52 protein-coding genes (2 of these 52 only partly in view) are annotated in these 57,671 nt (G+C 36.9%); 24 read left to right on the top strand and 28 right to left on the bottom strand.

The genetic code is table 11. From position 1 onward, the window contains the following. Positions 1–136, bottom strand: the beginning of a protein-coding gene (locus tag ACMAYL_RS02165; RefSeq protein WP_103217339.1) for a hypothetical protein. 545 nt of this gene lie to the left of the window's left edge; the window shows 136 of its 681 coding nt (coding positions 1–136); its start codon is at positions 134–136; its stop codon lies off the left edge, out of view. Between the two features lie 149 nt (positions 137–285). Between ACMAYL_RS02165 and ACMAYL_RS02160 the strand changes: the two genes are divergently transcribed. Next, positions 286–1,269, top strand: a complete 984-nt coding sequence (locus tag ACMAYL_RS02160; RefSeq protein ID WP_412470667.1) for a malate dehydrogenase — start codon at positions 286–288, stop codon at positions 1,267–1,269. Positions 1,270–1,313: 44 nt separating this feature from the next. On the opposite strand, the gene ACMAYL_RS02155 is transcribed toward ACMAYL_RS02160, so the two are convergent. Genes ACMAYL_RS02155 through ACMAYL_RS02145 form a run of 3 tightly spaced genes read right to left on the bottom strand, consistent with a single transcriptional unit; the run spans position 1,314 to position 5,555 of the window. Continuing rightward, on the bottom strand, positions 1,314–3,968 hold the full coding sequence (locus tag ACMAYL_RS02155) for a cation-translocating P-type ATPase (protein WP_412470666.1): 2,655 nt from the start codon (positions 3,966–3,968) through the stop codon (positions 1,314–1,316). A 19-nt stretch (positions 3,969–3,987) separates the two neighbouring features. After that, entirely contained in the window at positions 3,988–4,401 is a 414-nt protein-coding gene (locus tag ACMAYL_RS02150; protein WP_103217336.1) for a cyclic nucleotide-binding domain-containing protein, read from the bottom strand. Positions 4,402–4,409: 8 nt separating this feature from the next. Continuing rightward, on the bottom strand, positions 4,410–5,555 hold the full coding sequence (locus ACMAYL_RS02145) for a hypothetical protein (protein WP_412462650.1): 1,146 nt from the start codon (positions 5,553–5,555) through the stop codon (positions 4,410–4,412). Positions 5,556–5,620: 65 nt separating this feature from the next. Here ACMAYL_RS02145 and ACMAYL_RS02140 point away from each other — a divergent pair, with 65 nt between their 5' ends. Both ACMAYL_RS02140 and ACMAYL_RS02135 read left to right on the top strand, forming a co-directional pair. Then, positions 5,621–6,829, top strand: a complete 1,209-nt coding sequence (locus tag ACMAYL_RS02140) for a peptidase U32 family protein (RefSeq protein ID WP_103217334.1) — start codon at positions 5,621–5,623, stop codon at positions 6,827–6,829. After that, positions 6,829–8,016 (top strand): peptidase U32 family protein, encoded by a 1,188-nt coding sequence (locus ACMAYL_RS02135; protein WP_412470665.1) that lies wholly within the window; start codon positions 6,829–6,831, stop codon positions 8,014–8,016. The genes ACMAYL_RS02140 and ACMAYL_RS02135 overlap by 1 nt, the downstream gene beginning before the upstream one ends. On the opposite strand, the gene ACMAYL_RS02130 is transcribed toward ACMAYL_RS02135, so the two are convergent. Next, complete coding sequence (locus tag ACMAYL_RS02130) at positions 8,013–9,137, bottom strand: THUMP domain-containing protein (RefSeq protein ID WP_412470664.1); 1,125 nt, start codon at positions 9,135–9,137, stop codon at positions 8,013–8,015. The two genes, ACMAYL_RS02135 and ACMAYL_RS02130, sit on opposite strands and share 4 nt — an antisense overlap. Before the next feature lie 54 nt (positions 9,138–9,191). Between ACMAYL_RS02130 and ACMAYL_RS02125 the strand changes: the two genes are divergently transcribed. The 6 genes from ACMAYL_RS02125 to ACMAYL_RS02100 all read left to right on the top strand — a co-directional run bounded on the left by ACMAYL_RS02125 (position 9,192) and on the right by ACMAYL_RS02100 (position 15,327). Next, on the top strand, positions 9,192–9,896 hold the full coding sequence (locus ACMAYL_RS02125; RefSeq protein ID WP_392991825.1) for an SAM-dependent methyltransferase: 705 nt from the start codon (positions 9,192–9,194) through the stop codon (positions 9,894–9,896). 104 nt (positions 9,897–10,000) lie between these two features. Then, positions 10,001–11,038 (top strand): isopentenyl-diphosphate delta-isomerase, encoded by a 1,038-nt coding sequence (locus ACMAYL_RS02120; protein WP_392991827.1) that lies wholly within the window; start codon positions 10,001–10,003, stop codon positions 11,036–11,038. After that, positions 11,035–12,315: a hydroxymethylglutaryl-CoA reductase, degradative gene (locus tag ACMAYL_RS02115; protein ID WP_103217329.1), complete on the top strand. Its 1,281-nt coding sequence runs from the start codon at positions 11,035–11,037 to the stop codon at positions 12,313–12,315. Before ACMAYL_RS02120 ends, ACMAYL_RS02115 begins: the two co-directional genes overlap by 4 nt. Before the next feature lie 3 nt (positions 12,316–12,318). Continuing rightward, on the top strand, positions 12,319–13,350 hold the full coding sequence (locus tag ACMAYL_RS02110; protein ID WP_103217328.1) for a GYDIA family GHMP kinase: 1,032 nt from the start codon (positions 12,319–12,321) through the stop codon (positions 13,348–13,350). Beyond that, positions 13,340–14,425: a diphosphomevalonate decarboxylase gene (mvaD, locus tag ACMAYL_RS02105; RefSeq protein ID WP_158246823.1), complete on the top strand. Its 1,086-nt coding sequence runs from the start codon at positions 13,340–13,342 to the stop codon at positions 14,423–14,425. The genes ACMAYL_RS02110 and mvaD overlap by 11 nt, the downstream gene beginning before the upstream one ends. Further along, a complete protein-coding gene (locus ACMAYL_RS02100; RefSeq protein ID WP_233189699.1) occupies positions 14,425–15,327 on the top strand; it encodes a mevalonate kinase in 903 nt (300 codons plus the stop codon). The genes mvaD and ACMAYL_RS02100 overlap by 1 nt, the downstream gene beginning before the upstream one ends. A gap of 33 nt (positions 15,328–15,360) precedes the next feature. Here the strand turns inward: ACMAYL_RS02100 and ACMAYL_RS02095 are convergent, their stop codons facing one another. The 4 genes from ACMAYL_RS02095 to ACMAYL_RS02080 form a co-directional block, all read right to left on the bottom strand. Continuing rightward, positions 15,361–15,750, bottom strand: a complete 390-nt coding sequence (locus ACMAYL_RS02095) for a hypothetical protein (RefSeq protein WP_103217326.1) — start codon at positions 15,748–15,750, stop codon at positions 15,361–15,363. Positions 15,751–15,797: 47 nt separating this feature from the next. Then, positions 15,798–16,184 carry a hypothetical protein gene (locus ACMAYL_RS02090; protein ID WP_412462647.1) on the bottom strand — a complete coding sequence of 129 codons (387 nt, stop codon included), beginning with the start codon at positions 16,182–16,184 and terminating at the stop codon, positions 15,798–15,800. Between the two features lie 174 nt (positions 16,185–16,358). After that, a complete protein-coding gene (locus ACMAYL_RS02085; RefSeq protein ID WP_103217324.1) occupies positions 16,359–17,174 on the bottom strand; it encodes an enoyl-CoA hydratase/isomerase family protein in 816 nt (271 codons plus the stop codon). A gap of 126 nt (positions 17,175–17,300) precedes the next feature. Beyond that, positions 17,301–19,025 carry a hypothetical protein gene (locus ACMAYL_RS02080; RefSeq protein ID WP_103217323.1) on the bottom strand — a complete coding sequence of 575 codons (1,725 nt, stop codon included), beginning with the start codon at positions 19,023–19,025 and terminating at the stop codon, positions 17,301–17,303. 113 nt (positions 19,026–19,138) lie between these two features. On the opposite strand from ACMAYL_RS02080, the gene ACMAYL_RS02075 reads away from it, so the two are divergent. Continuing rightward, entirely contained in the window at positions 19,139–21,049 is a 1,911-nt protein-coding gene (locus ACMAYL_RS02075; RefSeq protein WP_103217322.1) for a hypothetical protein, read from the top strand. Positions 21,050–21,081: 32 nt separating this feature from the next. On the opposite strand, the gene trxB is transcribed toward ACMAYL_RS02075, so the two are convergent. After that, positions 21,082–22,011, bottom strand: coding sequence for a thioredoxin-disulfide reductase (gene trxB / locus ACMAYL_RS02070; RefSeq protein ID WP_103217321.1), 930 nt, complete (start codon positions 22,009–22,011; stop codon positions 21,082–21,084). 24 nt (positions 22,012–22,035) lie between these two features. Further along, positions 22,036–22,221 (bottom strand): hypothetical protein, encoded by a 186-nt coding sequence (locus ACMAYL_RS02065; RefSeq protein ID WP_103217320.1) that lies wholly within the window; start codon positions 22,219–22,221, stop codon positions 22,036–22,038. 150 nt (positions 22,222–22,371) lie between these two features. On the opposite strand from ACMAYL_RS02065, the gene ACMAYL_RS02060 reads away from it, so the two are divergent. Continuing rightward, entirely contained in the window at positions 22,372–23,886 is a 1,515-nt protein-coding gene (locus ACMAYL_RS02060; RefSeq protein WP_412470663.1) for a hypothetical protein, read from the top strand. A 9-nt stretch (positions 23,887–23,895) separates the two neighbouring features. After that, on the top strand, positions 23,896–25,023 hold the full coding sequence (locus ACMAYL_RS02055; protein WP_103217318.1) for a hypothetical protein: 1,128 nt from the start codon (positions 23,896–23,898) through the stop codon (positions 25,021–25,023). Positions 25,024–25,052: 29 nt separating this feature from the next. Here the strand turns inward: ACMAYL_RS02055 and ACMAYL_RS02050 are convergent, their stop codons facing one another. The 5 genes from ACMAYL_RS02050 to ACMAYL_RS02030 all read right to left on the bottom strand — a co-directional run bounded on the left by ACMAYL_RS02050 (position 25,053) and on the right by ACMAYL_RS02030 (position 32,365). Beyond that, positions 25,053–26,366, bottom strand: a complete 1,314-nt coding sequence (locus ACMAYL_RS02050) for a glycerol-3-phosphate dehydrogenase/oxidase (RefSeq protein WP_412469592.1) — start codon at positions 26,364–26,366, stop codon at positions 25,053–25,055. A gap of 14 nt (positions 26,367–26,380) precedes the next feature. Further along, positions 26,381–27,781: a hypothetical protein gene (locus ACMAYL_RS02045; protein WP_412470662.1), complete on the bottom strand. Its 1,401-nt coding sequence runs from the start codon at positions 27,779–27,781 to the stop codon at positions 26,381–26,383. A 5-nt stretch (positions 27,782–27,786) separates the two neighbouring features. Then, entirely contained in the window at positions 27,787–30,351 is a 2,565-nt protein-coding gene (gene secA / locus ACMAYL_RS02040; RefSeq protein ID WP_103217315.1) for a preprotein translocase subunit SecA, read from the bottom strand. 15 nt (positions 30,352–30,366) lie between these two features. Continuing rightward, a complete protein-coding gene (locus ACMAYL_RS02035) occupies positions 30,367–31,491 on the bottom strand; it encodes a M23 family metallopeptidase (RefSeq protein WP_146037805.1) in 1,125 nt (374 codons plus the stop codon). A gap of 124 nt (positions 31,492–31,615) precedes the next feature. After that, positions 31,616–32,365: a Stp1/IreP family PP2C-type Ser/Thr phosphatase gene (locus ACMAYL_RS02030; protein WP_103217313.1), complete on the bottom strand. Its 750-nt coding sequence runs from the start codon at positions 32,363–32,365 to the stop codon at positions 31,616–31,618. A 265-nt stretch (positions 32,366–32,630) separates the two neighbouring features. On the opposite strand from ACMAYL_RS02030, the gene ACMAYL_RS02025 reads away from it, so the two are divergent. The 4 genes from ACMAYL_RS02025 (at position 32,631) to ACMAYL_RS02010 (ending at position 39,263) form a co-directional block, all read left to right on the top strand. After that, a complete protein-coding gene (locus ACMAYL_RS02025; RefSeq protein WP_103217572.1) occupies positions 32,631–34,685 on the top strand; it encodes a PrkA family serine protein kinase in 2,055 nt (684 codons plus the stop codon). A 29-nt stretch (positions 34,686–34,714) separates the two neighbouring features. Continuing rightward, the gene (locus ACMAYL_RS02020) at positions 34,715–35,836 is read left to right on the top strand and encodes a DUF444 family protein (RefSeq protein WP_103217312.1); all 1,122 of its coding nucleotides are present in this window, start codon (positions 34,715–34,717) and stop codon (positions 35,834–35,836) included. Between the two features lie 24 nt (positions 35,837–35,860). Further along, positions 35,861–37,342, top strand: coding sequence for a SpoVR family protein (locus ACMAYL_RS02015; protein ID WP_103217311.1), 1,482 nt, complete (start codon positions 35,861–35,863; stop codon positions 37,340–37,342). A 94-nt stretch (positions 37,343–37,436) separates the two neighbouring features. Then, on the top strand, positions 37,437–39,263 hold the full coding sequence (locus ACMAYL_RS02010; RefSeq protein ID WP_412470661.1) for a hypothetical protein: 1,827 nt from the start codon (positions 37,437–37,439) through the stop codon (positions 39,261–39,263). A 13-nt stretch (positions 39,264–39,276) separates the two neighbouring features. On the opposite strand, the gene ACMAYL_RS02005 is transcribed toward ACMAYL_RS02010, so the two are convergent. Continuing rightward, positions 39,277–40,707: a hypothetical protein gene (locus tag ACMAYL_RS02005; RefSeq protein ID WP_103217309.1), complete on the bottom strand. Its 1,431-nt coding sequence runs from the start codon at positions 40,705–40,707 to the stop codon at positions 39,277–39,279. Positions 40,708–40,787: 80 nt separating this feature from the next. Between ACMAYL_RS02005 and ACMAYL_RS02000 the strand changes: the two genes are divergently transcribed. The 7 genes from ACMAYL_RS02000 to ACMAYL_RS01970 all read left to right on the top strand — a co-directional run bounded on the left by ACMAYL_RS02000 (position 40,788) and on the right by ACMAYL_RS01970 (position 47,839). After that, entirely contained in the window at positions 40,788–42,488 is a 1,701-nt protein-coding gene (locus ACMAYL_RS02000; protein WP_412462642.1) for a hypothetical protein, read from the top strand. Positions 42,489–42,500: 12 nt separating this feature from the next. After that, positions 42,501–43,556 (top strand): RNA polymerase factor sigma-32, encoded by a 1,056-nt coding sequence (locus ACMAYL_RS01995; RefSeq protein ID WP_392991847.1) that lies wholly within the window; start codon positions 42,501–42,503, stop codon positions 43,554–43,556. 82 nt (positions 43,557–43,638) lie between these two features. Next, positions 43,639–43,917, top strand: a complete 279-nt coding sequence (rpsO, locus tag ACMAYL_RS01990) for a 30S ribosomal protein S15 (RefSeq protein WP_103217306.1) — start codon at positions 43,639–43,641, stop codon at positions 43,915–43,917. A gap of 239 nt (positions 43,918–44,156) precedes the next feature. After that, positions 44,157–46,418: a polyribonucleotide nucleotidyltransferase gene (pnp, locus tag ACMAYL_RS01985; protein ID WP_103217305.1), complete on the top strand. Its 2,262-nt coding sequence runs from the start codon at positions 44,157–44,159 to the stop codon at positions 46,416–46,418. Positions 46,419–46,438: 20 nt separating this feature from the next. Continuing rightward, on the top strand, positions 46,439–46,906 hold the full coding sequence (gene dut, locus ACMAYL_RS01980; protein ID WP_103217304.1) for a dUTP diphosphatase: 468 nt from the start codon (positions 46,439–46,441) through the stop codon (positions 46,904–46,906). A 19-nt stretch (positions 46,907–46,925) separates the two neighbouring features. After that, a complete protein-coding gene (locus ACMAYL_RS01975) occupies positions 46,926–47,210 on the top strand; it encodes a polyhydroxyalkanoic acid system family protein (protein WP_103217303.1) in 285 nt (94 codons plus the stop codon). Between the two features lie 41 nt (positions 47,211–47,251). Continuing rightward, on the top strand, positions 47,252–47,839 hold the full coding sequence (locus ACMAYL_RS01970) for a 2Fe-2S iron-sulfur cluster-binding protein (RefSeq protein WP_103217302.1): 588 nt from the start codon (positions 47,252–47,254) through the stop codon (positions 47,837–47,839). A 3-nt stretch (positions 47,840–47,842) separates the two neighbouring features. Here the strand turns inward: ACMAYL_RS01970 and ACMAYL_RS01965 are convergent, their stop codons facing one another. From ACMAYL_RS01965 to ubiE, 10 genes are all read right to left on the bottom strand, one after another. After that, positions 47,843–48,403, bottom strand: a complete 561-nt coding sequence (locus tag ACMAYL_RS01965; protein ID WP_103217301.1) for a hypothetical protein — start codon at positions 48,401–48,403, stop codon at positions 47,843–47,845. Between the two features lie 77 nt (positions 48,404–48,480). After that, positions 48,481–48,732 carry a GlsB/YeaQ/YmgE family stress response membrane protein gene (locus ACMAYL_RS01960; protein WP_103217300.1) on the bottom strand — a complete coding sequence of 84 codons (252 nt, stop codon included), beginning with the start codon at positions 48,730–48,732 and terminating at the stop codon, positions 48,481–48,483. Between the two features lie 100 nt (positions 48,733–48,832). Then, the gene (locus ACMAYL_RS01955; protein WP_412469587.1) at positions 48,833–49,999 is read right to left on the bottom strand and encodes a hypothetical protein; all 1,167 of its coding nucleotides are present in this window, start codon (positions 49,997–49,999) and stop codon (positions 48,833–48,835) included. A gap of 137 nt (positions 50,000–50,136) precedes the next feature. Then, positions 50,137–50,307, bottom strand: a complete 171-nt coding sequence (locus tag ACMAYL_RS01950; protein WP_158246822.1) for a hypothetical protein — start codon at positions 50,305–50,307, stop codon at positions 50,137–50,139. A 102-nt stretch (positions 50,308–50,409) separates the two neighbouring features. Beyond that, positions 50,410–50,610 (bottom strand): hypothetical protein, encoded by a 201-nt coding sequence (locus ACMAYL_RS01945; protein ID WP_103217298.1) that lies wholly within the window; start codon positions 50,608–50,610, stop codon positions 50,410–50,412. A gap of 41 nt (positions 50,611–50,651) precedes the next feature. Continuing rightward, positions 50,652–51,632: a hypothetical protein gene (locus ACMAYL_RS01940; protein ID WP_412470660.1), complete on the bottom strand. Its 981-nt coding sequence runs from the start codon at positions 51,630–51,632 to the stop codon at positions 50,652–50,654. Continuing rightward, complete coding sequence (gene menA / locus ACMAYL_RS01935; RefSeq protein WP_412470659.1) at positions 51,620–52,531, bottom strand: 1,4-dihydroxy-2-naphthoate octaprenyltransferase; 912 nt, start codon at positions 52,529–52,531, stop codon at positions 51,620–51,622. Before menA ends, ACMAYL_RS01940 begins: the two co-directional genes overlap by 13 nt. Positions 52,532–52,535: 4 nt before the next feature. Then, positions 52,536–54,257, bottom strand: coding sequence for a 2-succinyl-5-enolpyruvyl-6-hydroxy-3-cyclohexene-1-carboxylic-acid synthase (gene menD / locus ACMAYL_RS01930; RefSeq protein ID WP_103217295.1), 1,722 nt, complete (start codon positions 54,255–54,257; stop codon positions 52,536–52,538). Next, the gene (locus ACMAYL_RS01925; RefSeq protein ID WP_412469584.1) at positions 54,239–55,612 is read right to left on the bottom strand and encodes an isochorismate synthase MenF; all 1,374 of its coding nucleotides are present in this window, start codon (positions 55,610–55,612) and stop codon (positions 54,239–54,241) included. Before ACMAYL_RS01925 ends, menD begins: the two co-directional genes overlap by 19 nt. After that, a complete protein-coding gene (gene ubiE, locus ACMAYL_RS01920) occupies positions 55,613–56,326 on the bottom strand; it encodes a bifunctional demethylmenaquinone methyltransferase/2-methoxy-6-polyprenyl-1,4-benzoquinol methylase UbiE (protein WP_103217293.1) in 714 nt (237 codons plus the stop codon). 108 nt (positions 56,327–56,434) lie between these two features. Between ubiE and ACMAYL_RS01915 the strand changes: the two genes are divergently transcribed. Then, positions 56,435–57,415 (top strand): polyprenyl synthetase family protein, encoded by a 981-nt coding sequence (locus tag ACMAYL_RS01915; protein ID WP_412469583.1) that lies wholly within the window; start codon positions 56,435–56,437, stop codon positions 57,413–57,415. A gap of 77 nt (positions 57,416–57,492) precedes the next feature. On the opposite strand, the gene ACMAYL_RS01910 is transcribed toward ACMAYL_RS01915, so the two are convergent. Continuing rightward, positions 57,493–57,671: the end of a hypothetical protein gene (locus tag ACMAYL_RS01910; protein ID WP_412470658.1), read on the bottom strand. Its footprint extends 973 nt past the window's final position; the window shows 179 of its 1,152 coding nt (coding positions 974–1,152); the start codon falls outside the window, past its right edge; its stop codon occupies positions 57,493–57,495.

Genomic DNA, 57,671 nt, shown 5'->3' with positions numbered 1-57,671 from the left:
TAGGATTCGCTGCACTTGCATTTGCTGGACGCTTACGACGTCTGCGATTATTCGAGCGACTTCTGTTCCCACGATTTTGCGGCTTGTCTGAAGATGCTGATGATGAATTTGAGGCGTTCTTGTTGCCTTGCTCCATTATGATTCCTTAGATTATTAACTTTTAGATTTAATTTTAATTATAGCCCCTAATATTGCTAAGTAAAGCTACAACTTGTCTAACACCTATGATAAAATTGGCCAATTTCAATTGAACAACTCTCTAATTTTTTAAAAAGGGGAAATTATATGACTAAAAGAGTTAAAGTTGCAGTTACAGGTGCAGCGGGACAAATTGGTTACGCGATTCTTTTTAGAATTGCTTCTGGTCAAATGTTTGGTCCAGAAACAGAAGTAGAATTACAACTTCTTGAACTTCCACAAGCTCTAGGTGCACTTGAAGGTGTAAAAATGGAACTTGATGACTGTGCATTTCCATTATTAAAAAATATTGTTTGCACAGATAAAATGGAAGTTGCATTTAAAGATGCAAACTGGATTCTTGCTATCGGTGCCGTTCCAAGAAAAGACGGAATGGAAAGAGCTGACCTTCTAAAGGTGAACGGTGGAATTTTTGGTCCACTTGGTAAGGCCATGGCCGCTCACTCTGCGCCAGATTCAAAATTATTCGTAGTTGGTAACCCATGTAACACAAATTGTTACATCGCAATGGAAGCTTCAGGACTTGATAAGTCTCGTTTCTTTGCAATGACGACTCTTGATGAGAAGAGAGCTAAGACTCAACTAGCTCAAAAAGCAGGTGTTGATGTAACAGAAGTTACAAATATGACAATTTGGGGTAACCACTCAGCAACTCAATACCCAGATTTCTACAATGCTAAAATTGGTGGAAAGTCAGCGGCTGAAGTTATCACTGATGAAAATTACTTAAAAGGTGAGTTTATTGAAACTGTACAAAAAAGAGGTGCAGCTATCATTAAAGCACGTGGAGCATCTTCTGCTGCTTCTGCTGCAAATGCTTGTGTAAACGGTGTTTACGCTTTAACTCACGATACTCCTGCTGGTGAGACATTCTCTATGTGTCTTGCATCTAAGGGACAATACGGTGTTGATGAAGGGCTAATCTTCTCATTCCCATGTCGTGTTGAAAACGGTGAGCTTAAAGTTGTTGAAGGACAAGAGCACAATGCATTTGGACAAGAAAAGTTTAATGCAACTCTTGAAGAGCTTCGCGCTGAAAGAAATACTGTAAAAGAACTAGGTCTAGTTTAATTATATTAAGGTGCCTGCTTGAGATCTTGTGGGCACCTTATATCCTAAATCCTTATCCCCAATTTTAATTTCGCTAATAATTGAATAATTATAAGTGGCGCTAAAGAAGAGTAAGCGACAATAGTCCATTCTTTTGAACCAATCACTTTTAAGTTCAAGATACTTCTTAATCCTGGAATATAAATTGTAGCTAACAACAGTATGATACAAAGAAGTACAGCTCCCCATACGTGAATATTCTTCGTTATTTCATTAATTAATATATTTGAACTCTCAAGTCTCATGTTGAATACATGAAAGACTTGACCAAGGCCTAGGCTTAGAAAGGAGACTGATAAGGCGCTTTGACTATCTTGAGTTGTTGATAGGGTATAGAAGAACCCTGTAAGGACACTCGTTGTTAAAATGAATCCGTATAGTGATATTAGGGCCCATTTTCTCTTTGTTATAATTTGTTCGTCTCTTGGCCTTGGAGCTGCTTTTAGATAATTTTGATCTCCTTCTCCCATTCCCAAGGCAAGGGCCGGGAAAACATCTGTTACTAGATTTAAAAAGAGAATCTGTAGTGGTAGTAGAGGTAATGGCATATTCATAAGTGATGCAATTGATACAATTAGAATTTCACTTATATTACATGAGAGTAGATACACAACAAAACGCTGAATATTACTATAGATGATACGTCCTTGCTTGATGGCCAAGATAATTGTATTAAACTGATCGTCTTGTAGGATCATATCTGAAGCCTCTTTTGCAATTTGAGTTCCTCTTCTTCCCATTGCAATTCCAATATCAGCATGATTTAAGGCCGCGGCATCATTAACACCATCACCCGTCATAGCAACAACAGCATTCTTTTCTTGAAAGTGTTTAATGAGATCAAGTTTTTGTAATGGCCCAACTCGACTAAAAACCTGTCCACGATTTATCTTCTCTTCGATTTCTTTGTTCCAATCTTTTCTTTGCCCCAAAATTTTTCCATTAATTGAAAAGAAATTATCACTTTCAATTAGGCCAATATCCTTTGCAATTTTTAGGGCCGTACCTTCTTGATCTCCAGTAACCATAATTGTTCTAATTCCGGCCTGTTTCGATTTTTCGATAGCATCTTTAACATCCGAGCGTGCTGGGTCAAGTAAAGCAACAAGTCCTAAGAAGGTGAGTTGATCGTAAGGAAACTTATCTATATTCTCAACATCCTTTGTCGCAAGTGCTAAGATTCGAAGACCTTCACTGGCAAGCTTATGATTTTCTTGATTCCATTCTTTTTTTAATTCTTCATTAAACTCAATTACTCCATCAATATTTCGAATAGACGTACACGCCTTTAAAACTGCTTCAGGGGCACCCTTAACTGCCACGAGTATTGAATTGGCCACTTGATGATATGTGGCCATCATAAGAGTTGAGCTATCAAAGGGGACCTCTTTTAGTTCAGGCATCTGCTGGATTATTTCAGCTCTTTTAATTTTAAACTTGGCCGCTACTTCAAGTAGAGCGATCTCCATTGGGTCTCCAATATTATGGCCCTTCTGCTTGCGATTAATTTCTGAGTTGTTACAAAGAACTCCAATTTGGAGAAGTCGTTTTAATTCATCATCAATGAATTGATTTTCCACTTCGTTCATATCATAGCTCTTGTTTTGAGACTTATAGAGCTGCACAGTCATTTTATTTTCAGTTAGAGTTCCGGTTTTATCGGTGAAGATAATTGAGGTAGCACCTAGTGTTTCAACAGCAGCAAGCTTGTTGATAAGAGCATTGTTATTTGCCATTCTCCACATACCTTTTGCCAGGGCAAGAGTTGCAACAATAGGAAGTCCTTCAGGTATTGTTGCGATGGCAAGTGCTATGGCCGTCTCAAGCATCAGAATAGGCGGCTTTCCTGCTGTAATACCACTAATTGCAATGACGGCGGCAATGACTAATGAGAACCAAACAATTTGACCTGCTAGTTTATTTAGTCGTTTCTCAAGTGGGGTGGTCTCATCATTATCTTTTCTATCTTTTTCTACTTCTTTTGCAATTATACCAACTTCAGTATCCATTGCCGTAGCTATAACAATACCGCGACCTGATCCTCTTGTTATGGAGGTTCCTTTAAAGAGAATATTTTTTCTCTCGGCAATAATCATGTCGTCTTGGAGAGCTTCGCTTATTTTATCTACTGGTACGGACTCACCCGTTAAAAGAGACTCATTTACATTTAAGTTATTTGCTTGAACTATTCTAAGGTCTGCTCCCAGAATATCTCCTGCTTCAAACAAGACAATATCACCTGGTACCAACTCTTTCGTATTAAGATGTAACGATTGTGCTTCTCGTATTACTCCACATCTCGTTACACCAATCTTCTTTAAGGCCTCCATTGAGCGTATGGCCTTAAGTTCTGTGAAGAATCCCAAAGCTGTATTGATAATTAAGACTGCAACGACAGTGAAGCCTTCTACAATATGACCAATAAAGAAAGATATTAGGGCCGCAATTAGTAGTAATAAAACGATGATACTTTTTAATTGGCGAATGAGTATTGTAATTTTGGATGTACTTACTTTTACAGAGAGTTCATTTGGTCCATAGAGACGTTGTCTCTTTTGGGCCTCTTGATGTGTGAGACCTTTTTCAATATCAGTTTCAAGTAAAGTTGAAACATCGATGTCACTGCATTTAGAATAGAATAGGCTATTGTATTTTTTCATATACTCGCCCTTCTTGAATTTATTTTATGAGAGTTAGAATCTCTCTTTGTTCTTCAATACTAAGTGGTTTAATCGTGTCAGCTTTTTTTCTTTTGATTCCACTTTTAGCAATAACTTTATCGAGATGATGAATACGATCAACCACATTCTTTGTCATCTTAAATAGCCAATCAGGTAGTTGTTCTTTGATCGTTTCACTATCGATTTCCATAAGGGTTACCTTTGACTTTGCCATGACATAAGCTGCGCGGTGAGTGCCTGCAAAAAAGGCCATCTCTCCAATCATCTCCCCTGGGCCAACTAGTGCAACTGGACTTACCTTATTGCCATCAACAACAAAGACAAGTAATTCTCCTTCCTCCACTAGATAGATTGTGTCCGAAGAGTCTCCTTGTTTAATGATGATAGTATTTTCATTATGAACAATTCTCATATGGCCTCTTATTTTAATTGAGTAATCTGCTTGAGCTTAATGACTAATTCACTTACAAGCTTAGGGTAATAGATAGATTGTGGGGCTTTATTAGAAATAAATAAAGGGTTTCTTGTATAATTTTGCTTAAGAACTTCGTTAAAATCTACGATGTCGACATTTTGATGGGCCGCTATCTTTTCTAACTGTTTTATAAAAAGAGGATGTGATGACTTTACTTCACATGCAAAGGCAACCTTTTGTAATGCCTGATCATATGCCTTTGTAATTTCACCTTGCTTCTCAAAAAATTCTTGTTTCAGTTGATGAAACTTTGTGTTGGCCAAAATATTCTTATCAAGTGATTGTACAAGGACATGGGCCTCTTTTGTTTTTGACTCTGACAGTAATGTCTCAAGCTTACTTAGGGCATCTTCAAATAGAACACTTGTTGTATCCTGACAAATTTTTAAATCGTTAATTTCCATATTAATTGGAGGGATTATTGTCAGGATGTTGATTCCCTGTGATTTTAAGTTTCTGAAGAATTTTTCCAGGCGAATATCATAGAGTAGTAGCTCTTTTTCTAGAATACTTCTAAATCTCTCAGGTGAAAGGTTCTCGAAATCAATTTGTTCAATCTCTGAGGTTAACTGCTTAAGATTTTCGTTTAAAAATATTAATCTTGAAAGATTAGGGTGTAATTTTATTAAACTTTGGATGTACAGATTTCTAAATAATTTAAAATTCTGATTATTTACTTTTATGGCATCTTTTTTAGTCGGATAAATATCTTCTTGTAATTCAGAATATCCAGAAGCAAGAATGAGAATTTTTGGAACTTTTTTTAAAGCAGCAACTCGCTCAATCGTGCGATAAAGTGATTCACCTTTAGTGGAAATATTATAAATTGATAACGGACGAGCAAGCTTCTTTGAAAGCTGAGTCGTAATATCGTTAATAAATGGACCTATTGAGACACCCATCTCGTCGCCAACAATAAGTACATCTGCATTTGATGCAACTTCATCTGGGCCAAAGACTCCAGGGGCCATGACATAAGGTGCTGGCGTTTCACGCAGAGGTGCTTCGTGATAATGGTAACTTAGAAGTCCCAAAATTGTGATAATGAACGCACAGGCCAAATAAAATATGATGTTAAATATTTTTTTCATAAAAACTAATCAAGATTTCCCTATGACTTTATTATATACGTAATTTCTGGTACATAGAAGACCTTATGAAAGATGCAAAAAACACCAGATGGGTACCCGAGCTTTTAGCTCCAGCAGGTAGCCTAGAAAAATTGAAAGTGGCCATTAGTTACGGTGCAAATGCCGTTTATCTTGGTGGTCAAAAATATGGACTTCGCCAAGCGGCCGATAACTTCACTATTGATGAGATACGTGAAGGGGTTGAGTTTGCTCACGAGCGTGGCGCTCTTGTCTACGTCGTCTTAAACTCATTCTTCCATGATAAGGATTTTGACGGCCTACTTGATTTTATCAAAGAGCTCGATGATGTTGGCGTTGATGCGGTAATCGTTTCTGATCCTGGCGTTATTAATTATATCGCGGAAAATACTAATCTCGAGGTTCACTTATCAACACAAGCAAGCTGTTTAAACGTTGAAAGTGCAAAGCTTTGGAAAAAACTTGGCGTAACTAGGATTGTTCTTGGCCGTGAAGTTTCAATTGCGGATGCCAAGAAGATCAAAGAAGAAGCCGGTGTTGAAATCGAGATGTTCGTGCACGGTTCAATGTGTATGGCCTATTCCGGAAATTGTGTAATTTCAAATTATACGCAAGGACGTGACTCTAATCGTGGTGGTTGTGCTCACAGTTGTCGCTTTGAATACAAGATCGAAGACGGTAAAAAAGAGCTTAATAGTTATTTCATGAGTTCTAAAGATCTTGAAGGTATTAGACTTTTACAAGACTTTATTGATGCAGGAATCGATTCGCTAAAGGTAGAAGGACGTATGAAGTCTCCTATGTATGCTGGAACGATTTCTATGGTTTATTCAGGGGCCCTTGCTTATTACAAAGAGCATGGAAACTTCTTAAGTGATGATCTTTTAAAATGGGAAGAGGAACTTACGAAAGTTACTCACCGTGCTTATACGCAAGCTTCTTTAGTTGATGAAGCTGATGAAACATCAATATATAACGATCGTGAACACGAGGACAAAACATACAGGGCAATTGGTAAAGTTGCTCAAGTTGTCGATAACGAATTTATCGTCGTTGATGTTAGAAGTGCATTTGAACTAGGAGAGTCTCTTGAGATTATGCCTTTTTCTAATGCTCATGTTGATGTAAGAGTTGATCATATTTCAAATCTTGCGGGGGAGAATTTTGAACGTACACGTCCTGGTGCACTTTTTAAAATCCCTTATGTTGCAGGTGTTGAGGTAAACAACCTTGTACGTGCAAAGGTTGTTAGCTAATGAAGACAACAACATACCTAAATAATTTAAATGATCTTCCTAATATTATCGCTAATAAGGCAACAATTAGTGAAGTTATTCTAGCGACTCGTCTGTTTTCTCAAGTTGGGAAACTAACAATTGAAGAGATGTCCCAGGCCATCGATTCTTTAAAGTCTGAAGGAATCTCTTATTGTCTTGAGTGGGATATTCTAATGACTGAATCTCGCTTTAGCATGTATAAAGAACAATTTAGAAAATATGCTGATCTTGAATTTAAAAGTATTCGCTTAAGAGATCCTGGAGCAATCAATTTTTGTCTAAATGAATATCCAGAACTTGATATTGATCTTCTTCTCGATACGGGGGGGCATCATAACCTACATTCAATCAAGGTTTGGAAGAAACTAATTGGTGAGCGTTTAAGAAAGATTGTTTTATCAATTGAGTTATCAAGTGGTGTGGTTAAAGAGTTTTGCTCAGAAATTAAATCTTGGGGCGTAGAAACTGAGCTTCTTGTATTTGGTCGCATTTTACTTTTCTATACACCTCGTAATCTTGTCTCTCCTTTGTATTCAGATGAGAAACTAGAAGACGACTATATTGAAGTGAGTGGCTCTAGTGAAGAATCTCCGCATAAAGGTTTTCCAATTGTTGAAAATCAACATGGAACATTTATGTTTAATACGAAGGATCAATTTCTATTAGAATATATTGATGAACTGAAAGAGTGTGGAGTTAATGATTTAAGAGTAGATACGCGCCATCTTGAAAATAATAATCTTCTTTCTGATGTTATCTCTTTAGTAAATGACTTCGATAAGCATAAAGCAAAAGAAATTAAAGAACAATTTGGCAACTCTACTACTCGTGGTTTCTTTCACGTAAATAAGTCTGATGTACTTTTTAAGAAGCTAAAAAATAAGCGCACTCAACGTCAAGACGAAGGCTTTTTAGGTGAAGTCGTTGATGTTGTGAAAAAGTCTCATATGGCCATTCTTATTAAGGGAATGCGTGGGCAGGATCGCGCCCTAAGTGTAGGAGATGAGCTTCGTTTAACAACGCCTGATGGAAAAGTTAAAACAACTAGAATTCATAAAATTACACATACTAATGGAACAGAAACAGAGTTTGCTAAGACTGGAGACTTAATTCTTGTTGCGCACGTTAGTGGTGTAAGTGTTAAGACAATGGCCTATAAAAATTAAATAAAGCTAGCTCTTACAAATTGAATCCAGATTCCGCCATTGTTGATCCTTTGTGATCTTAGAATCTTAAATTTTTTATCAATGATAAATGTCTCTGGGATAACAGCATAGGCGCTTTTGGCGCCAATTTGTTGTGCTTTTGAGAAAAAGTCATTCACAAAGTCGTGGATATTTTTTTGTGTTTTAATTCTTTTTCCGTACGGAAGATTACAAGCAATAATGATATTGTCATGATTAAGTTCTTTCATCTTAAAGAAATCGCCATGAGTAACCTCTAGATTATATTGCTCTAGATTCTTTTTGATCGCCTTGATATTGTCTTGGTTTATATCATTTGCAAAGGCCTTCCTGGCAATTTCAATAGGTGCCATCTCTATCTTCTTTGCTGGAAGTTTTCTAAAGATTGGAAAGTTCTCAAAATTATAAGCTCTCTTATTATTAAGCTCGTCTTGTAAGAGGTATTCACTGACAATTGTGCCAGAGCCGGCCATTGGATCAAGCAGGGGATAGTCACTGTCTTCATTTTCGTTGATAAAACGGATTAAAGCGGCCCCAAGAGATTCTCTCATCGGTGCTTTGGCACTTAGGATTTTATGTCCTCTCTTATCTAATCTTTCACCTGAACAATCGATTGATAATTGGCACATATCTTCTTCAAAGCGTAAAAAGATTATCGGTGGATGACTCCATTCTAATTGTGAGTACTTCGCTTTAAAAGGCTGGGCCTTTTGATAGTCACTTATTGCATCTTTTGTGGCCTTAATGATTTTGCGATCATCAAATAAACGCGAGTTATGAGAGCTAACTTTAAAGTCAATCTCAGTTGTCGGTATATAATCATTCCAATTTATTTTAGTAAGTTTCTTATAAAGTTTAGGAAGATCTCTTGCTTTAAATTCTTCAATTCTAAGAAGTGCTCTCGTTGGAATTTTTAAAAATTTAATAATGGTAAGAAGCACGAACAAGTCTCTGGATTTGAGTGTTAATCCATCTTCTAAATCAAGCTCAACTTCACTGAAGAATTCGCTACTTAGTAAGTCTTTTATCTCTTCTTTGGCAAAGACTTCTAGTCCTGGAGTAACAGAGAGAAATAATTCGTAAATTTTTGAAGCTTTTTGCATATTATTTATATACACGATCTTGAGTTTATAACCAATTGATCATATATAAATGATATGGCCAAACAAAGTAAATACGGAACTCTATATTTAATTGCAACTCCTATTGATGAGCAAAACCCGCTAGAGACTACAGCTTTAAATTTATTAAAGTCTGCTATTGAAAAGCGTGAGCAAAGTCTTTTTCTAATCGAGGACTTAAAGCCTTGTCGTAGACGTTGGATAAGATTTGGACTTGAGCGAGAGATTATTGAAGACTTTATTCTCTTCAATGAGCACACTCAAGTTGAGATAGAAAACGATCTCATCTCAAAGATCCAAAGCGGTAAAGACGCTTATTTAATGAGCGATGGAGGCCTTCCGGCCTTTTGTGACCCAGGTCAAAAACTAGTTAAAAGGTGTCATGAACTTGGTATTCGTGTCACTTGTACGCCTCATAGTAATTCTATTTCACTAGCTGTAGCGCTATCTGGTATTGATTGTGCAAATTTCACCTTTGCTGGTTTCCCTCCTCGAAGACCAGAGGAGCGCAAAGAATTTCTAAAGAAATTAGCAAAAGTCGATATGCCTAAGATACTAATGGATACTCCCTATCGCTTAACAAGACTTCTTGAAGAGTCTGTTGAAGTATTTGGTGAGCGTCTTGGCTTTGTTGGGATGGAACTTAACGGTGAGGAAGAAGAATTAAAATATGGTAAGTTGTCGAAATTACTCAAAGAAGTTTCTGGTTTAAAGAAAGAGTTCATTCTTATCATAAAGTAATTGTTTAGAGGCCAAGCAAATCAGATAGATTTTTCCAAAGCATAAATGGAATGTTGTTGCTTCGAATAAAATCTGCTAAATTGCCTAAATCATTAGGTATGTACATGAAAAAAGACAATTTAGACGCTCAGGCAACAAGTGATCGTAAGCTTGAGCATATCAAATTAACAGATGCTGCACAGACAGCTCACATCTTAGCTGATAAGCGCTTTTACTATGAACCTCTTTTTAGTGGAAATAGAGAAGTGCCCGATCTTAGTCTAGACTTTGCAGGTCATAAGTTAGATCTACCTATTTGGGTTTCTTCTATGACTGGAGGAACGGGCATCGCTGCAAAAATTAATGAAAATTTAGCACGTGCTTGTGGAGAGTTTGGAATTGGTATCGGACTTGGCTCTTGTCGAAAGCTTCTTTCAAAAGACAGTCGTAGTCAGTTCTTCAGTGATTTTGATATTGCAAAACACTGTGGAAATTCTCCTTTCTATGCAAATCTTGGTGTGGCACAACTAGAAGAGTTGATTGATGAAGGTGCACTTAATAAAGCAAGTGATGTGGTCTCATCTCTTGGTGCAAATGGTTTAATTATTCACGTTAATCCTGCACAAGAATGGTTCCAGCCGGAAGGCGATATCATCAAGCGCTCGCCGTTAGAAATTATAAAAATATGTTTAGAAGAGTTTGATTTTCCTATCATTGTTAAAGAAGTTGGACAGGGAATGGGACCAAAATCTTTGGCCGCCCTTATGCAAATGGATCTGGCCGCAATAGAATTTGCTGCCTTTGGTGGAACAAATTTTTCTAAACTTGAATATATTAGAAATTCCAATGACTTATCTATTCATGAACCTCTGTGTCATGTTGGCCATACTGCCCTAGAAATGGTAAAAATGAGCAATCAGATTATCGATCAATTAGGAGAGCAAGTAAGGTGTAAGAACTTTATTATCTCAGGTGGAATTAAGTCATATCTTGATGGTTTCTACCTTTGTAAACTCTCAAAAGGAAATGCCATTTTTGGTATGGCCAGTGAATTTTTAAAGACGGCCATGGTTGACTATGAAAGTGTAAGTCGTCAAGTTACACAAATTAAAGCAGGTCTAGCATTTGCTAATTCATACCTTAGTGTAAGGAGTGAAAATTGAAATTGATTCAAGGTTTTTCAAAACTAACAAAAGAGCAGAAAGTTGATTTTATCTCCAAAAATCTCGAGACAGGTTCAAAGGAACAAATTCTCTCTTTCTGGCATCAGGATCAAAAATTACAAAATACTTTTGATGAATTCTCTGAGAATACCATCTCAAATTTCTACCTACCATATGGTGTGGTTCCAAATTTTGTATTAAATCAAAAAGTTTATAACGTTCCAATGGTTATTGAGGAAAGCTCTGTTGTTGCTGCTCTTTCAAAAGCTGCAAAATTTTGGAGTTCTCGTGGTGGTTTCAAGGCCGAAATTATTGGAAGTGAAAAGATAGGACAAGTGCACTTTGTTTACGAAGGTGAGAAGGCGCAACTTAAAGAGTTCTTTGAAAACGGAAAAATCGATATTTTAAACTCTCTGACTCCATTAACAATTAATATGGATAAGAGAGGTGGTGGAATTCGCTCGATTGAATTAGTTGATCTAACTGATAAAGAAGAGAATTACTACCAAATCAAAATGGCATTTGAAACTTGTGATGCAATGGGGGCAAACTTCATTAATTCTGTTTTAGAAGCTGTTGGTAAATATTTAGAAGAAAAGCTAGGAGAGCATGTACAAGTTATTATGTGTATCCTTTCTAACTATACGCCTAATTGTAAGGCCCGTGCATGGGTAGAGTGTCCAATTGAAGACTTAAATGAAAAGAGTCTTGGAATGGATGCAAAGACTTTTGTACAAAAATTTTCACGTGCAGTTCGCATCGCTCATATCGATCCGCATCGTGCAACAACTCATAACAAAGGTATCTTCAATGGTATTGACGGAGTTGTTATTGCGACAGGAAATGATTTTAGAGCAGTTGAGGCCTGTGGGCACACATATGCTGCAAGAGATGGACAGTATCGCTCATTAACTAATTGTAAGGTTGAAGGGGATAAGTTCTTATTTGAAATTGAAATTCCATTAGCATTGGGAACTGTTGGTGGATTAACAAAGCTACATCCTCTAGCGAAGATGTCTCTTGATATATTAGAGCGTCCAAGTGCAAATGAGCTAATGATGATTACAGCAAGTGTAGGACTTGCTCAAAACTTTGCAGCTCTAAAGAGTTTAGTGACAAGTGGTATTCAAAAAGGACACATGAAAATGCACCTAATGAATATATTGGGACAGCTTGAAGCTAATAATGAAGAGAAAGAAAAGATTGCTGAATACTTTGCGGACAAGGTTGTTTCGTTTAGTGCAGTAAGAGAACAACTAGAGAGTTTAAGAAACTAAATTATGAACACAACACACACAAGCAACACAATTTTAAAGTATTTGGAAGGAGAGCAATTTCTTGAACTTCCAAAGAATGGCCAATTATATTTTGGACATGGAAAACTACTTCTATCTGGAGAGTATTTTGTTTTAGATGGTGCTCAAGCACTTGGTCTACCAACAACTGTTGGACAATCTCTTCGCGTACAATATTCGGCTTCTTTTGACCCAAAGTTATATTGGAAGTCATATGATCCGGCCGGAAAATTATGGTTTGAAGTTATCTTTGAGTTTTGGCACTTCAATATCTTAAATGAAAACCCAACGAAAGAGATGATGGTTCTACAGCAAATGCTTAGACAGGCCAGAAGACAGAATAAGCACTTTCTAAGAGATGGTGTTGATGTTCATGTTGTAACACAACTTGGATTCCCTCTAGAATGGGGACTTGGGTCTTCATCGACATTAATTCATAATATCGCTGATTGGGCTATGGTTTCACCATTTGAGTTAGCATTTAATACTTTAGGTGGATCAGGTTATGACATTGCTTGTGCGCAAAGTGATGATCCAATTATCTATCAAAAAAGTGGTGATGGGCCAAAGTGGTCACCTGTAGAATTTAATCCATCATTTAAAAATAATTTATACTTTATTTATCTAGGTCATAAGAAAAATTCTCGTGACGCTATTGAATATTATAATCAATTACGTCCGCATTCACCGGAAGTAATTAATACAATTAGTGAACTTTCAAATCAGATTGCTGCGGCAAAGACACAAGAAGAGTTTAATTTCTTAATTCGTGCTCACGAAGAAATCATTGGAAAGCAGTTAAAGCTTAAACCTATTAAGCAAGAGGCGTTTAGTGACTTTGATGGAGAAATCAAATCACTTGGTGCATGGGGTGGAGATTTCATTCTTGCTTCAACAATGAATAATAGAAAGTACGTTTCAAATTACTTTGAGGAAAAAGGCCTAAAGGTTATCATTCCTTACCGTGATTTAATTGTCGATAATGATCCAAAAGTTGAAGCTAATAATGTCCACTAATTTCAAGTTAACGAATTATAATATAGAAAAATTAAATGAAGGCCGCTCTTTCACAGTAAAGAGCCCTTCAAATATTGCATTAATCAAGTACTGGGGGAAATATGGGGAGCAACTGCCTTCTAATCCTTCACTGAGTGTGACACTTGATAATGCTCACACTTTAACAACTTATAAGATTACTAAATCTAATAAATTTGAATTAGATTTTAAATTTGAATCTCTTAAGAATGAAAAGTTTCAGGCACGTGTTGAGAAATTCTTTAATCGCGCCATCGAATTCTTCCCATTCATTAATGAGTGCAATATTGAAATGGATTCAATGAACTCATTTCCTCATTCTTCAGGGATTGCTTCTTCCGCTGCTTCAATGTCTAACTTTGCAAGTGCACTATGTGAAATCGAGAAGCTTGTTACTGAAGAAGATCACGACGAAGAGTACTATCTAAAGAAAGCTTCATTTATGGCCAGATTAGGATCAGGGAGTGCTTCTCGCTCGCTTTTTCCAAAAATGTCGATTTGGGGAAAATCTGTTCAAGGTAGTTCTCAAGACTATGCAATTGGGCTTGATAGCTTTGATAAGTCTTTTGAAGGTATCTGTGATTCTATTGCTATTGTAAGTGCAAGTGAAAAGGCCGTTAGTTCAACAGCTGGTCACGCTCTTATGAATACTCATCCATTTGCAAAGACGCGTTTTTTAAATGCATGTAATAACTTTAATTCACTTTGCTTTGCTTTAAGTAGTGGTGATTTTAATTCTTTTGCTGAAATTGTTGAGGCCGAGGCGCTAGAACTACATGGCCTGATGATGAATTCAAAACCATCATTTATTCTTATGGAACCGAATACTTTGGCCATTATTGCAAAGATTAGAAACTTCAGAGCACAATCAGGCGCAAAGATATGTTTCACTCTTGATGCTGGTCCAAATGTTCACATTCTTTATTTAAAAGAAGATGAAGCGAAGGTACGTCAATTCATCGAAGAAGAAGTAACTAAGCTGTGTCATAATGAGATTGTTATCCATGATCACATGGGTAATGGTGTTGAGGTTGAGTTTCTAAATCGAGAATCATAATGGAAAATATCGGAAGCTTCAGTGCTAAAATTCTTCTTTTTGGTGAGTATTCAATTATTCGTTCTTCAAAAGCATTAGCAATGCCATATGCTCTTTTTGATGGGAAATTAAATTTTCCAGAAGATCAAAATACAGGAATTGATTCTGAGCTTTCTGCATTTTCTCAATACTTAAAAAAACAAAATGAGAAAGGGAAGCTAAGCTTTAACTTTGATCATCAATCTTTTTCTTTTGATATTTCTAGCGGTATTAGATTTAAGTCGACTATCCCTCAAGGTTATGGTGTTGGGAGCTCTGGTGCTCTTTGTGCAGCCGTTTTCGATCGCTATGCTCGTATATGTGATGAACAAAGAAATGATATCGCATTCTTAAAAGATTGTTTTAAAGAAATGGAGTCGCATTTTCATGGCTCTTCATCTGGAGTTGATCCGCTTATAAGCTATCTAAATGTTCCACTATTAATTGATAGTAAGAAGCAACTAACTGAAGTTGTTCTTAAAAATGATTCCAAAGGGCCAGGGCTTTTCCTTTTAAATACTGGCCGTGCAAGAAGAACTGAGCCATTGGTAAATCTTTTTATGGAAAAGTGTTCATCTAAGGATTTTGCCTATCTTTGTGATCGTGTTTTAACACCTATTTCAGATGAGTGCATTAAGTACTATATTGCTGATGATCGCGAACAACTTTGGAAGAAGTTTAAAGAGCTGTCATCTTTTCAGTTTGAACATTTTAATCCGATGATTCCTGCTCTCTATCGTGATCTTTGGAGCGAGGGGCTTGAGTCAGATGATTTTTATTTAAAGCTTTGTGGCGCCGGAGGGGGAGGATTCCTTCTAGGCTTGGCCCGAGATATCTCTAAGCTTCCTACACAGCTAGCTAATTTTGAATTAAGACCAGTATAATAAAGGCCCACTTAAAATGGGCCTAGTTTTTAATTATTTTAATCCATACATTTTTCTAATATCAGCGAGTTTGTGAGTAGGAGTCGCTTTTCTTTTTTCATTACAAATTTTCATCGTTCTCATTGCATAGACTCCAGAGAATACTGATTGTTTTGTAATATAGTTATATCTAATATCTGAAACTACTTCATTCTTGTCATTTACTTCAAACTCTTGAAATACTTCGACGGCCATTGCTTTTGCACTATATTCAACATCTCCATTTGGCCATGGAAAGGGAGAACATTGTCCTACAGATAATGCATATTCATTTATAGAAACACGACACTTGTAGTTCTCATCATGCTTACCTTTTTCACACCATGTGCTTGCAAGGATATTTGTAGTTGCTAGTATAGATAGTAGTAAAATAATATTCTTCATAATTTTCTCCGTTTACTTTTTTATTTTTTATTTTTTAATTTGATTTGTTACTGTTCAATTCCATAAAGATCTTTAACTTCTACTAGAGTGTAAGTTTCAAGATTATTCATGGCCTTACGACAATCCCAGTATGAGTCCATGGCCTGCACTCCGGCACTGGTTCCACTTGTCGTGCTAAGAACAGTTCTTCTTTCAGTAAGCAGATTATGATTCTCATCTTTTAAATATACTTCCTCCACAAAAGCTACACCTGCAAAGGCATTATATGATTCGATATACATATTATCGTTGTACCAACATTTACCTTTTTTAAGTACATGCTTGGCAATTACATCTCTACATTCATAAATTTTAACGTATTTCGAAATCTGCTTACAGTTTGCAAAAGAGCTCGCTGCTGTAAGTAGTGAAAGTGCAATCATTAACTTTTTCATATTCTCTCCTCATTCAATATTTTTGTTTTCTTGTTCGAGGAAGTTATAACACGAAAAAAGTGTATTACGTGGTTTTGTGTAAATATTTTATGGTGAGCTATATTTTAGAGAGAAATTCACGTGAAATCAGTTATTTGGCCCACCTATTTGAAGAGGAGGTGGGCCGTTCTTAGGCTAGATGGCCTCTGCAACAGTAGGAGTTTGCTTTAAAACACGGGCAAAGTCGCGTGGATTAATGAAGTCCTTCCCATTTGCGTAGTTTTTAAAGTCACCTGTGGCCAACGTTGAGTTAGCAAAAGTAATTTCCTCTAAAAGGTCATCTTCCATTGCTTTAATAAGAGCGTTGTTAAATGATCTCTTTGTTTGAATTCTTGCAGTAGGAGACTGTTTAGAAATACGAGTTACAATATCTTCAAGTTCATTTTCGCTGTAAAGGATTTTACCGATGAGGCCTGCGCTTATAAGAGCATCGGCACCTACGCTTTGAGAAGATAGTAGGTATTGCATAAGCTTTGCACTATTTGCTTTTTCATTAGTAAGGGTATTCATACCGGCCATTGGTGTGATTCCCTTATCAAGTTGGTTAAATGTCACACTAAAAGAAGGAGCACAGTAGCGAATATCACCACCCATAGCTAATTCAAGACTAAATGGGCAAGCTGATTTTTGAAATGACCAAAGGATCGTCTGTGGTAATAATAGTTGTCCCCAACTTAACCTTGCGAGTTGCTGTAGGGTATTACCAAGGTTTACTTCATCGAAGAATCTTAATTCTTCTTTCTTGAATAATTCAATATCATCACTAGCAAATTTAAAAACTACCGAATGAATTTCAATTTTATTAGTTAACCAATCAAAGAAGTGTTCGAGTTCATTTAAGTACGTTGAAGTATTGAAAAACTGCTCATTGTTAGCAACAACAACGTTACAAGTGCGAGTTTGTCTAGATAGTGAAATATTGAGTGTATTGTACTTAAAGAAATTACTCATTGATACCTTCCCTGGTCTTTTTAAAATTGCTATCCGATGCAATTTTTAGTTACTAAATGTAAACTCTCAGATCGATCCGTGATCTGTTAATAAAATTATTTCAATTTTGGCCTGGGTCTGTCAAATCTAAGAAGCTTTTTTTCTCATTAAATTTTCTACAAAAATACTTTCAGTATTCTTATAAGAGATGGACTTATCACATGAATTTAAGGTGTTAAGGATGTACTCTTGTAGTTGAGTGTTTTTGTCGCTATTGACGATTCTTTTGGAATCCCTTGTTTTAAGCATAAGATGAATTACTTGCTCGTTTGACTCGGTTTTTAGGATGGCCTTTACAATTAAAGAATGAAGTGTACTGTTGTTAAAGTCCCAGTTTGCGGCCTCTAATTCATTTATCGATTCTTGAGATAGTTTTTTTATCGGTATTGCTCTTTTGCTACATTCGTATTTGATATAGTGCTTGGCTATTTCAACAATTTCAGCTCGACGAAGACGTAGCGGCGGTACATTGAGTTTAACTGTTGTTATTAGATTATAAAGATCAGTAAGGATAATATCATTCTTTTCAAGCGCCTTAAGATCATTAGTGGCAATGGTAACAATTCTAATCTTTAGGGATCTAATAATATTATAGAAAGTCGCTTGATCCTCATAGCCTAGCATCTCAATATTTTTAACAATGAGGTCTTTGATTCCCTTGTTTGTAAGATCACTTATTTGCTCTAACTTCTTATGGTTGGCCACTTCTTCATCATTAAAATCGATAATATTTTCTTTATTGTCTCCGCAAATATATCGAGCATAGGCGCTTTTTCCCAGTCCAACTTCACCGTGAATATAGAGATTCTCTCTTGTGTTCTTTATGGTGTTTAATGTGTTGATAATCGACTGTCCAGTTTGTGATTTATCGCTGAATATGAAGTGATCAGGAAGTTTATTTTCTACTTTTTCACTACTTATTGTATGCTTCTTACCTTCATAGAAATAAGAGATAAGACTTGCGATGATCTTTATATTCTCAATCATAGTGAAATTAAACTTTCCGCCAGAGACACTATTTGACATGCAAATGATACCAATGCTTTCTCCATTATGATTCACGATAGGAGACATAAGAATGTTTTTTATTTCAAGGTCAACACCCGTTGCCTTCTTTTCATGAAAGCTCTTGTTGATAATGACTTTGTTGAAATAGGCTTCTTTTAAAATACTATTAAAGCTGTGATCCCTTGGAGTCACGTCACTATTTGTTCGCTCTATTTCAAATTCACCAGTTTTGGCATCAAAAAGAAAGATGTGATAATTCTCACAACGAAAGATGCTAGGAAGTTCATTTAAAATATCAATGATTTTTCCACTATAAGTCTTTTGAATCAAACTTTGAAAAAGTGAAAATAGTTCAACACCGTCATCTCGGTTGATCTTAATTTTGTTTTGGCAGATTTGAAAGAGCTTATCTTTGAGTTTTGCGGTTCTGTAATGTGATAAAAAGTCTTTTAAGAAGTACTTTAATACTGTTGTCTGAGAATTTGGTTCAATAGAGATACCATAGATTGTCTTTGTTACATCCTCACAGTAAATGAAAGATCGAATAATTATACCTGTTAGCTCGAAGTCCCAGTTATTAAATAGTCTTTTCGTTTGAATTTTGATTTTTACTTTCTCTCCCAATGTGTATTTTTGAGAGCAGATGAAATTTAATCCAGATAAGTTGATTGAGTCGATTCTAACACTGTTATGCTTTATGTTTTCACGCTCAATTGTGCTAACTTCTGCACTAACTTTGTCGTCTTCATGTATTGGAAAACGATATGATTTGAAAAATTTGTAATTTTGAATATTAAACTTCAATTATTCCTCAATTTTTAGCTCGATTGGAGATACTCCCTTATCGACGATTTCTTTAGAATTTTTATATGTCTTGTAGTTAAAGTTAGTAATTTTACTAGTCGATAACTATTCATATGAAGAAGCTAAGAAACTATCGTATCAAACTAAAAGAGTCAGATAATATTGAGTGTATTCTCTATGAAATGATTGGAGACTCTACTTCAAATTCTTTTAATGTCATTGTCGATAATATTTCAACAACTGGTATTGGTGTTCTCATAGGAGAGTATGTTGATAGTCAAATTTTCAAAATCGAAATTCGTTTCAAAAAAATTCGTCTTTTTCAAACAGTAAAGCTTAGACGTTATAGGCCAAATTTTAACAATATTGGCGATAACTACCTTGGCCTTGAGTTTATTGATTATGAAGTCGAAAATATTATGAATCTTATGACTGAGCTCGTTTCATCAATGGGTAAAAGACGCTTAAGAAATCTCATGTATGACATGGTCTTAAATGAAGCTGTTGCTGGAAATTATGATTCTGATAATAACTTTGATAAGGATATTGATGATAATGTTTCTGTTTCTATGATCCTTGATTTGTTTCATATTTTTAAAAATTATCGTAACAAAGTCGAATTAATAAAATTATTTATCATAGAAGTTCAAAGAATAGTAAAGGCCCGCGATGCACGAGCATTTATTGTGGGACACGATGAGCATACATTCAGTGAATTTGATTTTCAGACAAATCAATTGAAAGAAATTGAATATCCAATCGTTGGTATTCTAGAAGAGCTTTATAATCATCCTCGTGGAATCAAATCAAAATTTTCTCAATCTCTTTCTAGTGATGAATTTTTTAATATGTATGAAGTCGTTAATAATACGACTATTTCAACATATATGATGTGTCCGATCTTTGATCACAATGAAAATATCTTTGGTATTTTAAATTTCTCGAATAAAGAAAAGAATGAGCTATTTACGGATAATGACCTTAAGCAGGCTATGTTTTTGGCCCGAGTAATTGGACTTCTTTACTTTTATAAGAGTGATGAAATTGAGGAATATGAAGAATATCACAGCGATGACTATGAGGCGGATGTTGCCTTCAACACATCTATGGGGATTAGTGTTTTTGCAAAGGGTGCCCAATCTTTTCTTGAGCAATATAGTGCTCCAAATGAGAGAGGCCCTGTCTATATTTATGGTGGTGAAGGAAGTGGAAAGTATTTTCTATGTGAAAGAATTGCAAGGCAATCAAGTACCGCTAACACGCATATTGAAATTGTTAATTGCTATGCCAAAATGACCAAAAAAGATATTGATGATATCGTTGACAAGATCAGGGATCGCGTTATTAATGGCCACGTTATATTTAAGGGCCTTGATAAGCTATCAACTAGTGTTGCCAATTATATTATTAATACAGTTGATAAGAGAGAGTCTTATCGAACTATGTTTACAGGTACTGACTATATTCCAGAGTTGGCCATACCAAGTTTTAAAACAATTTCATTAGTTGAAAGAAAGGAAGATATTCTCTTCTTCGCAAATTACTTCATATCGCAATATAGTTTAAAGAATCATACTGCAAAGAAGCGACTTTCTCATCGTGTTCAAAAAATGCTGCTTGATTATGATTGGCCAGGAAATATTTCAGAGCTTAAGGCCTGTATTGCACGACTTATGATCTTTAATAAAGGTAGCGGAAATCTTACTATTCGTACGAGTGAGATCACCCCATTATTTGAAAAAGATTTTCAACCTCAAATCTCAATTGAGGCCAATGACTTAAAAATTAATGCTTTTGATGAGCATGATTTAAACGAAAAAGAGTGTGCTGATCTTTATCTATATTTTTTCGTGGCAAAACAATTAAAAGAAGGCGCTGTTGGCCTAAAGTCTGTTGCGAAGGGATCGCTAATTGAATATGAAGATATGGTTGAGCGACTTAAAAATGGTAGTAAGGTTGTAAAGCGACTTTTTAATGAAACAGTTGAAAGGGTAGAGTTGTATATTTCAGATAATGTGGCCTAGTTAATAGACTAGGCCACAATTTATTTTTAAGATTATTCGTTTTCTTCGATGAATCTTTCTGCTCTGATCGCCGCCTGACAACCAGAACCAGCAGCAGAGATTGCTTGACGATAGTAAGAGTCCTGAACGTCACCACAAGCAAAAACACCTGGAACGCTTGTATCAGGGTGCTTTCCTTGAGTCACGATAAACCCATGATCATCAAGTTCAATTTTTCCTTTTAGGAAATCAGTATTTGGCTTATGTCCGATACCCATAAATAGGCCATCAGTTTTTCTTTCAGATACTTCACCAGTTTTTAAGTTTTCAACTTTGATTGAAGTAACACCAGTTGCATCGGCAATGATTTCTGTTACAGCACTATCCCATACGAATTCAATCTTTTCGTTATTGAAAGCGCGCTCTTGCATTGGCTTAGATGCACGTAGCTCATCTCTTCTGTGAACAACATAAACTTTCGAAGCAAACTTTGTAAGGAAAGTTGCTTCTTCCATTGCAGTATCTCCACCACCAACAACGTGAACGACACGGTCGCGGTAGAAGAATCCGTCACAAGTTGCACAAGCACTTACGCCTTTACCAATAAGTTCTTTCTCATTTGGAAGGCCTAGGTATTTCGCTGAGGCACCTGTTGCTAGGATTACTGCATCAGCAGTATAAGTTTTGTCACCATCAACTGTTAAAGTAAATGGTCTCTTTGTTGTATCAATATCAGTGACGAAACCACTCAGGTATTCAGTACCAAATCTCTGAGTTTGTTTCTTCATATTGGCCATAAGCTCTGGCCCCATAATTCCCTCTGGGAATCCTGGAAAGTTATCAACGTCAGTTGTTGTCGTTAATTGTCCCCCTGGCTCATGTCCTTCAATAACTAGAGGTCCAAGGTTTGCACGAGATGCATATAGGGCCGCTGTGTAACCAGCAGGACCTGATCCGATAATAATGACTTTGTGGTGTGCCATTTAAAAACTCCGTTTTATTAAATTTTACTCAATTCCTAATTCTTTCTTAATTTCCTCAGGGCGATCATCTTCTTCTGGATGCATATCGTAGTATGCATTTACGCTAACTAGGTCATCTGGATTAGCTGCTTTCTTTGTTGTTTTGTAAACTTCGCCAGTCATTTGGCATTCGTATCGAAAAATTTGAATATTCTTCTTTCTTTTGGCCATATCTTCCTCCGTTCACTCATGGTGCACCGTGGCATAATTTTGTAAAAATATACATACCTTACCATATTGTTTCAAATACTTCCATTCGTTATAATTAAATATATGGATAAATATAAACAATTCGTAATGATACTTTTGCTAAATTTATTGATGGCAAATACTTATGCCATGATGCAGGCAAAAGTTGTGGCCCTTTCTCAATCTGGACGCACCTTAAAGCTTTCTGTCGGTAAGCTTACCGGACTTAAAACTGGTGACGTGGCCGATGTGTCAATACGTATTGGTGACTACCAAAAGCCTAAGTATCTTTATCTAGGTAGCATTGAACTCTTAAAAGTGTCTGATCGCGAATCTTACTGGTACTTCAAGGATATTTCTGGAGATAAGATAAATCGTGCAAACTTCGCGCCTGATGCGACACTTGCTCTACAAATTCGCTCTCAAACTGCAAGTGGCCGCTATAAGAAAAAGCCTGTTTATGAAATTAAGGCATATGAGTCGAAAAAAACTGAATTTAATAATCAGCATGCAATTGATGGACAGGTTCCTACGGACTTAATTCAAGATAAAGAAACGCCAAGTGATAAGAATTATGCTCAGGATATTGATGACTCGACGATCTATAAAGTGACAAAAGAGACGCAACTAAGAAACGGTGATGAAATTATCGTAAGGGATGGCAGACTTCGCTATAAGTATGTGGACTCCCAGCTAGAGCCTGTTGATACTTCAAAATTATCTGCACAAGAATTTGATGCTCAAATGGGAGCACAAAATAAAGATCAATTAATTAAAATTTCTGCTGCACAAGATGGATATAAGGAAATGCTTTATAGTGGAAAGCCAGATCTAACCGGTGCAAATTCAAATTTATCAATTCCAAATGCTATGGAAGAAAGTCTTGCACGAGAAAGAGCAAAGAATCGAGTGACGAAGTCAGCTAAGGCCGTCTTAGATAAAGAAGGCCCCCTGTGGTCTGCCGATATGGATAGTGAACAACTTAGTCGCTACTTAAAATCTTCTGGAATTGCTCGCGAAAAATTTAGGCGAGAAAATGTACTTTCAATTGAAAGTGGTAATGAAGTGCAATTAAGTTTTATCTCTAACCTTATGCCAAATTATACAGACTCTGATAGCAATCATCAGAATCTTGGATATGGCCTTGCCGCTTCATATGAGTTTCATCTTATTAGAGCACATGATTCATTAAAAAAATGGAGCGTTGACTTTGGGCTTGATCTTTCGAATCTAAATGTTGATTTAGGTGGGATCAATGGCCGCATGACTTATATGAATTTTGGCGCCCACGTGAATTACTATTTTTACAATGCACCTTATGTTCGAAATAAACTGCTTGCTTATGTTGGCCTAGGGATAAAGCGTGGTACAGGTGAGACAACTTCGCCAAGACTCACTAATTATAGCTATGACTATGAATTAGTGGCCTTACCCTCAATTTCACTAGGTATTAAAACTCGTATTTCAACTTTTAGAGATTATGAAAAGGGTAATATGTTTGGCTATGGAATAGGTGCCAAATTAAATTATGAGCTTCTTAGTTTAAGCCCGATTAGTGAGGTCAATGCGACAGATGCTTCTAACTTTGAACTTAATCAAACAATTAATAATTTAAAATTTATAGCTAGTTTAAGTATATTTTTTTAAGGAAATGATATGACAGGACGTTTATTAAAAATTCTCTCTATTTCACTCATTACTCTGTTGAGTTCGAGTGTTCTTGCTCTCGATATTGATGAGAAGTTAACTTTCAGAATTCTTCAAACATCATCTTCAAAGAAGACGATTCTAATGAATCGAGGATTAGAAGATGGATTAGTCATTGGAGATCACGCTAAGTTCTTTATCACAACTGGTGTCTTTGCAAGGGCCGTCTGTATTAAAGCGACACCGTCTCGCTCTGTTTGGAGTATTTACCGCATTGTTAAGCCTAGTGAAATTCAAAGAGATAAGGTTGCAAATTTAAAAATTTCATCACCTGTTAAATTGACAAGTGATCGCTCTAAATCTCTACAAGCAACTTTTCCTGCAGGAAGACAAATGGGCGAGCCTGTTGATATAAATCGTCAAGCTCCTGAGCAAAGAAGTGCCTATTCACAACCTTCTAAATCAATGTCAGAAAGCTTTGATGAAGAAAGTGAGCTTGATGCAATTAAAACAACTTCTTTTTCTAGTAATCAAACGATGTCAAAGCCGACACCAAGTAAGATTCTAGATAAAAATATGGCCCTAAATGTATCGGCCGGCTTTAATATGCTAAGTGGTACTTATGATAACGTTGGAGTTAGCTCTGATGCTGAGTTAAGTACACTGGGCTTTGCTGGAGAGTTTGAGTTGTTCTTTCCTAAGTCGCAAAGTTTTTTACAAAAGTTTTCTTTAAAGGCCAGTGTTGGTTACTATTCAGGAAGCAATGGAATTTCAGATTCAACGTCTTCTTCAATTGACTTTGGTGGAGCAGTTAACTTCCACATTTTCAACCCTCTTGCGACGAATCGTTTTATCCCATACGTAGAAGTAGGATTTGGTTTATCGATGACTTCTCTTAACGAAATTCCACAAAATGCTGGATCATCGACAACTGAGAGTTTATCAGGTTCAGGTACTTATATGAATGTTGGTGGTGGGATTAAGTATACACTAGATTCAGGATTTGGTTTTTATGCAAAAGGTGACTACTTCAGTAGCTCATCAACTTTTAGCATCGAAACCGGCGGTTCAACAGTTGAGAATACAATTTCTTTAAGTGGATTTAGAGCAATCGCAGGTGCTTATTTACGTTTCTAATTACTTCTCTAACAGACGCAGCTAAGAAATTAGAGGCGTCTGTTAAAGTCTTCTTCACAACGAATAAATTCATACTTTCTCACTTGCGCTTCTTGCTCAGGAGTAAAACCTTTTTGCTTAAATGGGTTGTAGCGCATTTTGAAGCGAAATTCAGCGAGGGTCTTATCTTGAATATAGGCCTTCTTATGTTTGTGTACTATCGATCTTGCAACATCTTGGGCCATCGTTCTAAATGTTGTGTACTTGCCGCCAACTAGAACATGGCAATTCTTTAGTGGTTGAAAGTATTTGTGTACGCGTGCTGTTTTTCCAAGAGTTGCTGTCGAGTCATCTTTAACAAGAGGTCTTATTCCTGCAAATGATGAGAGAATATCATCTTCTTGAATTTTAGCTTTTGGAAAATATTGGTTTAAATTTGCTAATAGGTAAGTGATCTCTTCTGCAGTCGGCTGTAAATCAAAGTACTCTTCTTCTACTTTAGACTCTGTCGTTCCTACAAGTATACGATCAGCTTGCGGAATGACAAAGATTACTCTTCCATCATTTGGTGTTAGTAGAATTGCTGTTTTAATCTTAAGGCGCTCTTTTGAGATCCAAATATGACTTCCACGTGATGGTAGAAGTTGTGGATTCCAATGTATTTGCGCAGACTTTGCTAGAACTTTATCCGTAAAAGGCCCTGTTGCAAAAACGATGTCATTGCAGAAAACTTCCTTAGTCACACCTTCGATCTCATCTTTCAAAATGACACGAATTCTACCATCATTAAGAAATTCATAATTTTCAAGTCCTATATGATTAAGAGCATGACAGCGTGGATTGATTGCAGCGTCTCTTAAAACTTCAATGGTTAGGCGTCCGTCATGTACAACAGCATCGTGGTAGACACCGCTTCCTTTTAGATCCTCTTCTTTAAGATCTGCATTTATTTCAAGCGTTTCAATCTTGTTTTTCATCTCATAAGGAGAATTTTGAAAGCTTGATAGTAAATCATATAAGAATAATCCAATTCTAATCATCCATTTTGGACGAATCGAATCAGAGTATATGGGTAGATAGAATTTTTCTTCAAAGCAAAGGTGCGGTGCAAGTTTTAACCAAAGATTCTTCTCATGTAGTGCCTCCCAGACGAGAGGGAAGTCAAAGTTTTCAAGATAACGAATTCCTCCGTGAAGCATCTTCGAGCTTTTTGAACTTGTTTGAGAGGCAAAGTCCTTCTTATCGATAAGAAGAGTATCAATATCGTGGAGACTTAAATCTCTAAAAACTCCCGCTCCAACGATGCCACCACCAATAATAATAGTGCTATAAAAATCTTTTGTTTCGCTTAAATTGCTAATCATAATTGTCTATTTAGCTATGCTTTGTTCTCTTCTAGAACGACATAGTCCCCATGGGCCATGATAATGATATTATTTGATGTCGAATCACTGCGTTGGTGATTAACTGTAAAGTGAATTGAGATAATTGCATTAGCACCCTTTTTAAACGCACTTTCCCTAAACAATTCGCTGAAATATTCAATTAGGTTAATGGATTTAATGTCATTAAACTCATTGCCATCAATAACTTCATTGATTTGCATTGGTCCAAGGCTATGTGTTATCAAATATCCCGGGACGAAGTGTGAAGAGCTTAATAAGACATCTTCTTGCGTAAAATCCCTGTCATTTCTTATAAAGTGCTTCGTCTGATTCTGATTAATTGAGCGTGGCCCTGTTAATCCTCTTTGATCGCTATGGTCATAGTTTGGACTAGCATGAATTTCATGAGCAAGACCTAGTTTTATCACACGACAAAAGCGACGTAATTTTCCTGCTAAGTAAATTGCACTAAACTCACCAATTTGGGCGATGAGAAGTTGTCCACTCTCTAAGCTTGTTCGATAAAGTTCTTCATTGTCACCTAAGAGTCCGTGCTCATTCAAAATAGCAAGAATACTCTCGTCGTATTCTCCAGGAACTATTCCTTGCATAAGAATTGAAAATGGAGGATTGCCTCCAATCGCTACCTTTCCATATGTTGAATTGGCCGCAAAATCTCTAACTTCTCTAAAGTCTTGGGCCGGCCTTATTTCAGGTGCGACTGTTTCAGGAGTCGCCGTAAGAGGTGTTTCAACTTGTTCATAGGACTCAATTTGTGGTGCTACAAACTCTTCTTGTTCAACTTCACTCTCAGCTTCGTATTCTGGTTGGTCTTCTTCAAGAGGTGAGAGCTCGATTTCAGCTTCTTCGTCTGCTTCTTGGTCTTCTTTTTGATCTTCTTGAGAATTCGGGAAGTTTTCAAAGCTTGAATCTTCATCGTCACTTTGCTCTTCTTCAACACTATCTAAGTCATCAGACTCTTCAAAGTCGTCGACCTCGTCGAAGTTGTCAGACTCTTCAAAATTGTCAAAGTTGTCAAAGTTGTCAAAGCTTTGCTCTTCATCACTTTCTTGGCCACTTTCTTCATCTTCAAGCTCTGGCCCGTCAAACGCGTAATCGGCTTCGTCATACGATTCTTCTTCTGAGAAGTTTTCGTAATTTTCGGCTTCATCCTCAAACTCGTTTTCGGAGTCATTTGAATTATTAGAATACTCAAATGGCGCTAACTCGATTTCCGCCTCATCTTCTTGTTCATCTTCCTGTTCATTTGATTGGCCATCATCTGACTCATCGAGATCAGCAAGAAGCTTGTCGAGTTCATCATCACCTTGATGAAGAAACTCTGACAAGTCTTCAATACGTGTTAAATCGTTTTTGTTATCGCCATCTGACATATTAATTATGATCCGTGACAGTGTTTAAATTTCTTTCCAGAACCACATGGACAAGCATCGTTTCTTCCAACTTTAACTTGGCCACGAGAGCGTGGAGCTTGTTGTTGTACAGGCTCATCTAGACCTTCTTCTTCAGCAATTCTTTGTGCTTTTAGAAGTTCTAATTGTCTTTGTAGTGCTTCTTCTTGCTCACGTCTTAGTTCCTCAATTTCTTCTTGAGTGTAAAGACGAACAGTAAACATGTTGCGTACAACACTTGCTTTTACATCAACACGCATTTGTTCAAAAAGGTTAAATGCTTCTCTCTTATATTCTGTAAGAGGGTCTTTTTGTGCGTAGGCCTTAAGATTGATCCCTTCTTTAAGGTGATCCATATTTCTTAAGTGATCCTTCCAGTGTTGATCAAAAGTTGATAGTAGAATTTCTCTAAGAGCTAGAGTTACTTGTCTATCATCGTATCCAGCTAATTTGCTTTCTAGGATTTCCTTAGCTCTTTCTTCAAAGTACTTACTAACATTTCCTTCAAATTTTTCTGAACATTCTACAGCGCTTACTTCATATTCAGTGTTAAAAGTTGCACTAAAGCCAGACTTCATATCTTCCCAAGGAAGGTCTTCTAATGGAACTTTCTTTTGCGGGCGATAATTTTCATATAAGTTATCTGCAACATCTTCTGTCATCTCTTTTACGAATCCAAGGTTGTCTTCATCTGAAAGGATGTCACGACGGATACGGTAGATAACACGACGTTGTTCATTCATAACGTTATCAAAGTCAAGAAGGTGCTTTCTGATTTCAAAGTTATGAGTTTCAACTTTCTTTTGAGCTTTAGCAATCGCATTAGTGATCATCTTGTGCTCAATAGGCTCATCCTCTTCCATCCCAAGAGTGTTCATAACCTTTGCGATACGATCACTTCCGAAAATTCTCATTAAATCATCTTCAAGCGATAGGAAGAATTTTGAACGTCCTGGGTCTCCTTGACGTCCAGAACGACCACGAAGTTGGTTGTCAATTCGACGTGACTCGTGTCTTTCTGTACAAAGGATATATAGACCGCCAAGGGCCTTCACTTCGTCATTAATTTTAATGTCGGTACCACGACCTGCCATATTTGTTGCAATAGTAACGGCACCTTTTTGACCAGCATTTTCAATGATGGCCGCTTCTCTACCGTGTTGCTTAGCATTTAGTACATTGTGTGGAATACCAGCTTTTTCAAGTTCTTGAGAAAGTAGGTTAGAAGAATCAACTGTAATTGTTCCAACTAGAACCGGTTGTCCTTTCTCATTTAATTCTCTTAGAAGCTTAATAATTGCTCTATACTTTGCTTGCTTATTCTTATAGATAACATCAGCTTCATCAACACGAGCAATTGGAAGATTTGTAGGAATAACAATTACATCGAGATCATAGATCTTTTTAAATTCTTCCGCTTCCGTATCCGCTGTACCTGTCATACCTGCTAGGTTTGAGTACATTTTGAAGTAGTTTTGGAAAGTGATTGATGCAAGAGTTTGGTTTTCTTGCTTAATCTCTACGCCTTCTTTCGCCTCGATCGCTTGGTGAAGTCCATCTGACCAACGAGAACCTGTTTTAAGACGCCCTGTGAATTCATCAACGATAATGACTTCACCATCTTTAATGATGTAATTAGCATCTCTTTTAAATAAGTGGTGAGCACGAAGGGCCTGATTTAAGTGGTGAAGCAGAGCTGAGTTTTCGATATCGTAAAGATTATCAACTTTCATTAGCTCTTGTACTTTTAAAATCCCTTCTTCTGTGAAAACAGCAGACATCGATTTTTCATCAATCGTGAAATGTTTTTCGACAGTAAGCTGTGGAATAACTTTATTTGCAACACCATAAAGTGTTGAGTCACCTTCACTTGGACCTGAAATTAATAGGGGAGTTCTGGCCTCATCGATTAGAATCGAGTCAACCTCATCCACGATACAGTAGTGAAAATCTCTTTGAACATATTCTTCAAGTGAGAATTTCATATTGTCTCTTAGATAATCGAAAGCAAATTCGTTATTTGTTCCGTATGTAATGTCTGAAGCGTAAGCCGCTTGGCGCTCTTCATCTTCCATGTCTGCAATGATGCAACCAGTAGTTAATCCAAGCCAGTTATAAAGAACACCCATCTCTTTAGCATCACGGCTAGCAAGGTAGTCGTTTACTGTTACAAGGTGAGCACCTTTTCCTTCAAGAGCTTTTAGATAAAGAGGCAGAGTCGCAGTAAGAGTCTTACCTTCCCCTGTTTTCATCTCCGCAATAATCCCTTTAAAAAGAACAATACCACCAATGATCTGAACATCGTATGGACGCATACCAAGAACACGCTTTGCAGCTTCTCTTACTGTCGCAAATGCTTCAGGAAGAAGTTGTTCAAGAGTTGCTCCTTCACTTAGGCGTTGCTTAAACTTAGTCGTTTGGGCCTTTAGTTCCTCATCACTAAGCTTTTCCATCTGTGCTTCAAGTGAGTTGATTTCATTAACAATTGGCATGATTTTCTTGATGTCACGATCGTGTTTCGTGCCAAAAAAAGACTTAAGCGGATTAAACATTTAAATTTCTCCTAATTAATCCAGTACATAATAGAGAGGGTCCACCGGCGTTCCATTTACACGAATTTCGTAGTGTAAGTGGGGGCCTGTCGATAAACCGGAGTTTCCAACTTTTGCAATTGGTTGCCCCCGTTTGACCTTTTGGCCTTTTACAACGATGTTTTCTGAATTATGTCCGTAAACTGTAGTTATACCGTATCCATGATCTATTTCAACGTGGTTTCCAAAACCGTAATTTTTCTTTGATACTTTAACGATACCATCCGCTGGCGCTAAGATGATTGTTCCAATTGGTGCACCGACGTCTAGGCCTTCGTGCATCTTTACACGTTTTGAGTAGTGACTCATACGTGGACCGTAGTACGAAGTTATCCAGCCTCGGGCCGGAAGTAGAGTTGGCGTTGATCTTAAAAAAGATTCGCGATCAAGTAAGAATTGATCGAGCTCATTAACACGAATCTCTAAGTCACCTGAAATCTTGCGTAGAATTGAATATCGATAATCAAAAAACGCGAAGTTTTCAGCTAACTTAAAACTTTGTTTAATTAAGCTACTCCATTCCTTTGTGAAGCTATAACCAGAAGTTAGACCAAAATTAGTAGCGATCTTTCTTTCATACAGATCATTGATGTCACTAAATTCCTCAACTGTTTTGAGTTCCTTTAGTTCCGACTTAACTTTGTCCATTAACTCCTGGTCTCTTTGCGGAATGAGAACAGATTGTGGGTTACGAGATGGATTTGATGGTGCCGAATGATTATGGCCGTGATCACCTTCTTGGGCCTCTTGTTCATCAGAGTTCTGCATTACAGGCTTTGTCAGATCAAAATCTTTAAAACCAGAGATGACTCTTAATTTACTTTCGATTTTTTGAATACGTTCAATATCATCGGTTAAAGTATTGAGCTTCATATTAAAGAGCTGGATTTGCTCTTTAAGCTGACGGTTTTCAATACTCAAGTGACGATTTTCGTATACCTGCTTAAGGATCTTTATATAGTCAAAAGTGAGAATTCCAATAACTGCTACAATGATAACTATGAAGAATAATACAGAGTTGAAGATCACGCGCGGTATGCGAAATGACTTAACTCCTTTTTCTTTTTCAGGAATTACCATAATTGTGTAAAAACGACTCAAAATTACTTCCTTGAATTTTCAATAATTTCTGATGTTTATTGTAGGTTTCTTGATAACAGTTTGCAAGACATTAATCTATGACACATTGAGACGAAATATTTCTCTCAAGTAGTGAAAGTTAAGATTAATTAACTACAGCTAAGATTACAGATATATTGTCCTGACCACCGTGTTCGTTGGCCTGTCTAACAAGTGTCTGTGCACAGTCGTGAATGAGCTGATGACTTAGATCGTCGTTCTTTTTGATCATGTCATTAATGATGAAAAGAATATCTTCATCGCTTAGCTTTCCATGAAGTCCGTCAGAGCAGAGTAGAAAAATATCACCTTTACTAGGTTTGTAATCATAAAGGTCGACTTCAATTCCTGATTCAAAACCAACCGTTCGAGACAAGTAATTCTTATTCGGATCATTTGCTGCTTGATCGCGGGTATAAATTCCAAAATTTATTTTTTCTTGAATAACTGAATGATCTTTTGTTAGTTGAAAAATTTGACCTTGAGTAATGACATAAGCACGAGAGTCTCCAACATTTGCAATACTTGCTTTATCTTTTCCAAAAAGAATTCCAACAACAGTTGTTCCCATTCCTTTTAGCGATGGTTCTTCATCCGCATAGTTTTTGATTTTTTCATTTGCAAAGTGAACAGAATCTTTAAGTACTTCTGAGATATCAGTGCTGGCAGCTTTTAGTTCTTTAACTTTCTCTGCAATATATTTAATTGCCATTGTAGAAGCGAGTTCACCTCCAGAGTGTCCACCCATGCCATCTGCTACAATATAGAGTTTACTTGAATTTCCAACGTAAATAGAGTCCTGATTGGTTTCTCTCTTGCGGCCAATATCTGATACGCCGGCACAAATAATTTCCATGTTCACCCTTGTAATCCCTCAACAATTCTTAATCTGTAATTCTTATATTTTCAAATGGATACAGATTTTAGTCAAATGCTTTTGTTTGACTTCAATTTTGCCAAGAATTTGCCTAGTAAATTTAGTGATTACTTGATTGTTTTACGGTGTCAAAAAGTCACTACATATTTTTTTTATACTTACCTTTGATCTTACTTAGTTTTTCACGTTATAATATATTTAGGAATTTAGCTTGCAGAGAATGCAAATCATGGATGGAGAAAATATGACTAAAATGAATATGAAAGACTTTATGAGTGAGAACTACAAAGTTGAAGACTTTGCTCACTTACACTGGACAGGAAGTTTTCAAGAATATGTAGATCTTGTATCTGAAGATCCTCGAATCGCACGCAATTCATTCCAAAGAATTTTTGATATGATCATGACTTTTGGAACGAGCACATACCTAGAATATAAAAAAGAAATTACTAGATATCACTTCTTTGATGATCCAATTGGAAATGGTAAAGATGCCGTTTTTGGGATTGATGTACACTTAATGAAATTAGTAAACTTTTTCAAGGCCGCTGCTCTTGGTTACGGAACTGAAAAAAGGGTATTACTACTTCACGGTCCAGTAGGTTCTGCTAAATCATCAATTGCAAGAAATCTTAAAAAAGGTCTTGAACACTACTCAAGAACAGATGAGGGAGCTCTTTATACTTTCGAATGGTATGACGAAGAAGAATCAGACATTCTTGGTGGTCAAAAAGTTTTTCCATCTCCAATGCATGAAGACCCATTAAAGCTAATTCCACATGAAGTAAGAAAAGAATTCATTGAAGCAATGAATAAGGGTAATAAAGAACAAAAAATTAAAATTCGCGGAGAAGTTTGTCCTGCTGACCGTTATATCTTAAATGAGTACATGATTAAATATGACGGTGACTTCATGAAAGTTATGGAAAATCACATCCGTGTTAAGAGACTTATTCTTTCTGAAAAGGATCGTCTAGGTATTGGTACTTTCCAACCTAAAGATGAGAAAAACCAAGATTCAACTGAACTAACAGGTGATATCAACTATAGAAAAATCGCTCAATACGGATCTGATTCAGATCCTCGCGCCTTTAACTTCGATGGGGAATTCAATATCGCGAACCGTGGTATTATCGAATTCATCGAAATGTTAAAGCTTGATGTTGCTTTCCTTTATGACTTACTAGGAGCGTCTCAGGAACAGTCAATTAAGCCAAAGAAATTTGCTCAAACAGATATTGACCTTGTCATTCTTGGTCACACAAATGAGCCTGAATTTAGAAAGCTCCAAAATAACGAATTTATGGAAGCTCTACGTGACCGTACTGTAAAAATTGATATTCCTTATATTACTCGTCTTGATAATGAAGTGAGAATTTATCAGCGTGATTTTAATGCTGAAAAAATCCCTCATGTTCACATCGCTCCACATACTTTAGATATGGCAGCAATGTGGGCAGTTTTAACAAGAATGGAAGAGCCAAAGAAAGCAGACCTTACTCTTGTTCAAAAACTTAAGCTTTATAACGGTAAGACTCTTACTGGGTATAATGAAGACAACGTAAAAGAGCTTCGTAAAGAAGCGGTAAGAGAAGGTTTAGAAGGTATTTCTCCTCGTTATATCCAAGATAAAATTTCTAACGCTCTTGTTAAGTATGGACACACTGGTTCACTAAACCCATTTATGGTTTTCAACGAACTTGAGTCTGGACTTAAAAATTCTATGGCAAATAATCCAGAGGCAGTAGATAAGTATCGTGAGATGCTAGCAATCGTTCGCCAAGAGTATACAGACATTGTTAAAAATGATGTTCAAAAAGCTATCTCTCTTGATGAAACTGCAATTGAGACTCTATGTGCAAATTATATTGATAACGTTAAGGCCTACACTCAAAAAGAGAAGGTTCGCAACAAGTACACAGGTAAACTTGAAGAAGCGGATGAGCGTTTCATGAGAAGCATTGAAGAGAAGATCGACATTGCTGAATCTCGCAAGGATGACTTCAGACGTGAGATCATGAACTACATCGGTGCTCTTGCAATCGAAGGTAAACAATTCGATTACAAAATGAATGAAAGACTACATCGTGCACTTGAGCTTAAGCTTTTTGAAGATCAAAAAGATGCGATTAAACTTACAACAATCATCTCTAATGTTGTTGATAAAGAAACACAAGAGAAGATTGATGTTATCAAGTCTCGTCTAATTAAGAACTATGGTTACTGTGAAATTTCAGCAACTGACGCTCTTAATTACGTCGCTAGTATATTTGCAAAAGGAGACAGTGCTAAGTCTTAGGACTTAGCACCTCCACAACTGGAGAGTTAATGGATCACCCGATTAAAAGAGACCACGCACGTTTTCGAAAAATTATTAAAGGAAAGGTGCGTGATAATCTAAGAAAGTATATTGCTGGCGGTGAGATGCCAATTCCAAAGGGCAATGGGCAATTTAAAGTACCAATGCCTTCAATCAACACTCCTCAATTTCGCTTTGGTGATAAAAGCCAAGGAGGAACAGGACAGGGTGATGGCCAGCCAGGTGATCCAGTCGATGGACAAGGTGAACCGCAAGAAGGTCAAGGGGAGCCAGGTGAAGCTGGTGAGCAGGAAGGTGATAAGGCCCTCGATGTTGAAATGAGCTTAGATGAGCTTGCTTCAATTCTTGGAAATGAGCTAGCACTTCCTAAGATCGAGCCTAAAGGTAAGAAGAATATGCAGTCAACTGTTGATCGCTACACAAGTATCGGTACAGTTGGACCAGATTCACTTAAGCACTACAAGAGATCTTTTAAAGAGGCCCTAAAGCGACAAATCGCAATGGGGACATATGATCCAAAGAATCCTGTCGTTGTTCCAATCAAAAGTGATATGCGCTACCGCGCAAGTGATTCAAAGATAGAATTTGAAAACTCTGCAGTTGTAATCTACATGATGGATGTTTCAGGATCAATGGGGGATGAACAAAAAGAAATTGTTCGCACTGAATCTTTTTGGATCAATCTCTGGCTTAAGTCGCAGTATAAAGATATTGAAATTCGCTATATCATTCATGATGCAACGGCAAAAGAAGTTGATGAAGAAACATTCTTTAGAACTCGTGAAAGTGGTGGGACTCTTATTTCATCGGCACTTAAACTTTGTAAGGATATGATTGCTAGCGATTATAATTCAGATGAGTGGAATATTTATCCTTTCCATTTTTCGGATGGTGATAACTGGTCTGCAGAGGACACTAAGGTTTGTCTTGATATTTTAAAGAATTCAATTATTCCAAACTCAAATGCATTCTTCTACGGACAAGTAGAGTCTCGTTATGGTTCAGGTCAGTTTTATAAGGACCTCGCCAAAGAATTCGGTGAAAAACACGAAGATGTTATTTTGAGTAAAATTAAAAATAAAGAAGCAATCCTAGATTCAATTAAAGACTTTCTAGGAAAAGGTAAGTAAGGCGTGACTCCAGTAATAAGTAGTATGGAAAGAACTAAACCACTAAGTGGAGAACTTGCAAGATTAAGAGATGAGGTTCATAGCTATGCAGTAGAATATGGCCTTGATTTCTATCCTGTTGTTTTTGAAGTTTGTGACTACGATACAGTTTGTATTTTAGCAGCAAATGGAGGTTTTCCTTCTCGCTACCCGCACTGGAGATTCGGGCTCGAGTATGATCGTCTTGCTAAAGGAAACCGTTATGGTTTTCAAAAAATATACGAACTTGTAATCAATACTGACCCTTGCTATGCATATCTTTTAAGCTCTAATCGCTATGTTGATCAGAAACTTGTTATGGCCCACGTTTATGGGCATGCTGACTTCTTTAAGAATAATGCTTGGTTTAGAGGAACAGATCGTCGCATGATGGATGTTATGGCCAATCATGGAACGAAAGTTCGTCGTTATATGGATAAATATGGCCAAGACCGTGTCGAAGAATTTATTGATACAGTCTTATCATTTGAAAACCTACTTGATGTTAATGTGCTTTTCCAAAGTGAAGAGAAGCAAAGAACATCTGCTGATGATGAATTTGAATTTAAGGATGACCGCTCGCAAGTTCTTAAGTCATTTATGAATTCTAAAATGGCGCGCTCAGGCCTTGATAGCGATAAGGTGGAAGTTAAGAAAACACCACTAGAGCTTCTTGATGAAGAAATTCGTGGAACACGTGATATTATGAAATTTCTAATTGATCACGCTCCAATTGAAGACTGGCAAGCGGATATCATTGGAATTCTAAGAGAGGAAGCTTATTACTTTCTTCCACAGAGAATGACTAAAATTATGAATGAGGGGTGGGCATCTTACTGGCACTCTAAGATTCTTACTAAGAAGGCCTTAAATAGTTCTGAAATTATCGACTTTGCTGATATTCATTCTGGTGTAATGGCCATGAGTAAGCAAAATATTAATCCATATAAAATCGGCATTGAGCTTATGCGTGACATTGAATACCGTTGGGATACTGGAAAATTTGGAAAAGAGTATCAAGATTGCACAGACCTTCATAAAAAAGAAAATTGGCATATTGAAACAAATATGGGACGTGAGAAAATCTTCGAAGTAAGACGCACTCATAATGATATTACTTTCATTGATGAGTTCTTTACTGAAGAATTCTGTAATCGTATGCAGCTTTTTACGTATAAGTATAACTCGCGTACAGGACGCAATGAAATTGAAACGCGTGACTTCAAAGAAATTAAGTCAAAGCTTCTTAATCAATTAACAAATTTTGGTACACCAATTATTGAAGTGGAATCGGCAAATTATAAGAATCGTGGTGAGCTTCTTCTTCGTCATGTACACCAGGGAGTAGACCTTGACGTTGGGCAGGCCCAGGATACAATGGCCAATATCTACAAGGTTTGGAAGAGACCTGTCTCAATCACTACTATCGTTGAAGATAAGTCCATTGTTTATCTTTTTGATGGGATTGAGTTTAAAGAAGATAACTAACGAGTAATCTATATTGCTTATTGACCTAAAATTACTTTCAAGTAAAATTGAAGTATCTTTAGATATAAGAATTTAAGTCAATTTAGGAATATTCATGCTTTCAAAAAGTACCCTCTTCGTTTTATCGTTAATCTTTTCAATTCAAACCTTTGCAGCGATAAAGTTAAATTCTGGACGTGGTGATATTTCACTCGTTAGCAAGAATGGCTCACGCCAAATTGACGCAACAAAAATTTCCCAAGAGATAGGACTTTCTCAAGACACTCTTATCATTACTGAAGATAATTCATATGCCCGCCTTGTTAATGATCGCGGTGATACTATTTTTATAGGGCCAAATTCGAAGGTTACTATTGAACTAATTAATGCGACAGAAGGTGACTTTATTTCGCTTCATGCAGGCCTTGTTAGAATCATGGCAAAAAAGCAGCGAAAAGTAAGAGAGGGGCGATTTGATCGCGTCTTTGTGCGCACTAATAGCGCACTTGTAGGACTTGAAAACTCTGACTCTCTTATCCTCTACAATATCTATAATAACGTAACAGGTGCTCTTACTTTTACAGGTAAGGCCAATATGAAAAGAGTTAATCGTTCTCATAAATTTAGTGCAGGTGAAAGACTTGTTTTTAGAAGAAGCGTTAAAGAGCAAAAGATCAAGTTTAAGTTTCGCACAAATAATGAACTCCAAAACTTTAGCATGGAAATTAATGAAGTCCTCTTTGGGGATAACTTAAAGGACGTCTCAACTGTTGCTAGAGGACAGTATAGTGCTACTTTTCACGATTCTAGACCAGTGTCTATGCCTGTAAAAATCAATCCTCTGCAATTATCAAGATTATACAGTAATAGACTTCTTGATATGACAGTTTATTCTGAAGATACTGATAGTGATGATTTTAATATTGCACCATATCCTTTAGTTTCTAACTTAATGAAGCCTGCAGAACAAATTAGTTCATACCGCGGGCAGTACTCTGCTAATCAAAGAAGATACGCGCCAAAGGCAGGTGGCCTTATTGATTTAGTTTCTGGAATTTATATTCCACCTGAAAAAGATGCCACTTTTAACGAAGAATACCGAGTATATGAGGCCCGTGAAATTGGCCGCATTAATGGTTCAAATGGAAACTTTATTGCACCTAAAAATCTGACTCTTGATCCAAATCGTGGCTTTGTTGTGGTCAACAATACTCATGAGTCAATTGAGAAGCAAAATCAATTAAATAATCTTTTAAAGTCAAATCTCTTATTGGCCAGTTATAAAAATGTAAGTGGAAAGAAAATGACTACGGCAGAAAGATTTTCTTCAAATATCATTGGCCTTTCACTCGTTAACCAAGGTTATACTTACGGTTATGGTTCTGGTGATTTTGAACTGAGTAAGCGTGGTATTGAGCTAAGTTTAGCGTTGATTGGTAATGGAAGTTTTAGGCCATTTGCAAAATTTAGACTATTAAATGAAAATTTTGAAACCTCTGCTTTTTCAAATAATATCGAACGTTTTTATCAAATGAATTTAGGTCTTGATTATCAATTCGGCCATATTTTCTATCTTAGCGGACAACTGTCAATTGATGAGGAGCCTATCGTACTTAGTGCTAGTTCAAGTATCGTAAGTGCAACTCTAACTAATTTTATCGGGGAGTTTGGTCTAAAAGTAATTAATCTAGATAAATTAGATCTTTTTGCACGCGCCGGTGCTAAGTATAATCTTGCTAATGCTGATGATGGATTTGATGTTGATAGTGGGATTGGTTTCTATTTTGGAGCTAAGGCCGATTACTGGCTAAATCGTGCTAGTTTCATTTTTGCGGAATTTGATTATCTGGCCCATTCATATTCAATTTCTGGTGGTGGAAATGATAGTGATGTTGATATGAGTGGAGCGGTATTAAATATTGGCTATCGCTATTCTTTTTAAGAAAAGATTTTTATCAGTGCCCAAGTTTTGGGTACTGAGCTAGATCAAGCTCGTAAATATCTTTTTGATAAATTAAGACAGGCTCTTCGAATTTCTTATCTGAGACAGGTGCTATCATCGCCTCAAGTCGGTCCTGTATTGTTTTAGATTCCATTTTTTGGTCTTTTCTTATGACTTCAGTTGTAAAGTTATTCCAAAGCTTCGATTGCATGTGTAACCAACAACTGATGATATTCTTATTCAGACACGATTTATCACTCAATTGTACCCAATTTTGATCGTTATTTAACAGTTTTAAATATGTACTTAAAATAGCTGCTTCATAAGGAAGTCTTTTGTTGTAACGAATATCAAGATTATTCATCAGATAGACGGCCTCCTTAAATTTACCTTCTTTAATAAGAATATTTATTCTCAATAACTCTTTCTCTCTCGATAAAGAGTCTGATACGGGTATCTTTGATAGGGCAACCCTTGCGTTTCTAAAGTTACCACTAAGCCATGCGGCAGCTAGTAATAACTTGTTATTCACAATTGATTCAGGTTTTAAAATCAAGTTAGAGATATAGTGTGAATAGGCCGTTTTAATGTCACCTTTATGAACTTCCATATGGCCTTTAATCTTGTTTGTATTCGTATTATCTATTGATTGCGCAAGTTTTAAAGCCTGATCATATTTTCCTGCATTATAAAGGTTTACTGCAACTAAAGTTCTAAGCATTGGATCAGCATAGAAATCAACAGGGATTTTTCCATAATGCTTTAACACTCTCTCATGTTCTTTAAAAAAGATTCCATATCTTAGAACTGTCTTAATGATATCTAAGTTATTGCTGGCCATGAGATCTCGTATTTGTGTTGATCTCACATATCCTTTCAAGCGTTTTTCTAAAACCAAGTTAAGCCATGTATTATCTTGATAAGGGTTTTTATTATGTACTCTAATAATGCAATTATTGTATATTTCTTCAACCTTTGAATCCATTTCCTTTGGCATAGAAAGGGCACTAACCATTCTTAGTGTACAGTTTTGATAAAACCATGATGCATTATCTTGAAGAGAGGCAAGCGTATCTCTTGTCTCCTTTGCTCTAGCATCTGAAAAGTATGCTAGAACAAGGAAGCGTTTAATAAGGAGTTCTTTCTTATAACTATTAGTCTTTGCAAGTAACTTTTCTAATACCAATATGGCATCGTTGGAATGGCCGTCTATTAAAAGTGACTTGGCCACGCGTAATTGATCGAGAAAGTCTTTACGATCATCAAGTTGTAGGCCTTCGTTAAAGTAGGCGGCCTCAATCTCATGATAAATATTGTATGGAGGATCAAGTTCTCTTTTTGCTTGTCTGGAAATAATCGAAGAATACGATTGGGCACGAATCATTTCACTTAGTAATGATAAGCTAATGAGTATAAGAATGGCCTTTAGTGAAATTATTTTCATATTTTAATTCTTTTAAATTTCCTATTAAACCTTTCGGGAATAATTCCGATAACTTAAGGGAAACTTTAAATGGATTTTACATGGATGTTTTCGCAAAATTCTTAAATTATATGCGCATTGTTTTTGTGAGCTTATTTGGTCTGCTGTCTCTTTATTCACAAGCTGCCGATAGCCTTGTTTTAAACAAACAAGGGGATATGATTTTTGATAATCTGAGTAAATCAATCGAACAATCTCGCGTTAAAAATTCAAAAGAAAACTTTGATCTCTTAAATGATTATAGAAAATTTTATCTTGAAGATGAGAAACTTGATTATTTTTGTCGTGAAAATAGCGCAAAATTATACTTTAAAAATGGCCTTGAAAGAGACGAGTTTTATCGCACTATCATGGCAACTCTTCAGTATAAGATGATGACGTATTCGATGCATGCAATAGCGACTTATGCCAAGAAACTTCAATTTGATAGCGAGCAATATGATAATTTAGTAAGATCTCTCATCTCAAAGTGTTCGCAAAATATAACTTTAATGGGACATCGTCTTATAAAGTATCATTTCGATAATTACTTCAAAGACGAAGGCGAAATATTCTTGCCAATAGATCAAAGAAAGAAATTATTTACAGATAAACTTAATAAGCTACAAAGTGAAAATGAAATTCTTGTTAATGAACTTTATTATACGACAGGGATTTTTTCACACGCATGCTCTTGGGGAGGTCAAGTTGAGTATCCTAGAGAGCTTTCAAAATTTCTTTCTTCTTCCGCTGTTATGAGTTTTATCATCCGTGAATTAAGTGGCCTAGATACTTATAGCTATGATGATAAATTGTCTGACAAAAAAGGGGCGCTTTGTCGCAATCAAATTTGTCGTCCAAAAGAAATCACAAAAATTCAAAATGGAATCATCCGACCAGTTGGTTCTGCCAATTTAAATTTTGATTTCAAACTAGCGTATTGTGAAAAATTTCGTTTCTCTTCTCCTAAATATTCGACAGAAGTTAGTCCTGAGTTGGTGAGTGCTCTTGATGAGTTTAAAGAAGAGAGGCCGCGCTTAATTGGTCAGTTCTTGGCCCTTGTTACTCGCATACCTGATTTTAATGTATGGACTCATGATTCAAAAACAATTAAGGACTATATTTCATTGTCAAATGATGGCCTATGGGATTTTTGGGCATCAGATTATCTGAAATCAAATTCTAAAAAGCTCTCTTACGAAGAGGCCCTAGTTATGCAAGTTGATAAAGAAGTAAATAACTACTTTGTTTATCATAAAAGCTTTCCTCAGATTAATTTCAATGTTCTGCATGGAGAGTTTGATAAGGCAAGTGACATCAATAATATGTTAGGCCTACATTTTGATATTAATATTCCTCGTACTGATATCAAATGGATTTATGAGCAATACAAAATCGCTCATGTTGGAAACGATGATAAGTCGATCAAGAAGTTAAAGGAGCGTTTGGCCCTTTATGTCGAAAATGATTACAAGGATATTAAAGATACGCTGATGCAGTTTTCAGTAAATGCTGATTTAACGCAAATAATAACAGATGAGCTTTTTAGACAATTTGATATAATTGATATGATTGAGCTACCAAAGGGTGAAGATAATAGACAACTAAAGATTGGCGTAAATATTAGAATTGCACCATTTGCTCTTGTTGCAATACGAAATAAAAGAATTGTATCTGATCTATCAAGTAGAGATTTAAGTGAAATTAAGTCTTTAGAAACTCTAAATAATATCGATTCTATGGCCTCGGAAGCCAAAAAATGATAAATAGCCTTAATGGCAAAAATTAATAACAATAATAAGAATAACAATCAGTCAGATCCTAATTATGATGTTGAGGTTCTCCCATCAGTTGAGGATTCTGATCTTTTTGATAATGATGTCGAAGTAATCGAGGATGATCTCGAGTATGTTGATATCAGTCCTAAAAAACTTACGATAGATGAAGAAGTTGAGCTCATTCAAGAGACTCTTCCGGCCCTGGCCTCAAATCTTCCTGTTCCTTCAAAACTAGATAATAAATTAAACCAATATCTAAAAGATATCTCACGTTATGAGCTACTTTCTCCTGAACAAGAGAAGCTGCTGGTTAAGCAATTTCGTGAATCAGGTGATATTGATTTGGCAAAGAAACTCGTTGTTTCTAATCTTCGCCTAGTTGTCAAAATCGCTATGGAGTACCGAAGTGCTCACGCCAATGTGATGGATTTGATTCAAGAAGGGAATATTGGCCTTATGAAGGCCGTCTCATTATTTGAACCAGATAAAGGCGCAAAGCTTTCATATTATGCTTCTTGGTGGATTAAATCTTACATTCTAAAATTTATTCTCGATAACTTTAAGTTAGTTAAACTTGGTTCAACAAATGAACAAAAGAAGTTGTTTTATAACCTGATGCGTGAAAAAGAGCGTCTCGAGGCCCAAGGGATTAAGCCTGATCATAAGACTATTGCCCAGAACCTTGATGTTAGTGAAAAGGCCGTGGCCCTGATGGATATGCGCCTGGGTGAAGGTGGCTCTGAAGTTAGTATTGATACTCCGGTTGGAGAGTCGTCTTCGACCATGGGAGACCTACTGCCTGATTCTGGTGATTTTGCCGAAGATATCGAGTTCCAACAATCCTTGAAATTATTACAAGATAATCTGGATCATTTTATCCAAGGCCTAAAGCCTCGTGACCAGGAAATCTTTCGCGAAAGGCTTCTAAATGATGCTCCGCGCTCTCTACAGGCCATCGCAGATGATTATGGGGTTTCTCGTGAGCGAATTCGCCAAATTGAGGCCCGTTTGCTCGAGAATTTAAAGGTTTACATGAGTGAAATAATACGTTAGTATGCTCAAAATTATAGCGCCCCTTTCTTGGCCTGGAAAATAACTTCCTTGCTCGGTTTTGGGTAAGTTTTAGGAGAAAAATATGATTTCAAATGCAGAAACAGCAAGCATCGTAGCAGAATTTGGTAAAGAATTTGGTGCAGGTGAAAAAGACAGTGGTTGTGCAGCGGTTCAAGTTGCAATTCTTACAACAAGAATCAACAACCTTAAGACACACTTTGGTGCACACATTCACGACTATTCTTCAAACCGTGGTCTTCTTAAGATGATTGGACGTCGTCGTCGTCTTCTTAAGTATGTTGCTACAAACAACGAAGAAAACTACAAAGCACTAATTAAGAAACTTGGTCTAAGAAAGTAAGCTTTATATATCAAGGCAAAAGAAAGGAAGCTTTATGCTTCCTTTTTTTTATTTAAGCAGTTAAAATTTTAGTACGGAAATGGTTAAGAGGAGAGTTTGAGATTTAAGGGATATTAAAATTTAAAAACACGCTGATCTCAGTGGTTTTAGATTTTCATATTCTTTGGATTTCTTCTCACATACATTCCAACTAACACATTTCTAAATATAGACATTCAAAAATATAAATGGAGTTATTTATGTTAAACAACAAACGAGAGTTTACTTACAACTTTGGTGGTAAGGAAGTTACAATTGAAACTGGTCGTATGGCAAAACAAGCTGACGCATCAGTTATCGTATCTAGTGGTGGTACACAAGTTCTAGTTACTGCTACATCTGCAACAGAAGTAAAAGACGGACAAGACTTTTTCCCACTTCTAGTTGAATACACAGAAAAATTCTATTCAGCAGGGAAGTTCCTTGGTGGATTCTTAAAAAGAGAAGGTCGTCCTTCAGTTGGTGAGACTTTAAATGCTCGTCTAATTGATAGGCCACTAAGACCTCTTTTCCCACACGGATATATGTTTGATACAGTTATTTCTGCAACTGTAATCTCTTACTCACCAGAAGGTGACCCAGAGGTTCTTGCTGCACTTGGTGCATCAGCAGCTCTAACTATTTCTGATATCCCATTTGAAGGTCCAATTGGTACTTGTAAAGTTGGTCGTATCGGTGGTGAATTTGTTATCAACCCTGACCATGACAAGTGGGCAGAGTCTGATATGGAAATCGTTGTTGCAGCAAGTGACAATGCAATCCTTATGGTTGAAGGGGAAGCGAAAGTCGCTCCTGAGCAAGATGTTCTAGATGCAATCTTTTTTGGTCAAAAAGAAATCGAAGGCTTTGTTGCATTCCTTAAAGATATTCAAAAAGAAGTTGGTAGAGCTAAACGTGAATTCGTATCAGCAGCTGCAAACAATACTATGCTTGAAAAAATCAGAGCAGACTACACAGCAACAGCTCGTGAGGCGCTTAAGATTACTGATAAGCTAGAAAGACAAAAAGCTGTTAAAGCTATTGAGGCTCAAGTTAAAGCTGCAATGGCAGACGCACCAGAAGCTTTTGGTCTAACTGAAAACGATGCATTCGGAAAAGAAGCATACAAAGGTGTAGATGAACTAATGTATGAAATGCTTCGTGGAGATATCTTAAATGAAGATAAGCGTATTGCTGGTCGTGGACTTGCTGAAGTACGTGAAATCGAAACTGAGATTGATGTACTTAAAGTTCCACACGGATCATCTCTATTCACACGTGGAGAGACTCAGGTTATGGCCGCTGTTACTCTAGGTGGTAGCAAAGGTGCTCAAATGAGTGACCGTATTATTGGTACTTCAGAAGATCAATTCTATCTACACTATAACTTCCCTCCATATTCAGTAGGTGAGGCACGTGGTGTACGTGGTGTTGGACGTCGTGAGCAAGGTCACGGAAACCTAGCTGAGCGTGCTCTTAAAGCAGTTATCCCAACAGACTTCCCATATACAACTCGTCTTGTATGTGAGGTTTTAGAGTCTAACGGTTCTTCTTCAATGGGTTCTGTATGTTCAGGTTCAATGGCACTTATGGATGCTGGTGTTCCTCTAACTGCTCCTGTTGCAGGGATCGCTATGGGTCTAGTAACTGATGGTGAAAGATTCAAGATTCTTACAGATATCCTTGGTGACGAAGATCACCTAGGTGATATGGACTTTAAAGTTGCTGGTACTACTGAAGGTATTACTGCAATTCAAATGGATATCAAAATTACAGGTCTTACTAAAGAGATCGTTGAAAGTGCAATGGCACAAGCAAGAGAAGGACGTCTTCACATCCTAGAAGAGATGGCAAAGACTATTTCTGTTGAAAGAAAGACTCTTAAAGAGGGTGTTCCTGTAATGAAGTCTATGCAAATTAAGCAAGACCAAATCGGTGGCCTTATTGGTCCTGGTGGGAAGAATATTAAGAAGCTTCAAGAAGATTTCGAACTTACTATCGAGATTGATGAAGATGGAACAACTAAATTCATCTCAACTAATCAAGAGATGATTGATGAGTGTATGGCACTTGTTGGCCTACAACTTAATGGACCAGAAGTTGGTAAAGTTTACGAAGCAAAAGTTGCTTCTCTTAAAGACTACGGTGCATTTGTTGATATCGCTGCTGGTGTTGGTGGACTTGTTCACATCTCTGAAATCGCTGAAGATAGAATCACTGATGCAGCTGACTACCTAGAAGAAGGTCAAGAAGTTAAGATCAAGGTTCTTGAAATTGATAAAATGGGACGTGCAAAGCTTTCAATCAAAGCTGTTGAAGCACTAACTCGTCGTGATGGTAAAACTGAAGCAGAAGCTCAAAAAGATGCACCAAAGCGCGAGCCACGTGAATCAAGAGATGGTGATAGAGGTGATCGTCGCCCTCGTCGTGATGACAGAAAGCCAAGAGGTGACAGAAAGCCTCGTGGTGAGAAAAAAGACTAGTTAGTTAGATCAGGATTTTTATGATCGATAGAGTAGTTGATTTAAAAGTAAAGAAGCTAGAGCATTACGACTCTAGCTTCGATCTTCCACAATATGAAACAACTGGAGCTGCAGGTGCGGATCTTCGTGCTCATCTTGAGAACAAAGATAGCCTTGTGATTGCTCCAGGTGCTCGTGTCTTAGTTCCAACAGGACTTAGTTTTGAGATCCCTCACGGGTATGAAGTTCAAATTAGGCCACGTTCGGGACTATCATTTAAGACTGACCTACTTGTTGTTAACTCACCTGGGACAATCGATTGTGATTACCGCGGAGAAGTTAAGATCATTCTTGGAAATTTTGGAAAAGAGGATTTCATCATTAAGCATGGTGAGCGAATTGCTCAGATGGTTATGGCCCCGGTTTGGCAGGCCAGAATTTCGGCCGTGGATGAGTTATCTGATACTGAAAGAGGAGCTGGAGGTTTCGGCTCAACAGGGACAAAGTAGTAAAATAAGGATTATTGTAATGAGTTTAAAAGTAAACTATAGCCAAGCTTCATCTCAAGAAGAAGCCTACAATCTAGGTAAGCAGGCCGTAACACCTGAATACGTCGCAAAATTCAATGTAAAAGCTGATGTGACGACTGATGATGGTAATTTTTCCATGCAAGCTAAAGGAAAAGGCTTTGAATTGAAGCTAAAGTTTGAAGAATCTTACTGTCTGGTTGATCTTGACCTATCTTTTATGCTAAAGCCTCTTAAAGGAAAAATTTTAGAAACCATTGAGAATAAGATTAAGAAGACGGTTTAATCCTTCTTTATCTAACTCAATAAAAATAATGAAGGCTTAAAATGTTCAAAGTTACTCTTACTCCATCAAATGAGACAATCTATGTTGATGATGAGATGTCTCTATTAGAGCATCTAAAAAAGAATGGAGTTTATGTTAACTCTAGTTGTGGCGGACACGGAACTTGTACAGATTGTATCGTTCGTGTAATGGCCGGTGCAGATAATCTTAATGAACCAACAGAAGTTGAAAAAAAGCTTATCGGTAATGTTTTTCACATCACTAAAGAGCGTATGTCATGTCAGACAATCGTAAATGGTGAAGTTACTGTGGATATGTCTGGACACTCTAAAGCTGGTGTTGAGGCAAAGCGCGAAGCTAAGAATAAAAAAGTTGTTAATGATAAACTTTCAAAGCTTAAGCAATCTGGAAACTTTAAAGTTAGAAAGAAAGATGAAGTTGAGAAAGTAATGACTGAGCGTCAAGCTAAGTGGGAAGAAAAGAACTCTAAGAAAGAGGAATGGAAAAACCACTGGGAGCGTGATGGACGCGACAACTCTAAAGAAAAGCGCCTAGGTGGCGGACGCCGTCCTAAAACAATTCGTCAAAACTACAAAGAAGAAGACGATAAAAATTCTAAAGACGATTAAAAATTAAAATTCCGACAGCAGGGCCTGAATCTTTTTCAGGTCTGCTTTTCTATTTGAGCGATCAACAAAAATATACTTTCCATCTTCAAGCTTTGCAAAAAGCTGGAAGTAACCTTTGTTTTCAAATCCACGCATTGTAGGATCTTGCTTCATTTTTGCCACATTTGGAGAGTCCATAAAGTGATCGATTGAAAAGGCATCCTTTGATTCTAGTTTATAAGTCTTCTTATAAATTGGAATAAAGAACAGTCTATGCTTTAGTACAAGCTTATCATCTTGCTTAACGATGAATTTCTCATACATATAAAAACATAGCGTAATAAATGGGATTAGAAATAGAGTGGCCGCAACTGCAATTACAAGTGCCTGATTGATACTATCACCTGTGTTGTAAAGCTTAACCATTGGACCTTTAACACCAATGAACATTGCAAAGACAACTGTTGCCGCTGCTAGAAGATAGCCCCAGAAAACCATTGGTAGTCCATAGGTTTTAAGAGTTAAACCCTCTTCATTGATTGTGATACGATCTTTTTCTTCTTTTGATACTGGAAATATAAACATTAGGCCCATGTGGCGTATTTTAGTCACAGGCCTGCGATTAGTCTACAGATAATTACCTTGTTCGCATTAACTTTTGTTCATAGTTTTTGCAAAAGCTGGAGAGTCGCTAGAAAGACGATAGCGCCGATGGTGGAAATAACGATACTTCCAATAAGGCCATAGCCTGCAAAGCCAACCAGATGGAATGTGAAGCTTCCTACGAAGGAGCCCATGATACCCACGATGATATTGCCCACAAGGCCAAAGGTTTCTCCGCGATAGAGACTTCCGGCCAGCCAGCCTGAGATAGCACCAATAAATAAAATTATGATAAATTGTTCGATGGCCACGAAACACCTCCTAAATTAATTCATTTTAGGAGATGTATCGTATTGATTGTTAGTTAAGATAACTTAAATAAGTAAAACTTTTAAGCTCTAAGTACTGGGCCTAAAGCCAAGTACTTAGTGAGAAGTTAATTGCGTATCCGTTCGTCTCGTCCGCGTTACCATCTGTTGATGTATTTGTTTCTTCTCTTAGTTGGCGCTCAACAAGGAAACCACCATTAAGTTGTACTTTCTTTGATAGCTTGTACTGAGCACCGATATCAAGTTTGTAGATCGTTGTTCTACTTACATTTCCATCGTTATATCTCGACTGTCCAAACCCATCAGTTCCCGTAGGGTAGTCTGAAGCATCGTGTGCTAGATCGTAAACAAATGAGTACTCAGCGTTAATCCCCGCGGCCCACTTGTCATCGATCTTATAAAGGAAGCCAGCTTGAGCATTGTAAGTCTCTTGCTTAAGAGTTGCGTAGCGATCGTTTGGATGCTTTGAGAAGTAACCAAAAAGACCTTCTGTCCAAAATGCCCAGCTATTATTTTCATATTGGTATGCTACAGAATAACCGTGATCTGCTTCTGGATCGATATCGCGCCAGTAAGTGAAAGCACCTACGATGATCTCATGATTTTGAGAAGGGATATAGCGACCTTTATAAGCAAAACCTCTTTGAAAGTTTGTGTTAAAAGTTCTTTCTGTATCATAAGAAAGCTCAGACGTCGGATCTCCACCAAGGTATGGAATTGATTGATTGTCTCTGTCACGTCTTACTTGTTGGTTTGAACCAAAGAAAGTCACATCGTGAATTTGACCTTGTCTCCATCCACCGTAGCGTAGAGTTAGAAGATACTTTCTTTTAAAGTATCCAGCTCTCATCCCAGAGTATGTTTGCGTAAGGTATCCACCGTCCATTAGGTTTCTTTCAGTGATACCAAAGTGCATTGTATAGAAAGGAACTTTACCCTTACCACCTGTTAGTTTCCAATTACTATTGAAACGGTAAGTAAGTAGGGCCTCTTCCATTAGATCAACAGTTGTCCCAGCTTCTTCAGTTGCATCAATATCAAGTTTGAACTTTGCACTCCACTGCTCGTGGTTAAAGTAAACTTTAATATCAGCAGTACCATAACCCATTTCAGCACGAGTGCTGTTGCCACCGATCTTCTCAAGTGTCATTAGGTCTAAAACCATGAAGGCACGAACATTGAAGTCGTAAGCTTGGGCAGTAATACTACTAAGTAGTAATAGTGAAACTAGTAGGGATTTTTTAAACATTGTCTACTCTCTCTTATCAAAATGACATATAAATTGGCGATTTAATAAGAGAGATGTATCAATTAAGTGACAAACTGTAAAAACAGAATTGTGTTAAGTGTGAATTACTTACAATATAATTTTGCCTTTGCTGTTTTTTAAAGCTTATTGCAGTCTTCGTAATTCTCGTAATATTGTTCGTAGTCAGGAACTGATGTTTCCTTACAGTCTTTTCGCTCAGAAGCGACATCACGAGTTGAGTTCGAAGAGCACGAGGCGCTAAATAAAACTAGTGTAGACAGGGCAAGTAGAGAGATAATTTTTTTCATGAAAAACTCCTTTTTCCTGCAAATATTATAACTCGAATTAGGATAAAAAAAAGGCCTGCAAAATGTGCAGGCCCTCTATTACATGATCGATAGAATCGATTATTAAGAGTGTGACTTATGGGCCTTTTTGCCCTTCTTGTCTTTGCGATCACATGATTTTCCATCACATTTTTTCGAGTCTTTGCAGTCTTTTTTTTTCTTAGCGCAACAACTCTTTTGTGAGCGATCACATGACTCACCAGTTTTGAATGATGAACAAGATCCCATAACTAACAATGCAGTTAGACCAAGTACTTTAAACATAACTTCTCCTTAAAATTTGTTAATAATCTTCAACACAAAGATTAAAGAGGCCTTGCAATTAGCAAACTCTTTTGAGGTTGAAATTCTTTGAATAATTTTAACCCATTTTCGTAGAAGTTGAACGTAGAAAGGCCTGCGGCATTATTTTCTAAAGCTGCAAGATGAATAATAAAGTTAAATAATTTAGGACACTCAAAGCCACTTGTGACGATAATTTGCCAATTTCTTTTATCACGTCTTAACTGGAAGAATTCAAAGACACTTATGTTGACACCAAACTTTAGAACTAAATGACTTACTTCCTCTGGTATAGAGTCCCTAAATTGAAATTCAAAGCTTTCATCAAGAGCTAGAGTGATCTTATCACTCCATAAACTTTGGGCCCAAAGCCCAAGGTCACTAAATGGTTCTTCAATATATTCGATGGCATCAATTGTATTTGAATCGAGGTTATAGAGAATACTTTCTAAGACTGAGCTATCAAGGGATCTATTGCCATCAAGACGTAACTTAACTCCTTTTGCTGCAAGTGAATTAAGGTCTGTGATAACTTCATGGGTATTAGAGTTAGTCGAAATTTTATATTTTAAAATATCAGAGGTGCCAAACTTTAAGTCTAATCCTTTCTGAAATAGTAAATTGATTTTGACGCTATTATTTTTACTAAAGTAATCTTCGTGATTGTCTTGCTTGAAGTTTTTCTTACGATAATATTTTATGAGGGCATACTCAAAAGCAAGAATAACGTTATTTGGAATATCTTTGGCATCAATAAGAGGTGCTTCAAATAAGTTCCCATTTAGAAATTGCTCGAGAGGATAGTCAATTTCGTACTCATGCTCAAGTTCTTGGTTTTCATAAAAGAAAGCAAACTGAGTAATATAAGAAGTGAATACTTCCTCTTCAATATATACTTCAACTTCAAAGTAATCGATTTTCTTATACTCTTTTGCTCGCGCCTTAAGTGCTAAGCGCATATTGTGAACTTCTTTGTATATAGGTCTAAGAATTAGCTTAGCCACAAGATTCCACTATAGATAAGTGATGTAATAAATAGATACTTACCTGTACGAGCAAGACTATCGTTATAAGCTGGAGATGGCCCATTTTTAATTAAGAAAGTCCATGTCTTTAAAAAAATGAGAGTTATAATTAGAAACACCATCATAAAAGCAAGTGATTGTCCTTGATTTAGAACTAGGTATGAGTGGGCACATAGAATGAAAAAGGCTTGAGCAACAAAAAATAATGGAAGCCAGCTTGACGCTTTCTTTTTGAGTGCACGATTCAGTAGAACACCAAGAGTCATCTTTTTTGCAATAGCATCACTTTCAATATCACGTGCATTATTAATGGCCATGATAGCAGCACTTAAAAGGCCAGGAAAAAGACTTAGCAGTATGACTGCGTCGTTAATCGTTGAAGTCTGAAGGTAGTAAGTTCCACAAACTGCAATATTTCCGAAGAAGATAAGAGCAAGTAGTTCTCCCATTCCATAGTGTGACAGAGGAAATGGCCCTCCTGTGTAATGATATGCACCAGCGATTGAGGCCAGACCTAGAATAACAATGGGCATACCCCCAACATTCATCAGAAAGATTCCGAGAAGAAATGCTAAGGCCAACGTTCCAATAAAGAATTTTTTAACTGTTTGCGGCTCTATTAGGCCGGTGTTTGTGACACGTTCTGGACCGAGGCGCTCTTGCGTATCAACACCAGTCTGAGTGTCATAGTAGTCATTGATTAGATTTGATGAGATTTGTAAAAGTAATGTACAAAGCAGAGTAATAACAAAAATAATCCAGCTAATCTCGCCTTGGTCAAAAAAGGCATGTGCTGTCGCTAGTATTACTGGTGAAGCTCCCGCTGGTAATGTCTTTGGCCTTGCTGCAATGATAAAGCCTTTTACAAGTTGACTCATTCTTTTACCTTTTTACTGTTTTTAATTTTTTAAAGAGTGCCATATTTGACTCATTATTTGTTATGGCCTCTATAATATTGACCCCTTTAGAACTTAGGGCCTTTGCCACAAGTTTATTGAAGTCATCTTTCGTTTCACAGCACTCATATGATAGGCCATCAAATGCTTTTATTAAGCGATCAAAGCGATCGTTGTGTGGAGTCGTTAAAAGAGGAAGAAACTCCTTCTCTTTAGCAATAGGTAGAAGATTAAAAATATCGCCTTGAAAGTTATTAATAATAATAACACTTAGGTTTTTTCCGGCCTTGGCAGCTTCTTCTAGCATATATAGAGAGTTTAGATCATGCTTGAATGAAATGTCGCCAAGAACTAGTAGTTTTGGTTTATCATTCTCATCACTTAGTCCAACTAATGTTGCAACAAACCCTTCAATCCCACTAACGCCACGGTTAGTGAAGACATTTACATTTGATCTGTAATTACTTGATACAAAGTTATCAAAGCTTCTGACAATTGTTGAATTACCTACAAGAAGATCATAGTTTTCATCAATATTTTCAATAATATTCTTAGAGATAAAAGGTTGAGTCAGCTCTTCTTCTTCGATAACGGCCCTCTTTCTTTCCACGAAATCATGCCACATAACTGGTGGTGCTTGATTCAGTTCAAGTTTTACGAGTCCATTTAAAAACGAAAGTGGATCACAAATAATTTTATATGTGTTTGAAAATCCTGGGTCGTGATCAAAATCCACATTTGTTACATGGATAAGTTCACACTTATTTCTTTCTAAGAAATTATAATAATGCTTTGAAACTAAGCGGCCACCGATATGAATGATAATCTCCGGTGGACTTTGTTCATAAACATCCAAAACCTCTGGATGATCAAAGTTTGGTGTCAGATAGTCTTCGAGACAGAACTGGTACTTTAGTCCACTTGTGATATCAAGATACTTTGGCACCTTGATTTTCATTAGCGCGTCTTGGTAATGCTCAAGATCTTTTTTTCCATCAAGTTTTCCAATAACGAGTAAGACATTCTTTGCCTCAACTAGTTTTTGTCCTAGTTCAAACTCCATTTGGTAAGTCTGATAAGCACTTGAGATCACCTTGGCACCGTTATTATTAAAACTCTCTAGCGCTTTTTCAAGATACTCTTTTGAAATAGGCATTGGTGTTGAGTCAAGTGGCTCTCTAAGAGGAAGGTTAATGTGTACAGGCCTCTTATTGATTTTTGCGCGTCCTATGGCCGTTGAAATTAGCGTTCTAAGTCTCGTAGCACTTAGCGCTTCATTTGGTGCCTCAAGACTTAAATTATAACAAGTGTGATCAGCAATAACACTTAATTGATCTATTGTTTGGTTTGAATCCGTTTTAACTAATTCACTAGGTCTATCAGCTGTTAATATTATTAATGGTAGCCCTGATTTATTTGCCTCGATAATTGCCGGCGCAAAATTGGCCATGGCCGTTCCCGATGTACATGTAAGCAGGGGAATTGAGTCTGAGACTTTAGATCGCCCTAGGGCCCTGTAGCTTAGTGCTCTTTCATCAAAGTATGAATATGTGTCAACAAGCTCATGATAGTGAGCAGCGGCAAGAACTGGTGCATTTCTCATTCCTGGAGCCGCGTAGAATTGCGTGATTGAATTCTTTGCTAATTCATCAACAATGATTGATGCCCAAAGTCTTGAAAGATTTTCAGTTACTGGAAATTTGTCCATGATTTGGCCTTGATAACTTCAGTGAAGTTTTTCATTTTGTTTGTGGTTTCATTCCATTCTTTTTCCGCCGAAGAATCTTTAACGATTCCACAGCCAGCATAAATATGTAGGTCTGTTTTATCCACAAGTGCACACCTTAGACCAACTGCAAGCTCAGTTTTGTCTTTTGAAAAATAACCAATTGGGGCAGCGTAGAGCCCGCGAGAATTAGTTTCTAGTTCACTAATAAGATTAATTGCAAGTGGCTTTGGAAGCCCCGCAACTGCAGGAGTAGGGTGCAGTTTAGTGATTAGATCACTGCGTTTAGCACTATCATTCAAAGTCGCTTCGTACTTCGTATGAATATGCTGAATATATTTAAGTTTTAGAATTTGTTCTTTTTTAGTAATTTCAATATCACTCGCCAAATTAGCTAGCGTCTCTTCAATATAACTTGAAACATGTCTGTGTTCTTCAAGCTCTTTTGTATTAGATAGTAGATTTGCCTCTAGCGTGTCATCTTCTTGCTTATTGGCGCCTCTTTTCGTCGTTCCTGCAATACTGTCGATCAGAACTTTTCTGCCATCAAGCTTAAATAGAGTCTCTGGTGTTACACTGTAGAAGCATTGGTGTGCTGAAAATTGAAATAAGATATTATAGCTATTGTAGCTATTGTTTTCTTTTAGTGTCTTAAATTGTTCATATGAACTGATAGGGTTCTTAAATGAAACCTTAAGTTTTCTAGAAAGAACTATCTTAGAAATTTGTGAACGATTAATCTTAGAAACTGCGGCTTCAACTATTTTACTCCACTGATTCTTACTAGTCTCAGAAATATTCTTTGTAATATGATTGTAATCACTATGCATATGCCTAGGATTTGGATCAAGGGTAATGGCCAATTCATGAAGGGCCTCTTTCTTATTTTGCTCATCCGCAAAGAATGAGTTTGGAAGAATTACATTGATATCAACACCCTGAGGTGTCGTTTCGATTAAGACCTTAGGAACAAAGTACGAGCAGTCTTCAAGTCCATGCCACTCAAGCGAATCTGCTTCAGCTTTAAATCTTTGAGCACCACAAATTTTAAGAAAATCATGAGACTCAATTAGCCTCTCAATATCTTCGTAGTGGTAAAGGGAGCTAAAGTCACGCCAAGAACCAAGGGCCAGAAACTCTGTATCTTTGTCTTTGTTTAGAAAGTAAAACTTTTTTGAAGTTTGAAAGAGGTCAATAATAGATGAGATATTATTAAACCCGGCCTCAAACTTTACAAGACTATATTCACTACCTTTGATTAAATCTTCACTTGAACAATCAAGTTTAATCAGGGCGTTGATGATATCAATTTGGAGGTTGTTAGCAGATAAACGCAATTACTTCTCTCCAATGTAAAGAGTGGCGATCCCAAATGTAAGAGTAATAAATCTAACGTTTTTAAAACCTGCTTTTGTCATCTCGTCTGCAAACTCTTGTCCATATGGAAAATCTTCTACAGTTTGATTTAGATAGGTATAAGCATCTTTATGCTTAGAGATTAGGTTTCCAACAAATGGAAGTAAGTATCTAAAGTAGAAGAAGTAGATCCCACGAAAAAGAAAGTTCTTTGGAATAGAAAATTCTAAAACAAAGCTTCTTCCACCTGGACGAATCACTCTGTACATATTTTGTAATGATTTTTTGAAGTCTGGGAAATTTCTAATACCAAAGCTTACACTTGTTACATCAAATGTTTCATCGGCCGCTGGGATTTCAACACCGTCGCCAATATGCATTTTGGCTTTTTTATCTAATTTCTTAGCAACAATTTTCTTCTTTCCAATTTCGATCATACCTTTTGATAAGTCGATACCTGTTACGCTTTCAACATTTTTTGCACGAGCAAGTGCAATTGTTAAATCTCCAGTTCCACAAGCAAGATCTAGACACTGAAGTTTTTCTCTCTTTGGAAGGTTGGCAATAACCACCTTGCGCCAGTAGATATCGATACCAAATGAAAGGATGTGATTTAGTAAATCGTATGTTCCGGCAATTTTATCAAAGATTTCAAATGACTTTGTTTTTCTTGTCGCAAGCTCTTTATTGCTCATATTTAATCAGTCCTTCTGCAGTGCAGTGTTTATCAATAGTATTTGCGTTATATTAATCATTTACGGCCCCTTTCGACAAGTGGTATTACTATTAAAACGGAAAAAACTATGAACGAATTTTTTGAAAGCATCCCTCCACAAATTTTAGAGAAAGCGGTCAATATTGACCTAGAAATTAAGTCCGAAAACTGCCTTAAAGCAATTAAGGAAGTTCTTGCTAAAACTGTTTTATCTGGTGGAAAACGCCTGCGTCCTATGCTGACATATCTAATGGCAGATTTTTTTAATGCGCACGAAAAAGAGGATGTCGCAATATGTGCTCGTGCAATTGAAATGGTTCATGCTGCTTCACTTGCTCATGATGATGTTATTGATGGCGCAACGCAAAGGCGTGGGAATCCTTCAATTAATGTTGAGGCATCAAATAAGAAGGCCGTTCTTGCTGGAGATTATCTGCTAGCAGACGTTATCTTAAGCCTTTCTAAAATTGGCTCAATCAAAGTTCTTCAAAGCATGTCTCAGGTAATTCAAGATCTTGCAATTGGTGAATGGGTTCAGTCTGATGCTCTCGATTCTCGTAAGTACTCGAAAGAAATTATTGAAAAAATTGCTTTTCACAAAACGGCCTCTGTTATGGGGTGGTGCTGTTGGTCTGGAGCTTACCTTGGTGTAGAGGATGAAGAGCTTGCATCTAAAGCTGCACGCTTTGGCCACCTAATCGGAATTGCTTTCCAGATGGTAGATGACACACTTGATTTCAGTGATGGAGAAAGCCTAAAGGATGCTCACCTTGATCTAGAGCAGAATTTAGTTAACTCAGTTGTCTATGACTATCTTGCGGCAAATCCTCTTAAGATGGATGAGTATCAAAAAGGTGGCGAGCTTAAGGATATCGTTAATCTCGAAGAAATCTCAGAAAATGTTTCTAATATTAAAAATGAAGCAACAGCACTTGTTGATGAAGCTAATGATATCCTTCACGAAATTCGCACAGAATTAATTTCTCGTGGGTTCAATGAAGAGCGCTTAGCTGAAACGATCAAGCCTCTTGAGCTTATTGGTGGCTTTATTCTAAATCGCCAGGTTTAAGATACTTAACTGTCTAATGTTTGATAATTATATTACTCACAAAATATTTAAGGCCAAGCTTTAGCTTGGCCTTTCTTTTAAAGTCTAAACGTTGCCCAGATAGGGAAGTGGTCGCTTGCCTTCTTAAGCTCAATTGCATCGTCATCGATACAACTTACACGCTTATCTAATCCTTTAACCATATACTTTGGCAGCTGACTTGGTGGCGTGCAAAATACATTGCCTTTATTCACAAGTGTTTCAGGATTATAAATAC

The sequence above is a fragment of the Halobacteriovorax sp. RT-2-4 genome (assembly GCF_047085445.1).
Lineage (GTDB): Bacteria > Bdellovibrionota > Bacteriovoracia > Bacteriovoracales > Bacteriovoracaceae > Halobacteriovorax_A.
This window is presented reverse-complemented; position numbering and strand designations above follow the sequence as displayed.

What these genes read in the sequence shown, in the direction of transcription:
- secA (WP_103217315.1), bottom strand. Translation starts at nt 30,351, where the DNA reads ATGTTTAATCCGCTTAAGTCTTTTTTTGGCACGAAACACGATCGTGAC.
- ACMAYL_RS02055 (WP_103217318.1), top strand. Translation starts at nt 23,896, where the DNA reads ATGACAGGACGTTTATTAAAAATTCTCTCTATTTCACTCATTACTCTG.
- ACMAYL_RS02025 (WP_103217572.1), top strand. Translation starts at nt 32,631, where the DNA reads ATGACTAAAATGAATATGAAAGACTTTATGAGTGAGAACTACAAAGTT.
- ACMAYL_RS02100 (WP_233189699.1), top strand. Translation starts at nt 14,425, where the DNA reads ATGGAAAATATCGGAAGCTTCAGTGCTAAAATTCTTCTTTTTGGTGAG.
- ACMAYL_RS01915 (WP_412469583.1), top strand. Translation starts at nt 56,435, where the DNA reads ATGAACGAATTTTTTGAAAGCATCCCTCCACAAATTTTAGAGAAAGCG.
- ACMAYL_RS01975 (WP_103217303.1), top strand. Translation starts at nt 46,926, where the DNA reads ATGAGTTTAAAAGTAAACTATAGCCAAGCTTCATCTCAAGAAGAAGCC.
- ACMAYL_RS02160 (WP_412470667.1), top strand. Translation starts at nt 286, where the DNA reads ATGACTAAAAGAGTTAAAGTTGCAGTTACAGGTGCAGCGGGACAAATT.
- ACMAYL_RS01950 (WP_158246822.1), bottom strand. Translation starts at nt 50,307, where the DNA reads ATGAAAAAAATTATCTCTCTACTTGCCCTGTCTACACTAGTTTTATTT.
- ACMAYL_RS02010 (WP_412470661.1), top strand. Translation starts at nt 37,437, where the DNA reads ATGCTTTCAAAAAGTACCCTCTTCGTTTTATCGTTAATCTTTTCAATT.
- ACMAYL_RS02110 (WP_103217328.1), top strand. Translation starts at nt 12,319, where the DNA reads ATGAACACAACACACACAAGCAACACAATTTTAAAGTATTTGGAAGGA.
- ubiE (WP_103217293.1), bottom strand. Translation starts at nt 56,326, where the DNA reads ATGAGCAATAAAGAGCTTGCGACAAGAAAAACAAAGTCATTTGAAATC.
- ACMAYL_RS02075 (WP_103217322.1), top strand. Translation starts at nt 19,139, where the DNA reads ATGAAGAAGCTAAGAAACTATCGTATCAAACTAAAAGAGTCAGATAAT.
- ACMAYL_RS02130 (WP_412470664.1), bottom strand. Translation starts at nt 9,137, where the DNA reads ATGCAAAAAGCTTCAAAAATTTACGAATTATTTCTCTCTGTTACTCCA.
- ACMAYL_RS02150 (WP_103217336.1), bottom strand. Translation starts at nt 4,401, where the DNA reads ATGAGAATTGTTCATAATGAAAATACTATCATCATTAAACAAGGAGAC.
- ACMAYL_RS02145 (WP_412462650.1), bottom strand. Translation starts at nt 5,555, where the DNA reads ATGAAAAAAATATTTAACATCATATTTTATTTGGCCTGTGCGTTCATT.
- ACMAYL_RS02015 (WP_103217311.1), top strand. Translation starts at nt 35,861, where the DNA reads ATGGAAAGAACTAAACCACTAAGTGGAGAACTTGCAAGATTAAGAGAT.
- ACMAYL_RS01945 (WP_103217298.1), bottom strand. Translation starts at nt 50,610, where the DNA reads ATGTTTAAAGTACTTGGTCTAACTGCATTGTTAGTTATGGGATCTTGT.
- ACMAYL_RS02155 (WP_412470666.1), bottom strand. Translation starts at nt 3,968, where the DNA reads ATGAAAAAATACAATAGCCTATTCTATTCTAAATGCAGTGACATCGAT.
- ACMAYL_RS02030 (WP_103217313.1), bottom strand. Translation starts at nt 32,365, where the DNA reads ATGGAAATTATTTGTGCCGGCGTATCAGATATTGGCCGCAAGAGAGAA.
- ACMAYL_RS02045 (WP_412470662.1), bottom strand. Translation starts at nt 27,781, where the DNA reads ATGTCAGATGGCGATAACAAAAACGATTTAACACGTATTGAAGACTTG.
- ACMAYL_RS02090 (WP_412462647.1), bottom strand. Translation starts at nt 16,184, where the DNA reads ATGAAAAAGTTAATGATTGCACTTTCACTACTTACAGCAGCGAGCTCT.
- menA (WP_412470659.1), bottom strand. Translation starts at nt 52,531, where the DNA reads ATGAGTCAACTTGTAAAAGGCTTTATCATTGCAGCAAGGCCAAAGACA.
- pnp (WP_103217305.1), top strand. Translation starts at nt 44,157, where the DNA reads ATGTTAAACAACAAACGAGAGTTTACTTACAACTTTGGTGGTAAGGAA.
- ACMAYL_RS02000 (WP_412462642.1), top strand. Translation starts at nt 40,788, where the DNA reads ATGGATGTTTTCGCAAAATTCTTAAATTATATGCGCATTGTTTTTGTG.
- ACMAYL_RS02135 (WP_412470665.1), top strand. Translation starts at nt 6,829, where the DNA reads ATGAAGACAACAACATACCTAAATAATTTAAATGATCTTCCTAATATT.
- ACMAYL_RS01955 (WP_412469587.1), bottom strand. Translation starts at nt 49,999, where the DNA reads ATGTTTAAAAAATCCCTACTAGTTTCACTATTACTACTTAGTAGTATT.
- mvaD (WP_158246823.1), top strand. Translation starts at nt 13,340, where the DNA reads ATGTCCACTAATTTCAAGTTAACGAATTATAATATAGAAAAATTAAAT.
- ACMAYL_RS02065 (WP_103217320.1), bottom strand. Translation starts at nt 22,221, where the DNA reads ATGGCCAAAAGAAAGAAGAATATTCAAATTTTTCGATACGAATGCCAA.
- dut (WP_103217304.1), top strand. Translation starts at nt 46,439, where the DNA reads ATGATCGATAGAGTAGTTGATTTAAAAGTAAAGAAGCTAGAGCATTAC.
- ACMAYL_RS02125 (WP_392991825.1), top strand. Translation starts at nt 9,192, where the DNA reads ATGGCCAAACAAAGTAAATACGGAACTCTATATTTAATTGCAACTCCT.
- ACMAYL_RS01995 (WP_392991847.1), top strand. Translation starts at nt 42,501, where the DNA reads ATGGCAAAAATTAATAACAATAATAAGAATAACAATCAGTCAGATCCT.
- ACMAYL_RS02095 (WP_103217326.1), bottom strand. Translation starts at nt 15,750, where the DNA reads ATGAAGAATATTATTTTACTACTATCTATACTAGCAACTACAAATATC.
- ACMAYL_RS02140 (WP_103217334.1), top strand. Translation starts at nt 5,621, where the DNA reads ATGAAAGATGCAAAAAACACCAGATGGGTACCCGAGCTTTTAGCTCCA.
- ACMAYL_RS02060 (WP_412470663.1), top strand. Translation starts at nt 22,372, where the DNA reads ATGGCAAATACTTATGCCATGATGCAGGCAAAAGTTGTGGCCCTTTCT.
- rpsO (WP_103217306.1), top strand. Translation starts at nt 43,639, where the DNA reads ATGATTTCAAATGCAGAAACAGCAAGCATCGTAGCAGAATTTGGTAAA.
- trxB (WP_103217321.1), bottom strand. Translation starts at nt 22,011, where the DNA reads ATGGCACACCACAAAGTCATTATTATCGGATCAGGTCCTGCTGGTTAC.
- ACMAYL_RS01970 (WP_103217302.1), top strand. Translation starts at nt 47,252, where the DNA reads ATGTTCAAAGTTACTCTTACTCCATCAAATGAGACAATCTATGTTGAT.
- ACMAYL_RS02005 (WP_103217309.1), bottom strand. Translation starts at nt 40,707, where the DNA reads ATGAAAATAATTTCACTAAAGGCCATTCTTATACTCATTAGCTTATCA.
- ACMAYL_RS02120 (WP_392991827.1), top strand. Translation starts at nt 10,001, where the DNA reads ATGAAAAAAGACAATTTAGACGCTCAGGCAACAAGTGATCGTAAGCTT.
- ACMAYL_RS01965 (WP_103217301.1), bottom strand. Translation starts at nt 48,403, where the DNA reads ATGTTTATATTTCCAGTATCAAAAGAAGAAAAAGATCGTATCACAATC.
- ACMAYL_RS02050 (WP_412469592.1), bottom strand. Translation starts at nt 26,366, where the DNA reads ATGATTAGCAATTTAAGCGAAACAAAAGATTTTTATAGCACTATTATT.
- ACMAYL_RS02085 (WP_103217324.1), bottom strand. Translation starts at nt 17,174, where the DNA reads ATGAGTAATTTCTTTAAGTACAATACACTCAATATTTCACTATCTAGA.
- menD (WP_103217295.1), bottom strand. Translation starts at nt 54,257, where the DNA reads ATGGACAAATTTCCAGTAACTGAAAATCTTTCAAGACTTTGGGCATCA.
- ACMAYL_RS02020 (WP_103217312.1), top strand. Translation starts at nt 34,715, where the DNA reads ATGGATCACCCGATTAAAAGAGACCACGCACGTTTTCGAAAAATTATT.